At 54.9% G+C, this 53,393-nt stretch carries 45 protein-coding genes; 28 read left to right on the top strand and 17 right to left on the bottom strand.

Features of this window, described 5'->3' with window-relative positions:
* Positions 1-130 precede the first annotated feature (130 nt).
* Positions 131-1,744, top strand: a complete 1,614-nt coding sequence (locus B5F38_RS11950; protein ID WP_087409440.1) for an MFS transporter — start codon at positions 131-133, stop codon at positions 1,742-1,744.
* Between the two features lie 101 nt (positions 1,745-1,845).
* Here the strand turns inward: B5F38_RS11950 and B5F38_RS11955 are convergent, their stop codons facing one another.
* The 3 genes from B5F38_RS11955 to B5F38_RS11965 are packed head-to-tail and all read right to left on the bottom strand — an operon-like array spanning position 1,846 to position 7,495.
* On the bottom strand, positions 1,846-3,204 hold the full coding sequence (locus tag B5F38_RS11955) for a TolC family protein (protein WP_087409441.1): 1,359 nt from the start codon (positions 3,202-3,204) through the stop codon (positions 1,846-1,848).
* Between the two features lie 26 nt (positions 3,205-3,230).
* On the bottom strand, positions 3,231-6,377 hold the full coding sequence (locus B5F38_RS11960; RefSeq protein ID WP_087409442.1) for an efflux RND transporter permease subunit: 3,147 nt from the start codon (positions 6,375-6,377) through the stop codon (positions 3,231-3,233).
* Complete coding sequence (locus B5F38_RS11965) at positions 6,374-7,495, bottom strand: efflux RND transporter periplasmic adaptor subunit (protein ID WP_087409443.1); 1,122 nt, start codon at positions 7,493-7,495, stop codon at positions 6,374-6,376. The genes B5F38_RS11960 and B5F38_RS11965 overlap by 4 nt, the downstream gene beginning before the upstream one ends.
* Positions 7,496-7,712: 217 nt before the next feature.
* Between B5F38_RS11965 and B5F38_RS11970 the strand changes: the two genes are divergently transcribed.
* From B5F38_RS11970 to B5F38_RS12010, 9 genes are all read left to right on the top strand, one after another.
* Positions 7,713-8,723, top strand: a complete 1,011-nt coding sequence (locus tag B5F38_RS11970) for a histidine kinase (protein ID WP_087409444.1) — start codon at positions 7,713-7,715, stop codon at positions 8,721-8,723.
* Positions 8,720-9,442 (top strand): LytTR family DNA-binding domain-containing protein, encoded by a 723-nt coding sequence (locus B5F38_RS11975; RefSeq protein ID WP_087409445.1) that lies wholly within the window; start codon positions 8,720-8,722, stop codon positions 9,440-9,442. The genes B5F38_RS11970 and B5F38_RS11975 overlap by 4 nt, the downstream gene beginning before the upstream one ends.
* A 142-nt stretch (positions 9,443-9,584) precedes the next feature.
* Positions 9,585-11,453, top strand: a complete 1,869-nt coding sequence (locus B5F38_RS11980) for an alpha-L-fucosidase (protein WP_087409473.1) — start codon at positions 9,585-9,587, stop codon at positions 11,451-11,453.
* A gap of 333 nt (positions 11,454-11,786) precedes the next feature.
* Positions 11,787-14,075, top strand: a complete 2,289-nt coding sequence (locus B5F38_RS11985) for a 2,6-beta-D-fructofuranosidase (protein WP_087409446.1) — start codon at positions 11,787-11,789, stop codon at positions 14,073-14,075.
* A 254-nt stretch (positions 14,076-14,329) separates the two neighbouring features.
* Positions 14,330-16,216, top strand: a complete 1,887-nt coding sequence (locus B5F38_RS11990) for a DUF4980 domain-containing protein (protein ID WP_087409447.1) — start codon at positions 14,330-14,332, stop codon at positions 16,214-16,216.
* Positions 16,217-16,235: 19 nt separating this feature from the next.
* On the top strand, positions 16,236-18,431 hold the full coding sequence (locus B5F38_RS11995; RefSeq protein ID WP_087409448.1) for an alpha-galactosidase: 2,196 nt from the start codon (positions 16,236-16,238) through the stop codon (positions 18,429-18,431).
* A gap of 100 nt (positions 18,432-18,531) precedes the next feature.
* The gene (locus tag B5F38_RS12000; RefSeq protein ID WP_087409449.1) at positions 18,532-19,695 is read left to right on the top strand and encodes an MFS transporter; all 1,164 of its coding nucleotides are present in this window, start codon (positions 18,532-18,534) and stop codon (positions 19,693-19,695) included.
* A 39-nt stretch (positions 19,696-19,734) separates the two neighbouring features.
* On the top strand, positions 19,735-20,631 hold the full coding sequence (locus B5F38_RS12005) for a carbohydrate kinase (RefSeq protein WP_087409450.1): 897 nt from the start codon (positions 19,735-19,737) through the stop codon (positions 20,629-20,631).
* A gap of 262 nt (positions 20,632-20,893) precedes the next feature.
* On the top strand, positions 20,894-23,659 hold the full coding sequence (locus tag B5F38_RS12010) for a substrate-binding domain-containing protein (protein ID WP_087409451.1): 2,766 nt from the start codon (positions 20,894-20,896) through the stop codon (positions 23,657-23,659).
* A 75-nt stretch (positions 23,660-23,734) separates the two neighbouring features.
* Here B5F38_RS12010 and B5F38_RS12015 read toward each other — a convergent pair whose 3' ends face one another.
* The 3 genes from B5F38_RS12015 to B5F38_RS12025 all read right to left on the bottom strand — a co-directional run bounded on the left by B5F38_RS12015 (position 23,735) and on the right by B5F38_RS12025 (position 25,992).
* Positions 23,735-24,532, bottom strand: a complete 798-nt coding sequence (locus B5F38_RS12015; RefSeq protein ID WP_087409474.1) for a Cof-type HAD-IIB family hydrolase — start codon at positions 24,530-24,532, stop codon at positions 23,735-23,737.
* Between the two features lie 150 nt (positions 24,533-24,682).
* Positions 24,683-25,300: a response regulator transcription factor gene (locus B5F38_RS12020; RefSeq protein WP_087409452.1), complete on the bottom strand. Its 618-nt coding sequence runs from the start codon at positions 25,298-25,300 to the stop codon at positions 24,683-24,685.
* On the bottom strand, positions 25,297-25,992 hold the full coding sequence (locus tag B5F38_RS12025) for a hemerythrin domain-containing protein (protein ID WP_087409453.1): 696 nt from the start codon (positions 25,990-25,992) through the stop codon (positions 25,297-25,299). Before B5F38_RS12025 ends, B5F38_RS12020 begins: the two co-directional genes overlap by 4 nt.
* 230 nt (positions 25,993-26,222) lie before the next feature.
* Between B5F38_RS12025 and B5F38_RS12030 the strand changes: the two genes are divergently transcribed.
* Positions 26,223-26,792 (top strand): N-acetylmuramoyl-L-alanine amidase, encoded by a 570-nt coding sequence (locus B5F38_RS12030; RefSeq protein WP_087409454.1) that lies wholly within the window; start codon positions 26,223-26,225, stop codon positions 26,790-26,792.
* Positions 26,793-26,841: 49 nt separating this feature from the next.
* On the top strand, positions 26,842-27,348 hold the full coding sequence (locus B5F38_RS12035) for a copper resistance protein NlpE N-terminal domain-containing protein (protein WP_087409455.1): 507 nt from the start codon (positions 26,842-26,844) through the stop codon (positions 27,346-27,348).
* A gap of 136 nt (positions 27,349-27,484) precedes the next feature.
* Here the strand turns inward: B5F38_RS12035 and B5F38_RS12040 are convergent, their stop codons facing one another.
* From B5F38_RS12040 to dnaN, 8 genes are all read right to left on the bottom strand, one after another.
* Positions 27,485-30,106 carry a hypothetical protein gene (locus B5F38_RS12040; protein ID WP_143240978.1) on the bottom strand — a complete coding sequence of 874 codons (2,622 nt, stop codon included), beginning with the start codon at positions 30,104-30,106 and terminating at the stop codon, positions 27,485-27,487.
* A gap of 215 nt (positions 30,107-30,321) precedes the next feature.
* The gene (locus B5F38_RS12045; protein ID WP_087409457.1) at positions 30,322-30,681 is read right to left on the bottom strand and encodes a Crp/Fnr family transcriptional regulator; all 360 of its coding nucleotides are present in this window, start codon (positions 30,679-30,681) and stop codon (positions 30,322-30,324) included.
* A 285-nt stretch (positions 30,682-30,966) separates the two neighbouring features.
* Positions 30,967-31,710: a 23S rRNA (guanosine(2251)-2'-O)-methyltransferase RlmB gene (gene rlmB, locus B5F38_RS12050; RefSeq protein ID WP_087409458.1), complete on the bottom strand. Its 744-nt coding sequence runs from the start codon at positions 31,708-31,710 to the stop codon at positions 30,967-30,969.
* Positions 31,697-33,379, bottom strand: a complete 1,683-nt coding sequence (gene recN, locus B5F38_RS12055; RefSeq protein ID WP_087409459.1) for a DNA repair protein RecN — start codon at positions 33,377-33,379, stop codon at positions 31,697-31,699. Before recN ends, rlmB begins: the two co-directional genes overlap by 14 nt.
* A 16-nt stretch (positions 33,380-33,395) precedes the next feature.
* Complete coding sequence (locus B5F38_RS12060) at positions 33,396-34,292, bottom strand: DUF4835 family protein (protein ID WP_087409460.1); 897 nt, start codon at positions 34,290-34,292, stop codon at positions 33,396-33,398.
* A 52-nt stretch (positions 34,293-34,344) separates the two neighbouring features.
* The gene (gene coaBC, locus B5F38_RS12065; RefSeq protein WP_087409461.1) at positions 34,345-35,553 is read right to left on the bottom strand and encodes a bifunctional phosphopantothenoylcysteine decarboxylase/phosphopantothenate--cysteine ligase CoaBC; all 1,209 of its coding nucleotides are present in this window, start codon (positions 35,551-35,553) and stop codon (positions 34,345-34,347) included.
* Between the two features lie 33 nt (positions 35,554-35,586).
* On the bottom strand, positions 35,587-36,387 hold the full coding sequence (locus B5F38_RS12070) for a 3'-5' exonuclease (protein WP_087409462.1): 801 nt from the start codon (positions 36,385-36,387) through the stop codon (positions 35,587-35,589).
* Positions 36,388-36,414: 27 nt separating this feature from the next.
* Entirely contained in the window at positions 36,415-37,542 is a 1,128-nt protein-coding gene (gene dnaN / locus B5F38_RS12075) for a DNA polymerase III subunit beta (RefSeq protein ID WP_087409463.1), read from the bottom strand.
* 698 nt (positions 37,543-38,240) lie between these two features.
* On the opposite strand from dnaN, the gene B5F38_RS12085 reads away from it, so the two are divergent.
* The 16 genes from B5F38_RS12085 (at position 38,241) to B5F38_RS12165 (ending at position 51,491) form a co-directional block, all read left to right on the top strand.
* Positions 38,241-39,071, top strand: a complete 831-nt coding sequence (locus B5F38_RS12085; RefSeq protein WP_072544942.1) for a DUF4121 family protein — start codon at positions 38,241-38,243, stop codon at positions 39,069-39,071.
* Between the two features lie 12 nt (positions 39,072-39,083).
* On the top strand, positions 39,084-40,025 hold the full coding sequence (locus tag B5F38_RS12090; protein WP_087409464.1) for a hypothetical protein: 942 nt from the start codon (positions 39,084-39,086) through the stop codon (positions 40,023-40,025).
* Positions 40,026-40,105: 80 nt separating this feature from the next.
* Positions 40,106-43,108 (top strand): N-6 DNA methylase, encoded by a 3,003-nt coding sequence (locus B5F38_RS12095; protein ID WP_087409465.1) that lies wholly within the window; start codon positions 40,106-40,108, stop codon positions 43,106-43,108.
* A 224-nt stretch (positions 43,109-43,332) separates the two neighbouring features.
* Positions 43,333-43,824, top strand: a complete 492-nt coding sequence (locus tag B5F38_RS12105; RefSeq protein WP_087409466.1) for a hypothetical protein — start codon at positions 43,333-43,335, stop codon at positions 43,822-43,824.
* A 12-nt stretch (positions 43,825-43,836) separates the two neighbouring features.
* A complete protein-coding gene (locus B5F38_RS12110) occupies positions 43,837-44,148 on the top strand; it encodes a hypothetical protein (RefSeq protein WP_087409467.1) in 312 nt (103 codons plus the stop codon).
* Positions 44,149-44,216: 68 nt separating this feature from the next.
* Entirely contained in the window at positions 44,217-45,149 is a 933-nt protein-coding gene (locus B5F38_RS12115; RefSeq protein WP_087409468.1) for a hypothetical protein, read from the top strand.
* 31 nt (positions 45,150-45,180) lie between these two features.
* Positions 45,181-45,669 carry a DUF4313 domain-containing protein gene (locus B5F38_RS12120; protein WP_055300435.1) on the top strand — a complete coding sequence of 163 codons (489 nt, stop codon included), beginning with the start codon at positions 45,181-45,183 and terminating at the stop codon, positions 45,667-45,669.
* Positions 45,670-45,708: 39 nt separating this feature from the next.
* The gene (locus B5F38_RS12125; RefSeq protein WP_055300436.1) at positions 45,709-46,290 is read left to right on the top strand and encodes a hypothetical protein; all 582 of its coding nucleotides are present in this window, start codon (positions 45,709-45,711) and stop codon (positions 46,288-46,290) included.
* A gap of 13 nt (positions 46,291-46,303) precedes the next feature.
* A complete protein-coding gene (locus B5F38_RS12130; RefSeq protein WP_055300459.1) occupies positions 46,304-46,534 on the top strand; it encodes a hypothetical protein in 231 nt (76 codons plus the stop codon).
* Positions 46,535-46,544: 10 nt separating this feature from the next.
* A complete protein-coding gene (locus B5F38_RS12135; RefSeq protein WP_072545499.1) occupies positions 46,545-47,141 on the top strand; it encodes a hypothetical protein in 597 nt (198 codons plus the stop codon).
* Positions 47,142-47,152: 11 nt separating this feature from the next.
* Positions 47,153-47,362: a hypothetical protein gene (locus tag B5F38_RS12140; protein ID WP_087409469.1), complete on the top strand. Its 210-nt coding sequence runs from the start codon at positions 47,153-47,155 to the stop codon at positions 47,360-47,362.
* A 10-nt stretch (positions 47,363-47,372) separates the two neighbouring features.
* Positions 47,373-48,443 carry an LPD29 domain-containing protein gene (locus B5F38_RS12145; RefSeq protein ID WP_032944375.1) on the top strand — a complete coding sequence of 357 codons (1,071 nt, stop codon included), beginning with the start codon at positions 47,373-47,375 and terminating at the stop codon, positions 48,441-48,443.
* Positions 48,440-48,787, top strand: coding sequence for a hypothetical protein (locus tag B5F38_RS12150; protein WP_025279130.1), 348 nt, complete (start codon positions 48,440-48,442; stop codon positions 48,785-48,787). The genes B5F38_RS12145 and B5F38_RS12150 overlap by 4 nt, the downstream gene beginning before the upstream one ends.
* Before the next feature lie 263 nt (positions 48,788-49,050).
* On the top strand, positions 49,051-49,341 hold the full coding sequence (locus B5F38_RS12155; protein ID WP_055172636.1) for a DUF4120 family protein: 291 nt from the start codon (positions 49,051-49,053) through the stop codon (positions 49,339-49,341).
* 44 nt (positions 49,342-49,385) lie between these two features.
* Positions 49,386-50,309, top strand: coding sequence for a hypothetical protein (locus B5F38_RS12160; RefSeq protein WP_055172638.1), 924 nt, complete (start codon positions 49,386-49,388; stop codon positions 50,307-50,309).
* Positions 50,310-50,426: 117 nt separating this feature from the next.
* Positions 50,427-51,491 carry a DUF1848 domain-containing protein gene (locus B5F38_RS12165; RefSeq protein WP_087409470.1) on the top strand — a complete coding sequence of 355 codons (1,065 nt, stop codon included), beginning with the start codon at positions 50,427-50,429 and terminating at the stop codon, positions 51,489-51,491.
* Between the two features lie 57 nt (positions 51,492-51,548).
* Here the strand turns inward: B5F38_RS12165 and B5F38_RS12170 are convergent, their stop codons facing one another.
* The 3 genes from B5F38_RS12170 to B5F38_RS12180 form a co-directional block, all read right to left on the bottom strand.
* Entirely contained in the window at positions 51,549-52,061 is a 513-nt protein-coding gene (locus B5F38_RS12170; protein WP_087409471.1) for a glycoside hydrolase, read from the bottom strand.
* Between the two features lie 13 nt (positions 52,062-52,074).
* Entirely contained in the window at positions 52,075-52,578 is a 504-nt protein-coding gene (locus B5F38_RS12175) for a DUF3872 domain-containing protein (protein WP_087409472.1), read from the bottom strand.
* Positions 52,579-52,611: 33 nt separating this feature from the next.
* A partial coding sequence (locus tag B5F38_RS12180; RefSeq protein ID WP_087409476.1) for a toprim domain-containing protein occupies positions 52,612-53,393 on the bottom strand: 782 nt, incomplete at its 5' end.

The raw sequence follows: 53,393 nt of genomic DNA on the forward strand, positions 1-53,393 counted from the left end.
ATGAAAAAAGGGGCTCCGAAACGGAGCCGAAAATATAAAAAGATGAGTTCGATCGGAAAAATTACCGGGACAGTCTGCCGATTGACTCATAATGACGGAATTAAACGACAGTCCCTAAACTATTGACGCCATGCCTGCACCCATACCATCGCCCGAAGAGGTAGCCTCGGCCCGCCGCATCCAGGTGTGGAAGGAGTTCATCCCCCTGCCGCTGCGCTTTCCACTCATCCTCTTCATCATCATCGTCTACATGTTTTCGGGAGGCGTATACATGTCGGCCGTCTCGGAGATGTCGGGCAGCCTGTCGTGGATTACCGAAGACATCATGATGGCCGGCTACGCCTCGATGACGGGACTGACCATGGCCTTTCCGCTGCTGTTCCGCATTCTGTTCCGCTTCCAGCCGCGCAGCCTGCTGCTCTTCTCGGCCGGGGTCTTCATCGTGAGCGACTACCTGTGCATGGTCTGCGACTTTCTGCCGCTGGTGGTGCTGCTCTCGTTTGTCAGCGGCTTCTTCAAGATTGTAGGCACCTTTGTCTGCTGGAGCAACGTACAGCTCAAGATTACCCCCAAACGCGACTTTGCCGTCTTCTTCCCCTTCCTCTTCACCTTTGTGCTGGGGAGCGTACAACTGGCCAACATCGTCACGGGGTACAGCCTCTATGCCTTCGACTGGCGGGCCATGCACCGCATCACGATAGGCGCCTTCATCGTGGTCTTTGCCCTGGTCTACTTCGGCATGCGGCGCAACTACCGGCAGAGCCCCTATATCCCGTTCAAGGGCATCGACTATCTGGGCGGCATCCTGTGGAGCCTGTGGCTGCTCTGCATCGTCTTCATCTGCGTATACGGCGACCACTACGACTGGCTCGACGGCGAACCCATACGGGTAGCCCTGCTTTTTGCCGTGGTGCTGCTGATACTGTGCATCCAGCGGGCCGCCACCATACGTCACCCCTACATCAGTCTGGGAGCCTTTTCGCAGCACAACATGCTGTTCATCTTTATTCTGTTCGGGTGCATGACCCTGATGTCGGCCACAGCCACCTCGACCCAGAATGTCTTCACCAACTCGATACTGGGGTTCGACGCCCGCCACAATGCCGACCTGAACTGGGGTGTACTCACGGGAATAGCGGTGGGTACCGGCATCTTCTACCTGGCATTGACCCGCTGGAAATGGCGGGTAAAGAGTATCGTGCTTGCCGGCTTCTTCTCATTTCTGCTCTATCAGGTGATGCTCTATTTCCTCATCGACGCCTCGACCGAGAAGTACATGCTCTACCTGCCGCTGGTATTCAAAGGGGCCGGAGTGAGCCTGGTATACACCTCGCTCACCTATGCACTGACCGGAAGCGTGACCTTCGTGCACTACTTCGAGGCCATGTGTGTCATCGGCTTTATCCGCACCAGCTTCGGGGCTCCGCTCAACTCGGCCATTCTTGCCCGACTGCTCAAATACGCAAGTCTGGAAAACACGGCCACCCTGGGCGGCGAAATCGATGCCATGCACCCCATGGCCCACTCGTTCATGACGCTGTACAGCGAGTTTCAACGGCAGATACTCCTGGTGAGCCTGAAGGAGGTCTACGGCTATGCCGTCATCGTTGCCATCGTCATTCTACTGGCTATTCTGGCTTCGGACTATCGGTGGCTCATCCGCCCCCGACGCATGTGGCGGCTGGCCCAAATCTGGCGGGTCGTTCACCGTCAATCGAAACAGCTCGAGACCACTGGCGAATAAAACGGAAAAACCACTCTTCATCATAAGTAACCCTACACATAGAGGGCGCCCGACTGTGAAGCCGGACGCCCTCGCCTTTTTTTATTGCAGGATTCGATGTATCAATATCCGCCGCCCAGGGCATGATAGAGATTGATGACCCCCTGTATTTCGTCGAAGCGGTCGGAGACGGCCGAGAGCTCGGCCTCGAGCAGTGTCTGCCGGGCGGTGAGCACCTCGAGGTAGTTCTGCGAACTGTGCAGCATCAAGAGCTCGGAACTGTGCACGGCCGACTGGAGCGACGCTATCTGCTGCTGGTCTATCACGAGCCGTTGCCGGGCCGTCTGCCATTGCAACAGGGCATTGTTCACTTCGGTACCGGCATCGAGCAACGACTGGCGGAAAGTGAGCAACGCCTCCTGCTGCTGTGCCTTGGCCACCTTCAGGTTGGCCACATTCTGCCCCCGGTTGAAGAGCGGCTGCACCAGCGAACCCACAGCCGTGAAGAGCCATTGTCCGGGATTGGTGATGACGGCACCGGCCGCATTGGTCCAGCCGGCCGACCCGCTGAGGGTAATCGAGGGGTAGAAAGCGGCATAGGCCTGGTTGGTCACATAGAAAGCGGCAGCCAGGGCAGCCTCGCTCTGACGCACATCGGGGCGCCGCTGCAGCAGTTGCAGGGGCACACCCACCGACAGGGTGTCGGGGAACGACTGGGCATCGAGCGTAGAGCGCTCAATCTGCCGAGGCACATCGCCCAGCAGCGACGAGATGGAGTTTTCCATCTCGGTAATCTGCTGTTGCATCGTCAGCAGCGAGGCATCGACCGCCAGCTTGCTGGCCTCGATTTGGGCCACGGCCATCTCGGTCGTCTGTCCGGCCTCTTTCAAGGCACGCATCACCCGCAGGTTCTCGGCCCACAGTTCGGCCGTCGAGCGGCTTATCTCGTATTGCTTGTCGAGCATCAACAGGGAGTAATAGCTGTTGGCAATGGTAGCCACCAACTGGGTCTGCACGGCCTGCCGGTAGGCCTCGCTCTGCTCGAGCACCGCTCTGGCTTCGCGCTTGGCGTTGGTGATGCGGCCGAAGAGGTCGATCTCCCAATCGGCCGAGGCGGCCAGGTCGTAGCTTTTGGTAGTGCTACCGCCCTCGACGCTGCGGAGGGTCCCCTGCGGGGTAAGCGATACCGATGGCAGGTAGGCCAACTTCGAAGCGGTGAGCAACGCCTGCGCCTCTTCCACCTTGAGGCGGGCGATGTTCAGGTCGGTATTATTGGCGATGCCGCTGTCGATGAGATTCTGCAACAGAGGGTCGGTAAAGAGCTCCCTCCACGAGAGGTCGGCAATCGAGGCGGAATCGGCCGAGGCGGTCGAGCGCAGGTAGAGGCTGTCGGTCTCGGCAATCGCGGGACGTTCGTACGTCCGATATTGACAACCGGCCAGGCCGGTCAACAGAAACAAACCTATAAATATCTTTTTCATATCGAATGGTGATTCAGGAAGTCGTATCATTTCTTTTCTTCTATCTTGGGCAACTTACGCTCGGGCATGAGCTTCTCCTGCAGGGTTTGGAACACGATGAAGAGCACCGGCACGATAAAGAGCAGGGCTATCGTACCGATGAGCATACCGCCCACGGTACCCACGCCAATCGAGATGTTGCCGTTGGCCCCTACGCCCGAAGCGAACATCATGGGCAACATACCGAATATCATGGTGAGCGAGGTCATCAGGATAGGACGCAACCGCACCTGAGCCGCCGAGATGACTGCCTGCGAGATGGTCATGCCGTGACGGCGACGCTCCGAGGCATACTCGGTCAAGAGGATGGCCGTCTTCGACAACAAACCGATGAGCATGATCAGACCCGTCTGCAGATAGATGTTGTTTTCGAGCCCGAACATCTTGGCAAAGAGGAAACTGCCGGCCAAACCGAAGGGTACCGAAAGAATCACCGCCAGCGGGATGAAGAGGCTCTCGTAGAGGGCACACAGAATGAGGTAGATGAAGACCACGCAGATGACAAAGACCAGCGTCGTGGTATTGCCCGTGCTGGACTCCTCGCGCGACATGCCGCCGAACTCGAAGCCGTAGCCCGTAGGCAAGGTCTGGGCAGCTACCTCCTTCACCGCCTGGATGGCCTGGCCCGAGCTGTAGCCCGTGGCCGGTGCACCGTTCACCTGAATGGCCGAGAAGAGGTTGAAACGGGTCAACACCTCGGAGCCGTAGATGCGGGTGAGTTTCAGGTATTGGGCGATGGGGCTCATCTCGCCCGCATCGTTGCGTACGAAGATGTTGTTGAGCGCCTCGGTGTCGAGCCGGTATTGGGGCGGAGCCTGCACCATCACGCGGTAGAGCTTGGAGAATCGGTTCATGTTCGACGCATAGTTACCGCCGATGTAGCCCGAGAGGGTGCTGAGCACGTCGGTGGGCGACACGCCGTTGCGCTTGCACAACGCGGCATCGACCTCGACGAGGTATTGCGGGAACTTGGTATCGAACGAGGTGGTGGCCCGTCCGATTTCGGGCCGCTTGTTGAGCTCGGTAAGGAAGTTGCGGGTGTACTTCAGCAGGTCCTCAATCGTGCCGCCCTTCTGGTCCTGCACATAGACCTCGAAACCGCTGCTCACGCCATAACCCGGAATCATGGGTCGGGTGAAGGCCATGATGTCGGCACTCGAGATGAAGGCCGTGCGGCGCTGTATCTCCTCGATGATGGCATCGACGGCATCCTCTTTCTTGGGACGTTCGCTCCAGTCCTTCAACCGGATGGTGAACATACCGTTGCAGGCACCCTGCCCGCTCAGCATCGAGTTACCGGTAATGCTCGAGAGCACCTCGATTTGCGGAATCGTGCGCAGACAGCTATCGACCTGCTCGATGACCTTGCGGGTCTCGTATATGCTGTTACCCGGCGAGGTACGCACGTCGACAAAGACGGTACCCATATCTTCGTTGGGCACCAGACCGGTCTTGGTGGTCTTGAGCAGCACGAAGAATCCCACGCAGGCAATCACCAGCAGCACGCCGGCCAGCCATTTGCGCTTGATCATAAAGAATACGCCCCCTTTATACTTCATCACCAGCCGGTGGAAAGCCGTATCGAAGGCCATGTGAAAGCGCGACGAGAAGCTGAGCTTCTTGCCGTCGGCCCCGGTCTGGTGGGGTGTCATAATGAGGGCACACAGGGCCGGACTCAAGGTCAGGGCGTTGAGCAGCGAGATGGCCACGGCCGCCGCCATCGTGAGACCGAACTGCGTATAGAAGGTACCCGTGGTACCGCCGATAAAGCTCACGGGGATGAACACCGCCATGAATACAAAGGTAGTCGTAACCAGAGCCGAGGTGATGCCGTCCATGGCATCGATGGTGGCCAGGTAGGCCGACTTGTACCCCTCGTCGAACTTCGCCTGAACCGCCTCGACCACCACTATCGCATCGTCGACCACCGTACCGATAACCAGCACGAGAGCAAACAGCGTAAGCATGTTGAGGCTGAAGCCCACCAGATAGAGGAAAGCAAAGGTTCCCACCAGCGACACGATAATGGAGACGGTCGGTATAAAGGTGGATCGGAAGCTCTGCAGGAAGATATAGACCACCAGTACCACCAGCAGAATGGCCTCGATGAGGGTCTTGACCACGCTCTTGATCGAGGCGTCGAGGAAGTCCTTGGTACTCATCAGGTCGACAATCTTGATACCCTTGGGCAGGGTCTTGGAAATCTCGGCCAACGAGCGGTCTATCTCCTCGATAATCTCGTTGGCGTTCGAGCCCGAGGTTTGCGAAATCATGATGATACAGCCCGGGTGACCGTTCACCTCGCCGATGTAGTCGTAGGAACGGGTACCCAGCTCGATGGTGGCCACATCTTTCAGGCGCAATACCTCGCCACCGGGAAGCGACTTGATGACCATGTTCTCATAGTCGACCTCGTTTTCGTAACGGCCCCGGTATTTGAGCACATATTGGAAAGTGTTCTCGGCCTCGGCTCCCAACGTACCGGTAGCGGCCTCGATGTTCTGCTCGTCGAGCACGCCGGTAATGTCGGAGGGAACGAGTCCGTACTTCTTCATCTTGCTCGGGTCGAGCCAGATGCGCATGGCATACTCGTAACCGAACACATTCACCTCGCCCACGCCGGCAATACGCGACAGGCGAGGCTCGATGTTGATTTTCATATAGTTGGCCAGGAAAGCCTGGTCGAACGAATCGTCGGGACTGTAGACGGCCAGCTGCTTGATGTTACTCGTCTGGCGCTTGCGCACGTTCACACCGCTGCGGGTTACCTCGGCCGGCAGCAAACCCTGTGCCGAAGCCAGCCGGTTCTGCACGTTCACGGTAGCCATATCGGGGTCGGTACCTTGACGGAAGTAGACCGTGATACGGGCCGAGCCGTTGTTGGACGAGGTAGAGGTCATGTAGGTCATGTTCTCCACACCGTTGAGGGCCTCCTCGAGAGGCACCACCACACTCTTCTGCACCGTCTCGGCATTGGCTCCGGTATAGGAGGCCGATACGCTCACCGTAGGCGGAGCAATCTCGGGAAACTGCTCGATAGGCAATTGAGTCAAACCGATAATTCCCAGGATAAGAATCAATACCGAGATAACCCCGGCAAAGATGGGACGGTCGATAAAGGTTCTTATCTTCATAAGGCACTATCGTTTGGCTGGGTTGTAGACTGTTCTATATCGATGGCGATACCCTCGTGCAGCAGACCGGCACCCTCGGCCACGATTACGTCGCCTACCGTCAGGCCCGAGAGCACGATGTAGTTCTGCCCGTCGTCGTATTTATAGACGGTGATGGGTGCCGACTGGGTTTTGCCGTCGACTACCTTCCACACGAAGATGCGGTTCTGCAACTCGTAGGTGGCTGTCTTGGGTATCACAAGGCTGTTCTTGTAGACGGTAGGAATCTCTACCGAACCGCTGCCGCCGTTGCGCAACAGCCCGTCGGGGTTGGCAAAGGCAGCCCGCAGGCTTACGGCACCCGTACCCTCATCGACCGTACCGCTGATGGCGTCGATTTTTCCCGGCAAGGCATAGGTGCTGCCGTTGCTCATGAGCAGTTTCACCTCGGGCATCTGTTCCTTGGCCTTCTGCAGCGAACCATACTGTTGAATGAGGTCGAGTATCTGACTCTCGGTCATGGAGAAGTAGGCATAGACCTCGGCATCGTCCGAGACGGTAACCAGCGGCTCGGTAATGGAGCTGCTGACCAACGCCCCCACCCGATAGGGAATCATGCTGGCCACGCCGTCGACGGGGCTCTTCACCTCGGTATAGGAGAGGTTGTTGCGGGCATTCACCTCCTGGGCCTTGGCTTGAGCCAAAGAGGCCTTGGCTTCGGCCAACGTGTTTTGGGCTGTTTGCAAATCGAACTCCGAGACTACCCGCTCCTTGTAAAGCGCCTCCTTGCTCTCGGCCGAGAGCTGGGCCGTAGCCAGTTGGGCTTCGGCGCTGCGCACGTTGGCTACCGCTGTCTCGAGGGCTGCCTTGTAGGGCACCTGGTCGATGATAAAGAGGGTCTGCCCCTTGCGCACGACATCGCCCTCGTCGATGCGAATCTCGGTAATGATGCCGCTCACCTGCGGCCGTACCTCTACGAACTGACGGCCGCGGAGGGTTGCCGTGTAGTCCGATGTCAATGTCTGATTCTTAGGCTCTACGGTCAGTAGCTTGTACTTTGCACCCTCGCTCGATTTCTGCTCCTTGCATGCCACAAGCAAAGGCAAGACTGCCATAGCCAGAATGATAATCTTTTTCATTGTTGCTGTTTTATGTGATAAATACTAAATAATGCGTATGGAATAGAAAATACCTATCTTAAACCAATTCTCAAATTTATAAACTATCTCACAATATCGGAACATTTATTGATAAACGGCAAAAAAGTGATGCCTAACGGCACGGCAGATTCTTAAAAATAAACTACCTTTGTGATAATGCGAGGGGCCGCCTTCGCACCACGCAAATACCAGAGCCATGACCAACTACACACGCATCAGCATCTATATCGACTTGATTTTCAGCTTTATCATCTTGCCACTCCTCATCATGCTGGTACCGGTAGAGAAGTGGATTATTCACCACACCTACTTCATGCTCCTGCTCATTGTCTACGTCTATCTGCTCTATTTCACCTACCGCAAGGTGAATATACCGGGGCTCATCATGCAGCGGCAGTTCAGGCTCGTCGTGCTGCTCATGGTGGTCCTCATCTTTATCACCTGGGCCATCAGCCAGATACCTATCCCGAAAGACGACTTCATCGAGTCGCCTCGCGACTGGGGCATACGCCAGCACATCCGGAGCCTGAGCGTTTGGTTTTTCTTTTTCGTAGTCACGGGGTTCAGCCTGGCCATCGAGCTGATGTTCGAGCTCTTCAAGCAGATACTCTCGAAGCAGGAAATCGAAGCCGAGAAGAACAAGGCCGAGCTGGCGCTCTACAAGGCACAGATCAACCCGCACTTCCTCTTCAACACGCTCAATGCCCTCTACGGGCTGGTGCTCACCAAATCGGACAAGACGGAGTCGGCCTTTATCCAGTTCTCCGACATCCTCAAGTACATGTACACCCAGACTACACTCGACACCATACCCATCTGCAACGAAATCGAATACATCAGGCAGTATGTCGACCTGCAGTCGCTGCGCCTCAACCGCCATACCCACATCGACTTCCACACCGAGACCGACGACGAGCAGGCCCAGATACCGCCCATGATTCTCATCACCTTTGTCGAGAATGCCTTCAAGTACGGCACCTCGTCCGATGTCGACTGCACCATCTATATCCAGATTGCCGTGAAGGAGGGGGTGTTGCACTTCGAGACCGAAAACACCATTATGAAGGAGAAGAAGGAGCCGACCCCGGCCATCGGCATCGAGAACTGCCGCAAACGGCTGGAGCTGCTCTACCCCGGCCGCTTCTCGCTCACGACCGGCCGGGAAGGCAACCAGTTTAAAACCCGACTGACTATTCAACTACAATGAAAAAAGCCACCTGCATAGCCATCGACGACGAGCCTCTGGCTCTGCTCGTCATCACCCAGTTCTGCGAACGATTCGGCGGGCTGGAGCTGACCACCTTCAGCGAACCCCTCGTGGGGCTCGAGGAGATACGCCGCCGCAAGCCCGACCTGGTGTTTCTCGACATCGAGATGAACAGCATCAGCGGCCTCGACATAGCCCGCGACCTGCCCGAGGAGTGCTGTTTCATCTTCACCACGGCTCACGCCCAGTATGCCCTCAACGGCTTCGAGCTCGACGCCGTCGACTTCCTGCACAAGCCCTTTGCCTACGAGCGGTTCGAGAAGGCGGTCGAGAAGGCCATCCGCCGCATCGAGACCGAGCGCGACCGCACCCCCGACAGCATCGTGGTCAAGCAGGAATACAACAACGTGACCATCCCCACCAACGATATTCTCTATATCGAAGCGATGGAAAACTACACCAAGATTTTCCGCGAGAGCGGCGGCTACATCCTGTCGCGCACCAACATGAAGGCCCTTCAGGAGATTCTGCCCGAGGAGAGTTTCCTGCGCATACACCGCTCTTACATCGTACCGATAGACCGCGTGGAGATGTTTTCCAAAAAGAAAATCAAACTCGCCGGGCAAGAGACACTGCTGCCCGTGGGCCGGCAGTTTGCCAACCACATCTACGACCTACTCATTGCCCGCAACTCGGGGGGCAGCCGGACCAATCTGTGACGGTTCCCTGCCCGGGTTCACCAACGACCGCCGGTGCCTCTTCGTCCCCCCTACTCGATTTTATCCGACGAAGTCTCCCCTCGCTCTGTTTTCTTTGGACAAAAACATTATCTTTGTGACCATAAACAACGAATTACCCGCAATGAAACACACCTGCATCACCGCTGCTTTACTGGGGCTGCTGCTCATGGGCTGCCAGTCGAGCAAAACCCAGTATTACGAAAAGCATCTCGTATTTCCCGAAGGAGCCACCCTCGAACAGAAAGTCGACATGGCCTCGCGCCTGACCCCGTCGCCCCAGCAGTTGCAATGGCAGCAACTGGAGCTGACCGCCTTCCTGCACTTCGGCATCAATACCTTCACCAACAAGGAGTGGGGCGACGGCCAGGAAGACCCCCGCCTCTTCAACCCCACCCAGCTCGACGCCGAGCAATGGGCCCGCACGCTCAAGGAGGCGGGCTTCAAGATGGTCATCCTCACGGCCAAGCATCACGACGGATTCTGCCTGTGGCCCACGGCAACCACGCGCCACTCGGTAGCCTCGTCGCCCTGGAAAGAGGGTAAAGGCGATGTGGTGAAAGAGCTGAAGGAGGCTTGCGACAAATACGGTCTGAAGTTCGGTGTATACCTCTCGCCCTGGGACCGCAATGCCGAGTGCTACGGCGACTCGCCCCGCTACAACCAGCTGTTCATCCAACAGCTCACCGAGCTGCTCACCCACTACGGCGAGATTCACGAAGTGTGGTTCGACGGTGCTTGCGGCGAAGGCCCCAACGGCAAGAAACAGGTCTACGACTGGGATGCCTTCTACAAGACCATACAACGGTTGCAACCCAACGCCGTGATGGCCATCATGGGCGACGACGTGCGGTGGGTAGGCAACGAGAAGGGATTCGGCCGGGAGACCGAGTGGAGCGCCACGGCTCTCGTGCCGGGCATCTATCAGCGGGCCGACAGCGTGAACCAGGCTCTGGGACTGGCCAACAAGAGCGAAGACCTGGGCAGCCGCGAGCTGCTGGCCCGGGCCAACGAGCTATTCTGGTACCCGTCGGAGGTCGACGTCTCCATCCGTCCGGGGTGGTTCTATCACCCGGCCGAGGACAATCAGGTGAAATCGCTCGCCCGCCTCGTCGACATCTATTTCGAGTCGGTGGGCTACAACTCGGTGCTGTTGCTCAACATCCCGCCCGACACCCGGGGCCTCATTCACGAGAACGATGCCCGGCGGCTGCATGAACTGGGGCAGTACATCCAACGCACCTTCGCTACCGACTACAGCCTCGCCGGCAACCGCACGTTTACCGGCCGGGAGGGCGACTCGTTCGAAATCGAGATACAGGACAACGTCCCCGTCAATACCCTGATGCTGCAAGAGGACATCGAGCAGGGGCAACGCATCGAAGCCTTCACCGTAGAGGCCTCGATCGACGGCACTTGGCTCCCGATTGCCCAAGGTACCACCGTGGGCTACAAACGACTCGTGCGGTTCGACAACCTCGTGGCCGACAAACTGCGGGTAACCATCGACCGCTCGAGGGCCGACTTCTCGATTGCCCGCGTGGGTCTCTACTATGCACAACCCATCATCGAAACCACCGACACCGAGGGGTTGAACCTCATCACCCCCAAGAGCTGCCGGTTGGGCAACCAGCCCGCCCCCCAGGCCATCGACGGCAACAGCACTACCGCCGCCCGTGGCGAGGGCCTCGTGCCCATCGTCGTCGACCTGGGCGAACCCAAGGCGATAACAGGATTCTGCTACACCCCCGTAGCCGAAGGCAACACCGAGGGAACCCTGTTCCGCTACCACCTCTACCGCAGTAACGACGGCCAGACGTGGGAGCGCATTGTCACAAACGGCGAGTTCAGCAACATCAAGAACAACCCCATCCCCCAGGTGGTCGCGCTGGAGAATATCCCCCAAACCCGATACCTGAAACTCGAGCCCCTCGAAGAGATCGACGGCCGAGCCCAGACCTCGGTAGCCGAGCTGGGCGTCGTGGCTCCCTGACCTCCCGACCCATCCATACATCCAACGCATACCGCAGCACCCGCTCACACCCCGTGAGACCGGGTGCTGCCGCTTTAAATGGCCCGCTCCAAGACTATTAAAAATGTTACATTCACTATCAACGAGGTTTCGTGCAACATTTTTAGGAGCTTTCGCAACATTTGTTCTATGTACCGGCGTGAACCATTTTCTATTTTTGCTCTCGCTAAGCCAAAAACAAGAACTTAACACAAATTTTATTTTTATGCTACCATGAAAAAAGGTATTGTAAATCAAATTCTACTAAAAGCAGGCACAGCCCTGTTGCTCGTGACCCTGACTTGTGGAAGCGCAATGGCACAAGAACAAGAAAAAGGAGATGCCAACCAGAGCGAAAATGCTTCTACCTCTAAAGAGGAGGGCAACCGCAATGTGATGCTCAACGCAGCCAGCGCCAACGGGCCCCGCGAAATACAAATAGGTTTACCCTCGGCCGATGTCAACGTGCTCGAAAACGGCATGCTCGTGACCTACGCCACCAATCCCCACTCCGTCAACTCGCTGTGGCGTGCCGACGCCAGCCTCAGCCATGTGGGACTTCTCAAAATCTCGGAGACGGCCATCACGACCGGTAACATCGGCTATGCCGTCAACTCCTTCACGCAACTGGGCGAAAAGGGATTCCACGGCACGCTCAACTACAAGAGCAACCACTTCGGCATGCAGGAGTTCTCGCTCAACGTCAACGGCGGCATTGGCAAAGACTGGTACTACAGCGGCAGCATCTACCAGGATTTCGACCCGGGAACCTTCAAAATCAAATCGACTCCTTTCCAGGACCGTACCCAAATCTACAAGGTAGCCCTCACCAAGAAGTACAATGACAACCGGGGCGAACTGACCGCCATCTACCACTACAGCAACAGCCACCCGGTTTACAACTATGCCACGCAATCGGCCCCCTTCATCTATGTAGGCGACGGTAGCGTGCGCGAGTTCGGCGACTTTGCCCTGGGTACCACCTCCTACCTGCCTGTCGACAACGAGATGGTATATCGCGACATGCGCACCGGCGAGGTTAAGAAGACCAACCTCTACGACGCCACCCAAAACCTGGGAAGCATGGTTACGCTGATGAACAACTACACGTGGGACAACGGACTCAACTGGAAAGCCATCGTCAAGTACGACCACTCGACCGGTTCGTGCGTGTACCAGACGCCCATGTCGCTCGACCAGAACGAAGCCGGCATCAACTACCAGTACGAAGCGGCCGACGGCAGCCTGCAACCCTACACCGGCGACTATGTGCAGAGCCGTATGTCGTGCCTCAACCGCGGTTTCATCAACTCGCTGATGTTTACCAGCGAACTCTCTCGCCAAACGGCCAACAGCACGTGGAGGCTGGGTGTGAACGAGTGGTACTACCACATCGACTATACCTCGTCGACCACCATGTATGACCAGTCGGTACCCATGGACGGCAGCTATCCCGTGCGCCTCTTCAACTCCGACTTTGCCACATACGCCGACCGTGCCTATGCCGGTAACGGATACTACTACGACTTCAACAAAAACGCTTCGGAGTATTACAAGGGATTCGAAAACAAGGTAGCCCTCTACTTCACGCACGACTGGAACATCACCGACCGGTTGAACCTCTACTACGGTGCCCGTCTCGAATACCAGGCTCTGCGCGGTGAGAACGCTGCCGTAAAGGATGCCTCCGGCAATTATGTGGGACGTTTTGCCAACTACTACCTGGGTGCTACGGCCCCCGACGGTGTGACGCTGATTGCCCCCACCAACATCGACCACGACTGGTTCAACTATGCCCTCACCGCCGCTGTCACCTACAAACTGAACAAGCAGTTCGGATTCACGGGCGACTTCACCTACATCACCCAGCACCCCAAAATCGAGAACTTCGCTCCGGCCACGCTCCCCAACGTGGGTGAGATTTCGGTACCGCTGGGCCGCGCCGGTATCTACTACAACAACAGCTGGTTGAGCCTGACTTCGCTCTTCTCCTACATCTCGAAGACCAACAACAACTCGACACTGAACCTGCAGCACAAGACCCCGGCCGGACAAACCGAGATTATGGCCGCACCGCTCAACTTCGACATACAGACGCTGGGCTGGACCACCGACGTGGTAACCACACCGTTCAAGGGCTTCGACCTGCACTTCCTCTTTACCTACCAGCAACCTACCTACAAGAAGTACGAGACTTCGGTCACCTTCTCCGACGGTTACGTGGGTAAAATCAACGCCACGGGCAACATCGTAGCCGAGATTCCGCAAATCATCATCGAGATCGACCCCAGCTACATGATTACCGACTACCTGAAGATCTGGACCAGCTTCCGCTACTTCAGCAAGACCTACGCCAACATCAACGACGCCTACTACTTCAACGGCCGCTGGGAGACCTTCGGCGGAGTAAACTGGCAGGTAAACAAGAAGCTGGCTCTGGGTTGCACCGTAGTCAACTTCCTCAACCAAACGGGTGCCAAGGGTAGTATCGCCGGTGCCGAGCTCATCGAGAAAGAGGATGCCGGGCAATATGCCGGACACGTCATGGCCGGCAGCTACATACGGCCGTTCACCGTAGAGTTTACCGCCAGTCTCAAATTCTGATACAGATTCTTCTATACATGATAAAATCATAGGTGTTTATTTTCCGGGACAGAAAGATTCAATCCAAGGACAGCAGTAGAGACAAAGAGGCGTTTCGGCGAGGCCAGAGGTTACAAGCCTCGCCGAGACCCCAACCCGGAACAAGGCGAGCCCACTCTGCTCGGGCTCTGAAAAAATAGGGAGAGGTAAAAAAATTGTTTTAGGTTATTATTTACAAGTACGATTTTTCAAACATTTCATAAATAAAAACGACCATGAAAATAGATTTCAGACATTCGACAAAAGTGCTGGCAACAGCAGCCGCAGTGGCCGCTCTCGCAGCTTGCCAACCGCAAAAAGGCAGTATCAGTCTCGAACACCAGGGCGATACGCTCACCATCGTTCACATCACCAATCCCTCGAAATACCTGATTCTCCCCATCCAGGAGTCTCGTCCCGAAGGTAAAGTGAAACTCGACACCGGCAGTCCTGCCGATGTAACCATGGACATCCGTCTGGCCGTAGACAGCGTAGACTACTATGTGCCTTTCGCCTTGCCCGAGGGTACCAAAGAGGCTACCGTAACTATAGGACAGGTTGCCGCCAACGCCATGTGCTGGGACAGCCTGCGTCTGGCCGACACGTTCGACACGACCAACACCGACTACTACCGCCCCGTCTATCACCACACCCCGCTCTATGGCTGGATGAACGATGCCAACGGTCTGGTATACAAAGACGGTGAGTATCACCTCTATTTCCAATACAACCCCTACGGTTCCAAATGGGGCAACATGCACTGGGGCCACTCGGTGAGCAAAGACCTCATCCACTGGGAACACCTGGCACCGGCTATCGCCCGCGATACGCTGGGTCACATCTTCTCGGGCAGCTCGGTAGTCGACCACTTCAACAGCGCCGGCTATGGCAAAGATGCTCTGATTGCCTTCTATACCTCGGCCAGCGACAAGTACGGTCAGATTCAGTGCATGGCTTACAGCACCGACAACGGCCGCACCTACACCAAATACGAGGGTAACCCCATCCTCACGCCGTTCGACGGACTGAAAGACTTCCGCGACCCGAAAGTATTCTGGTACGAACCGGCTCAGAAATGGTACATGATTGTATCGGCCGACAAAAACATGCGCTTCTACAACTCGACCGACCTGAAACACTGGGAATACCTGAGCCAGTTTGGCGAAGGCTACGGCGTACAGCCCAACCAGTTCGAATGCCCCGACTTCATCCAACTGCCTGTCGACGGCGACAAGAACCACATGAAATGGGTGATGATTGTCAACATCAACCCGGGTTGCCCCTTCGGCGGTAGCGCTACCGAATATTTCGTAGGCGAGTTTGACGGCAAAGAGTTCAAATGCGACAACGACAAGAGCGTGACCAAATGGCTCGACTTCGGTAAAGACCACTATGCTACCGTATGTTTCTCCAACACGGGCGACCGCACCATTGCCGTGCCCTGGATGAGCAACTGGCAATATGCCAACGCTACCCCCAACCTCCAGTACCGCAGCGCCAACGCCCTGCCCCGTGAGCTCTCGCTCTACACCAAGGACGGCGAAATCTACATGGCTGCCAATGCCGTGAAAGAGACCCAAGGCTTGCGCAAAGGTACCACGACCATCGCCGACATCGACCTGAAGGACGAGTATACCGTAAACCCGATGAAGACCGGACCCGAAGGTGCCTGCGAACTGGAGATGGACATCACGCCGAATAACGCCGACACCGTAGGCTTCGCTCTCCTCAACGACAAGGGCGAAAAGGTAGACATCTACCTCGACCTGAAGGGCGGCCGCATCGTCATGGACCGTACACAAAGCGGTATCACCGACCTGAGCCGCTACGGCGAAGTGACCGTACACGCCAAGGAGACCGACGACCACCGCAAGAAACTGTCGGTAAACTACGTGAACGACTTTGCGCTGGGTACCTGGGCACCCCTCTCGCTGTGCAACGGCAAGACTTACCACCTCGATGTATTCGTAGACAAATGCTCGATCGAGATTTTCGTAGACGGTGGCCGCATTGCCATGACCAACCTCGTGTTCCCCACGGCTCCTTACAGTGCACTGCGTTTCTATTCCAAGGATGGTGAAGCCCAAATCAAAAATTTGAATATATACCAACTGAGTCTGTAATTCCTATCACTCGTATTCCATGAAACACAATCTGGTTTTAGCAGCAGTTTCGCTACTTGCCATAACGACACTGAATGCCAGTGATATGAAACAGATACGCATCTCGACCGACCGCACCGACCTCGTGCTGCAAGTAGCCGAGAACGGGCGCCTCTACCAGAGCTACTTCGGCGAAAAGCTGCTCAACGAGGCCGACCTGAAGGAGCTGGGGTGGAGCGTGCACGCAGCATCGGACGGCAGTGTATGCCGCCGCGGATGGGAAGTGTACAGCGGCTCGGGTAACGAAGATTTCTTCGAACCGGCCCTGGCCATCACCCACAACGACGGCAATCCCTCGACGTGGCTCTACTACGTCTCTTCCTCGACCCATGCGGTCGAGGGGGGCGTGCAGACCGACATCGTGCTGCGCGACGACAAGTATCCCGTAGAAGTGACCCTGCACTATGTGGCTTACCCCCGCGAGAATGTCATCAAGACCTGGAGCGACATACGTCATGAGGAGAAGAATCCCATCGTGCTCTCGACCTATGCCTCGACCATGCTCTACTTCAGCCGACCGGCCTACTACCTGACCGAGTTCAGCGGCGATTGGGCCAAAGAGGCGCAGATGAGCTGCCAGCCCCTGCAATTCGGCAAGAAGGTGCTCGACACCAAGCTGGGCAGCCGGGCCGCCATGCACACCCACCCCTTCTTTGTCGTCGGGCTTGACCAGCCTGCACAGGAGCGTCAAGGCGAGGTGCTCATGGGTACGCTGGCCTGGACGGGAAACTTCCGCTTCACCTTCGAGGTGGACAACGTGGGCAACCTGCGCGTGATTCCCGGCATCAACCCTTACGCCTCGGCCTATAAGCTCAAGCGCAACGAGACCTTCACGACGCCCGAGTTCATCTTCACCCTCAGCACCGAGGGCATGGGGCAAGGCAGCCGCGACCTGCAGGCCTGGGCCCGCAACTACCAGTTGAAAGAGGGCAAGGGGCCGCGCCTCACGCTGCTCAACAACTGGGAAAACACGGCCTTCGACTTCGACCAGGAGATGCTGGCCGAGCTGATGCGCGAGGCCAAAGAGCTGGGCGTGGACATGTTCCTGCTCGACGACGGGTGGTTCGGCAACAAATATCCCCGCGAGAACGACCGCGCCGGACTGGGCGACTGGGAGGTGACTCACGACAAACTGCCCGGCGGTATCCCCGCCCTCACAAAGGCAGCCCGCGAGGCGGGTGTGAAATTCGGCCTGTGGATCGAGCCCGAGATGGTGAACCCCAAGAGCGAACTCTTCGAGCGTCACCCCGATTGGGCCATCCACTACCCCAACCGCGAAACCTACTACTACCGCAACCAGCTGGTGCTCGACATGAGCAACCCCGCCGTGCAGGAGTATGTATATGGCATCGTCGACAACCTGCTGAAGGAGAACCCCGACATCGCCTACTTCAAGTGGGACTGCAACAGCCCCATCACCAACATCTACTCGCCCTACCTCAAGGCCGACCAGGGACAACTCTACATCGACCATGTGCGGGGCATATACCGGGTGATGCAACGGGTGCACGACAACTACCCGCAGGTGGCCATGATGCTCTGCTCGGGCGGCGGTGCCCGCTGCGACTACGAGGCGTTGAAATACTTTACCGAATTTTGGTGCAGCGACAACACCGACCCCGTGGAACGTGTTTATATACAGTGGGGCTTCTCGCACTTCTTCCCGGCCAAGGCCATGTGTGCCCACGTGACGAGCTGGAACAAAGAGGCGTCGATCAAGTTCCGCACCGATGTGGCGTCGATGTGCAAGTTGGGTTTCGACCTGGGGTTGAAGGAGTTGAGTGCCGACGAACTGCTCTACTGCCAGGAGGCTGTGGCCAACTGGAAACGATTGCAACCGGTTATTCTCGACGGCAGTCAGTATCGCCTGGTTTCGCCCTACGAGAGCAACCACATGGCCGTGAACTATGTCGGGGCCGACAGCCGCAAGGCGGTGCTCTTTGCCTATGACCTCTACCCGCGCTACCAGGAGAAACTGCTCCCCGTGAAGCTGCAGGGCCTCGACCCGCACAAGCGCTACAAGGTCGAAGAGATAAACCTCATGCCCGGTGTAGAGTCTACCCTGCCGGCCAACGGCAAAGAGCTCTCGGGCGACTATCTGATGAAGGTAGGCCTCGACGTGCTGGGTTTCACCCCCATGCGAAGCCATGTAATAGAAATTACCGCGATAGATTGATAGAAGCAAGAGGGGACGAGAGAGGTGACCGCTCTGTGTGGCGGCCCTTCTCTCTCCCTCTCTTCAGAAAACGAAACAACAATTACTCTATATAACGATTATGACAGCTAAACAACAAATAAAATACGGCCGACTTATCCCCGTCATGCTCTGCTTCTTTGCCATGGGTTTCGTCGACCTGGTAGGTATCGCCTCGAACTATGTGAAGGCCGACCTGGGCCTCACCGATTCGCAGGCCAATATCTTCCCGTCGCTCGTCTTCTTCTGGTTCCTCATCTTCTCGGTACCCACGGGCGTATTGATGAACCGCATCGGGCGGAAACGCACCGTGTTGCTGAGCCTCGTGGTGACCGCCGTCTCGCTGCTGTTGCCCCTCTTTGGCGACGGCTACGGACTCATGCTCTGCTCCTTCTCGCTGCTGGGCATCGGCAATGCCTTGATGCAGACCTCGCTCAACCCACTGCTGAGCAACATCATCTCGGGCGACCGTCTGGCCAGTTCGCTCACCTTCGGGCAGTTTGTCAAGGCCATCGCCTCGTTCCTGGCCCCCTATATCGCCATGTGGGGTGCCACGCAGGCCATGCCTACCTTCGGGTTGGGGTGGCGCGTGCTCTTCCCCATCTACATGGTCATTGCCATCATCGCCATCCTGTGGCTCTCGTCGACCCCCATCGATGAAGAGAAACCCGACAAGGCTTCGGGATTCCGCGAATGCCTGCGCCTGCTGGGCAAGCCCTTCATCCTGCTCTGTTTTCTGGGTATCATGTGCCACGTAGGCATCGACGTAGGTACCAACACCACGGCTCCCAAGCTGCTGATCGAGCGGGTGGGCATCACCCTCGAGGAGGCCGGCTTTGCCACCAGCCTCTACTTTATCTTCCGTACGGCCGGGTGTCTGCTGGGAACCTTTATCCTGCGTCACCTTTCGGGCCGTAAATTCCTGGCCATCAGTGTGGCCTGCATGCTGGTAGCCATGATCGGGCTGCTCTCTACCGAGTCGCTCCCCGTCATCTACGCCTGCATCGCCCTCATCGGCTTCGGCAACTCCAACGTCTTCTCCATCATCTTTGCCCAGGCTCTTACCGCCGTTCCCGACAAAAAGAACGAGGCTTCGGGACTGATGATCATGGGCCTCTTCGGCGGCACCATATTCCCGCTGCTGATGGGTGTGGCCAGCGACGCCGTGGGTCAGGCCGGTGCCATAGCCGTGATGACCGTAGGGGTTCTCTACCTGATTGTATACACCATCAAACTGAAAAAATAACTTATCGACTTATTAAATTCAAACACTAATTATAACGCCATGAACAATAACGACCATATCATCGTAGGAATGGGCGAAGCACTGTGGGACGTGCTGCCCGAAGGAAAGAAACTGGGTGGAGCTCCTGCAAACTTTGCCTATCACGTATCGCAATTCGGCTTGAACAGCCGGGTAGTAAGTGCCGTAGGCCAGGACAAGCTGGGCACCGAAATACTCGACAACTTCCGCGAGAAACGGCTGCAAGGGATTATCGAAACGGTACCCTACCCCACCGGCACCGTGCAGGTTACGCTCGACAACGAGGGTGTGCCCTGCTACGACATCAAAGAGGGAGTAGCCTGGGACAACATACCCTATACCGAAGAACTGGACCAACTGGCTCGCCAGACACAGGCCATCTGCTTCGGGTCGCTGGCACAGCGCAGCATCGTTTCGCGCGAGACCATAGCCCGATTCCTCGCCACCATGCCCGATACACCCGAGACGTTGAAAATCTTCGACATCAACCTGCGCCAGAGCTTCTACACCAAAGAGATTCTGTGCGACTCGTTCAGCCGCTGCAACGTGCTGAAGATAAACGACGAGGAGCTGGTAACGGTAAGCCGTCTGTTTGGCTACCCCGGCATCGACCTGCAAGACAAGTGCTGGATTCTGCTGGCCAAGTATAACCTGAAGATGCTCATCCTCACCTGCGGCGTAAACGGCAGCTATGTCTTTACCCCGGGTCATGTGTCGTTTGTAGAGACTCCCACCGTACAGGTGGCCGACACCGTAGGTGCGGGCGACTCGTTCACCGCCGCCTTTACCGCCGCCATCATCCGCGGCCGTTCGGTACGTGAGGCCCACCAGCTGGCCGTCGACACCTCGGCCTACGTGTGCACGCAGCAAGGAGCCATGCCCGTGCTGCCCGAGAGCCTCACCAGTCGGTTGGCTTAATACTACTTTTTCTTTTATTTTGACGAGGGCGATCCTCCCGATACGAACCGGGGCGGTCGTCCTCGTCGTATAACCGTTTTTTTCTCATATCCAGCATTTAACAGGCTACCCTACGCCACTCGCGCAACAGCCGAAACCCGGCCGGGGCAACCCCGAAGGCAGCTCGACAAAGGGGCTGTACCGCAATTCTTTCACTTGGCAGGCGTGCTCTTCTCATTAAATTTTTTATCTTTGCCTATCTTAATCCTCAAAATGAGAAGCTATGAGACGCCTACCTTTTCTTTTGCTCCTCGCCTCGTGCACTCTCGTGCTGTTGCTTACCGCCTGTACCCAGGAGAAAAACCGTTTTCTCATAGGGGTATCGCAATGCAGCGACGACGAGTGGCGCACCCAGATGAACAAGGAAATCCGCCGCGAAGCGCTCTTCTATCCCGGATTGGATGTGGAGATTCGGTCGGCTAACGACGATAACCAACGCCAGATTGCCGACATCGAATACTTTATCGACGAGGGGGCCGACCTCATCGTGGTGGCTCCCAACGAGGCCGAAGCCATTGCCCCCATCGTGGAGAAGGCTTACAGCCAGGGAATACCCGTCGTACTGGTCGACCGCAAAACCGACTCGGACCACTATACCGCCTATATCGGAGCCGACAACTACGACATGGGCTACCAGATAGGTACCTACATTGCCAGCCGCTTGCACGGACAGGGCAACATGGTAGAACTCACAGGATTGAAGGGCTCTACCCCGGCCCGTGACCGCCACCAGGGATTGGTCGACGCCCTCTCGCATCATCCCGGTATCCGCATCGTAGCCACGGCCGATGCCGGTTGGTTCCAACAGTCGGCCGAAGAGGCTTTCGACTCCATTCTGGCCCGGCAACCCCGCATCGATCTCGTCTTTGCCCACAACGACCGCATGGCCGCCGGAGCTCACGAGGCAGCCGTGCGCGAGGGCCGTGCCGGCCACATGCTCTTTGTGGGAGTCGATGCCCTGTCGGGTAAAGAGATGGGCGTGGGACTGGTTGCCGACAGCATACTCGATGCCACCTTTATCTACCCCACGGGGGGCGACCGGGTGGTGCAGGTAGCCATGGATATACTCGAAGGGCGCGACTTCCCGCGCGAAACGCTGCTCTCGACGGCACTGGTCAACCATCAGAATGCCCGCATCATGCAGATGCAGAATGCACACATCAGCACCCTCGACGAGAAAATCGAGCGGCTCAACAGTCAGCTCGACGCCTTCCTGATGCGCTACTCGGCCCAACGCATGTTCCTCTATGCCTGTATCGTGATTCTGGTGCTGGTGGGTATCCTGCTCGTGATTGTCGTGCGGGCCTTCTGGACCAAAAACCGGCTCAATACCGAACTGTCGGACCAGAAACGGCAACTCGAGGAACAGCGCGACCAGCTCATCACCCTCTCGCGCCAGCTCGAAGATGCCACCCATGCCAAACTGGCTTTCTTCACCAACGTGTCGCACGACTTCCGCACACCGCTCACACTCATTGCCGACCCGGTAGACCAGCTCGGCCAGAGCCAGCACCTCGACAAGCACGAGCGCTTTCTGCTCAACATCATCCACAAAAACGTAACGGTGCTGTTGCGGCTCGTCAACCAGGTGCTCGACTTCCGTAAATTCGAGGATGGCAAACTGCAATTGCGCCTGAGCCAGTTCGACCTGCGCAACTCGCTTGCCGAGTGGAGCGACGCCTTCCGCACCCTCTCCTACCGCAAGCACATCCACTTCGACATCCAGGCCGAAGAAGATACCGACTTTACCGTCACGGCCGATGCCGAGAAACTGGAGCGCATCGTCTACAACCTGCTCTCCAACGCCTTCAAGTTCACACCCGACAATGGCTCGATTCGCATCACCCTCGCCCGATACGACCACGAGGGCGAGCCCTACCTGCGGCTGCAAGTCGCCGATACCGGCGTGGGCATGCCGGCCGAGCATGTGCAGCACATCTTCGACAGCTTCTACCAGATAGACGTCCACCATGCCGGCTCGGGTATCGGGCTGGCTCTGGTCAAGGCCTTTGTCGAAATGCACCACGGCACCATACGCGTGGAGACGACCGAGGGGCAAGGTACCTGCTTCACCATAGAGATGCCGGCCCGGCAGTCGGGAGCTCTCGACCCCGACACTACCCGCAGTGCCGTGCTTACCAACCTGAAAGAGGGGGCCGTACTGGCTGCCGACCAGGAGACGTTGCAGGCCCAGCCGCGCGAGACGACGCCCGACGACAAACCGAGTGTGCTCGTTATCGACGACAATCAGGACATACGCGACTATGTGCGGACCATACTGCAAGACCAATATCAGGTTATCGAGGCGGCCAACGGCCAAGAGGGCATACGCCTGGCCATGAAGTACGTGCCCGACGCCATCATCTGCGACGTGATGATGCCCGTGATGGATGGGCTGGAGTGTTGCCGCCGGCTGAAGTCGGAGCTGCAAACCTCGCACATCCCCGTGATGATGCTCACCGCCTATGCCATGGACGAGCAGAAAATCAAGGGTTATGAGTGCGGAGCCGACTCGTACATTGCCAAGCCCTTCAGTGCCCGGCTGCTCACCGTGCGCCTGCACAACCTCATCGAGAACCGGCACCGCCTGCAAAACATCTTTACCGAGAACGGCAATACGCCTCTCTCCCCGGCAAAGACTCCGGTAAGCGACGTAGACAAGGGCTTTGCCGAAAAGCTGCGCCGCATCATCGACGAGAATCTGTCGAATGCCAACTTCAGCGTCGAGGAGCTGGGCGAACAGATTGGGCTGAGCCGCGTGCAGCTCTACCGCAAGACCAAGGCGCTGTATGGCTACTCGCCCAACGAACTGATGCGCATCGCACGCCTCAAACGGGCGGCCTCGCTGCTGGCCTCGACCGAGAAGACGGTGGCCGAGATTACCTACGAGGTGGGCTTCAGTTCGCCCTCGTACTTCACGAAATGTTACAAGGAGTATTTCGGCGAGATTCCTACCGAATTTCTCAAACGGAAAAAAGGCGAAAGCTGACTCCGCCCTCGCCTCTAATCTATCTCTATTTTTCCCGGTATCCTCACAGACATGCCAGACAGCGGCCTGCGCCGGTTACAGCACGTGCCAATGCTCGAGAGCACGCTTCACCCCGTCGTCGTCGACCGAGGTCGTCACATAGTCGGCCACAGCCTTCAGCGGTTCGTTGGCGTTGCCCATGGCCACCCCGATGCCGGCTACCTGCAGCATGCGGGTATCATTGCCCCCGTCGCCGAAAGCCATGGTGGCCTCGACGGGGAAACCGAAGTGACGGGCTACGGTCTTCACCCCCTCGCCCTTATCGACCCCGCGAGCGGTCACATCGGCAAAGGCGGGATACCACCGGCTCGACTCGCACGAGGGGAGCAGCGGCATAATCTCGGCCTCGACATCGGCCGTAATGATAGGGGTCATCTGGGTGATGCGCTGCTGCAACAGGGTGTCGAGCGATACGGGGCTCGAAATCTGTTGCAGGTCGAGCAGACGGTGGAAAAACTCCTCGACCTCGTGCGTAGCGTTGTAGAGCAAGGCATCGGTCTCGCCCACTAGAATGCAGGGGAAATGACGCTCGTCGGAGAAGCGCATCATCGTGCGCACATCGGCTTCGGGTATCGCATGGCAGGCCACCACCTGCCCGTCGATGACGATGCAGGCACCGTTGGTGGTCACATAGCCATCGACGAGATGGGCTATGTCGGCCAGGTTGTTAATGTAGACCAAGGGGCGGCCCGTGGCGATAAAAATCTTGATTCCCTTCTGCTTGGCCGCCTCGATGGCCTCGATGGTCGAGCGGGGAATACGGTGGGTATTGAAACTGACGAGCGTGCCGTCTATATCGAAAAACAGGGCTTTAATTTCTCTTTCCTTTTCCATACGGCAAAGATACATCAAAGCGCGCAGACTCGAGCCGGATATAACCTTTTTTCACGAGGCTCCCGACTCTGCCGGGCATGAAAAAATCCGCCTGAACGAGCAGACGGATTTTCCCAAAAACAACATCAAATAACTTATATAACGAAGTAATCACTCCTCACGGTTATAAATGGAATCCTTTATGTCGTTGATATCGACAAACTTGTTGACTATGGCGTAGATGGTGAGCCCGGCCGGACTGTGTATCTGCAACTTGCCGGCAATGTTGCGCCGGTGGGTGATGACCGTATGGGCCGACAGGCACAGCTGCTCGGCAATCTGCTTGTTGGTCATGCCCTTGACTACGCCGATGATAATCTCTTTCTCACGCTCGGTGAGGGGCTCCTGGCGCACCGTCTCCTCGGGAGCGGCGTGTACCAGGCGGTCGAACTTCTCGCGTATCTGCTCGGCCGTGTCGTAAATCGAGATGACCTCGTCGTACAGTTTCAGGACCGAGGCATCGACCAACGAGTTTTGCAGGGCGATACACTTCGGGGCCGGTCCGTCGGCACCCTTCTTGATCTGCGCTACCGAGACCACTCCCGCCAGCCCGGGATTGACGATGAACACATCGGGCTTGCGCCACGCCAGCGAGGCGGTGAGCTGCTGCACGTCGGCCACCTCGGTCGTCTCGATATTGATGGTGGTCAACTTCTTCAGCACCGAGAGCAACCCCTTGCGGATAATCAACGAGGGCTCGGCTACAATCACTTTTACGACAGGCTTCATCTCGTTTCGTCTATTTGGTTTTCCAGCTCCTGAATGGCCGGGACAAACAGGTAATCTTCTATATAGTTGTGCGAGGCCAGGTCCTGCTCGCAGGTAAAGATGTCGAACAAGACACTGTTCAACTCGTTGCTGCTCGTGGCCGGGTAATACTTGATGAGTATATTTTTCAGCTCGGTGAGCTTGGCCTCGACCTGGTCGTGCCGCTTGCGAAAGACGGCAATGCTGTACTCGCCGGGATGCACGCCGTTGAGCAGGGCCGTCACGTAGGGAAAGACCGTGCGCTCTTCGTAGCGCATGTGCTTCTGCACCTCGGCCACATACTCGTCGAAAAAGCGGAGTATGGCAATGGCTATATCCTTGGCCCCGCAGTCGATGGCCCCCAGCAGATTGCGCCGGATGGCCGGCAGCCTGAAGTTGAGGAAATAGTCGTGCGAGTTGTGCAGATAGCCCAGCAGGGCCCCCACCGATATGTCGCTCTTGTACTCCTCGGGGTCGCCCTCGTCGAGCAACAGATTGACCACAGCCAGGAAGGTATCGGTATGCACGCCGTTCTCGTCGCACACCTGCCCTATGCTTTTGTCGCCGAAACCCAGGGCGATGCCGAAGCGGCTCATCACCAGCAGCACGGGATAGTTGTCGCACACCAAATCGCTCATGCGATTGTCTCGATTATAGGCTCCCAGTTTATACATTCTATTCTCTTTTTTCGTTCATGAATACACAAAGATAGTCATATTCTCACAGTCACAAAATCGTTGCCGGTTTCGACACTACAAAGAAACAGCATTCGTACCACCTGCACAATCCCCTTTTTAGATGAAACCAACGCACATCCCTACCTAATTGTTGGGAGTCTGTATCGTCATGCCACAAACGGAGCTGACAACCGACCTAATTTTACGCCGTAAAAAGAACGGAAAAGATGATAACGATACTACTCGACAACGGCCACGGCTGCGACACGCCGGGCAAACGATCGCCCGTGTGGCCCGACGGGCGCCAACTGCTCGAATGGGAGTTCAACCGCGACATCGTTTCGCGCATGGCTCAACAGCTCGACCAGGCGGGCATCGCCTGCCGTCGCCTGGTTCCCGAAGATACCGACATCGCCCTGTCCGAGCGGTGCCGACGTGCCAACCAGTGGGCCCGCCAGGGCGACTGCCTGCTGGTCTCGGTCCACGCCAACGCCGGCGGCGGGAGCGGCGGCGAGGTATACAGCTACCCGGGTGCCGACAAGAGCCGGCAGTATGCCCACCTCTTCGACGAGGTGTGGCCCCTCGTCTTCCCCGACCTGCGTTTCAGAGGGTGCAAGGAGGCCAACTTCGCCATCTTGCGCGAGAGCCTCTGCCCCGCCCTGCTCACCGAAAGCCTATTCATGGACAACGAGCACGACTGCCGGATACTGCTCTCGCCCGAGGGGCGCGACCGGATAGCCCGCTGGCATGTCGAATCGATACGACGCATTCTGCAACAATTTTTTCCCAATCGGTAAACTTTTCGCCGCCACGCATGTTATAGGAGAAAACCAATTATACAACGATATGAAAAAAATTGTTTTTACAGTTCTTGCTGCGGCGGCACTCATAGCCTGCCAATCGAACAATAACAAAAATCAAATGATCGACGAAGGCGAAGCCGTAGAGATGATGGGTACCGACTCGACCGGTATGGTGGACATCTTTGCCTACGAAGGCGTGGTACCGTCGGAGTCGGGCCAAGGCGACAGCATCGACTACATGGTGATTATCACCCAGCAAATCGACACGGTAAACGGGGTGTACCAGATGACCCAAACCTATGTGACGGCCGACGGCAAAGCCGGCCAGCAGATGAAGAGCAAGGGTAAGAAGCTGTTCCAGCGAGGCACCCCGCAGAACAAAACGGCCAAGGTGTATAAACTGGTTCCCGACAGCGGTTCGAACCAGACGGTAAACCTGTGGGTCGAGACCGATACGACGGTCGTATTGCTCGACGACCAGATGAAGGCCCCGGCCAAACCCGACAAGCATCGGCTCAAAGCGGTAAAACATCACAAGCACCACCTGTAATCTTGCAATATTGTTTTAGGTTTATAGAGAGGAAGACGGGAGACCCGGTTGTCAAAAACCGAATCTCCCGTCTTTTTTTTTCAGGCTTTCATCATAACCGGCGGGAGAGGCGGTTGCCTCCCCGTCGTTGTCGCGGTTACTTCACAACCACTTTGTAACGTGTACCCTCCACATCGACTACATAGATGCCGGGGGCTGCGTCGACAATAGCCTCGTCCCCTTGTGTAGCATATACTTTCTGTCCACCGATACCATAGACATCAATCGAGCATTCGCTACCGGGTTGTGCCTTCACGACAATCTGACCCTCGGTTGTGGCATATACCCGATACTTGTCTACTCTGTTGTCGGCAATACCTACCACCGAGCGCTCCTGTACCTGGATATTGTCGATATTGATGTTGGTCGTACCGTCTACAGCCTCGCCCACGAACGAGAGGCGCAAAGCCGTCTCGCCCTGATAGGCGTCGAGCGGAATCACCTTCTTCACCCAACCTTCGGTTTCGTTGCCCGATGCGTAGAGGGGCCCGGCTACGGCCACAAATTCACCGTTGTTGCGCGAAACCTCTACGGTGAGGTTGTCGTTGCTCTTCTCGCCCGTGGTCTGATAGATATAGAATCCCAGAGCCGGCTCGGACAGGTTGCCGATGTTGATCTTGGCACTGGTCAGGCGGGTCTTGGTACCCACGTTCACGTTGGTAGCCATGAACGAAGCGAGACCGCCATCGCCATCCTGCGGCTGGGCGTCGGGCGAATAGGCCTGCTCGCCTATACCCCAACCGCTGTCGAGTCCTTCGAGTTTATCGGAGAGCCACATGGTGTTCATGGCACCGCCGGCAAACGATTCGGCATAGGGTGCCGAATAGGGAGCTCCGATAAAGTAGAGTTCGGAGTAGGTGCGGCGACCTTCGCCCGAGAGGTTGCTCGACAGAATCGTATAGAATACCGGTGTTTGTCCGTACTCACACGGTATGGTATTGTCGACTACCGAAGTCCCGGTGACGGCATTGGCCACAATGGTTTCGTTGTTGCGGATAACGGTGTAGTAGATGGGGCAGTCGTACATCTCGCCGCCATCGATACCCTCGGGTTTGTCCCAGGAGATGACACACGAGTAGTCGGCCTGCTCGACAATCGAGAGGTTACGCACCTCGGCCGGACGGGCGTAACCGGCCACTACCAGGATGGTAGCCGGGTCGCTCTTCTGCCCGTTGGCATAGGCATATATCTCGTAGGTATTCTCACCCTTCACCGCATGGGTATCGACCCAGCGGGTTACCAGCGAGGCACCCACCTCTTCGGTGGTGTAGACCGGTTCGGCCGAACCGTTACGGTAGACCTCCATCTTGTCGACACTACCCAGTACATCGCCTCCGATGGTATAGACCGGAGCGTAGAAGTCGATTTGTACCTGCAGCGACTGGTCGTTGGCGGCAATGGCACTCAAGCCGTAAGGCTCCATGGGGGTATTGGAAGGCCGGTAGTTGTAGACCGTGAGCGTGTCGATGGCCACCTGCGAGCCCACGAGGCTGTTGTTGAAGCAGATACCTATGCGGAAGGCTCCGTTTTGGGGGGCAATGATATATCCCTCGATTTCACTGCCTTCGCCCGGCTCGATGGTGTGAATGTTGCCGACAGCACCCAGCGGGGTGAGCTCCTCGTCGTTGCTGCACAGAATCATCTGTATCTGTGCCGAATCGCAGTCGTTGGCCAGGCGGGCGTTGAAGACAATCTTTACCTCGGTATCCGAAGCCATGTTCAACGGCGGCAGATAGAGAATATCGGGAGCTTCGGAGGCCGTGCTCGAGGAGCAGACCAAAGCCCCGTTTTCGATACGCCAGGTCGACCCGTCGGCATTGCCGTCGACCGCATCGGTAGCCTCGAGGGCCCCCGACTGTGCATAGTCGCGTGTATAGGGCAGGTCGTAGGTATCGGTGTCGGCCAGGTAGTGGTTCTCGTAGGTGAGCGTCGACCCCGACATCCAGTCGTCGGTCCAGTCGTCCCAACGATACGAAGTCTTGGTGGCGATATTGCCATACTCGTCGTAAGTATATTCATACTTCAGGCGTTCGCCGTCTACCCACGAATCGATGTACATGAAGGAGGACTGCTCGGTAATGTTGCCGTGGTCGTCGTAGCTGTACACCACACTGTCGGTAGGGGTATAGACATAGTCGCCCACCTCGAAACTGAAGGCCCCGTTGCTGTACCGCACATAGGTGACGAGGCGGCCTGCGTCGTCGTATTCGTAGCGACGGCGGTCGGCGGTAGAGAACTTGTCGTTGAGCCACCGTTCCCGGTCCTCGATAGCGACGTTGCCGTCGTAGGTATAGACCCCGTGCAGGTATACGTGCTCGCCCCACTTCTCGATGGAACTGTCCCATTTGTAATAGTCGACCTCGGCAATACGGTTCTGGTCGTCGAAGGTCATGTGCTTCTTGGCATCCTCTTTGGGACTGCCCAGCCACGACATCGACGAGGCGTGCCACACATAGCTCTCATAGTCGTTCATGCGGCCCTCGGCATCATAGCCATACACCTCGCGCGAGTTGTTGGTCAGCACACCGTCGTTGTTGAGCATCATGGTCTCCATAGACTGCAAAGAGCCGTCGCTGTTGTAGATGTAAATAATCTTCGAACTCACCTCGCTGCCCGCATACACAAATACATGGTCGAGCCTTTTCCCCGAATCAGCATCGGCGGCAAATGCCAGCCCTGCCATCAAGGAAAACACAGCAAACAAGTAAAACTTTCTCATAATCACAAAAATTTAGTTCAATCCTATATATTTTAATAAAATGTCGATAATTTCTTACAAAATAAAAGAAAATTGTCGACAAAACAATTAACATATGATAAAAAGATATTTATCACACCATATAAAATAACAGGAAATACTATTTGTCCCCGACAGCCATATTCCCCCTCGGTCGGGGGCAATATAGAGGCTCGAGACTCGTGTAAGTGTATTGTTTACTGGTTCTTAATCGAAGCGCGCAACCGGCTCAACGATTGCTGGGTGATGCCCAGATAAGAGGCTATATGCTTGAGAGGCACCTCCTTGACAATTTGCGGGCGCACCTTTATCAGGCTGATGTACCGGCTGAGGGCGTCGTCTTTCCCGAAGATCTTGCATTTGCGTTCCAGGCAATAAAGTTCTTCGATGCAGATGGTACGGAAGAGGTTCGAGATAGCCAGATTCTGCCGGCAGAGCTCCTCCAAATCGTCTTTACGGATAGAATAGAGCACCATTTGGGTCACCGCCTCGTATTGCAGAAAAGCCGGCTCGCCCTTGAAGTAGCAGAACATCGAGGCAAACAGGTCGCCGCTCACCCCCGAAACACTCGGTGACCTCGTTGCCTTTGGTATCCCAGAAGTAATCGCGTGTAAGACCGCTCTCGACCAGAAAAATCTCGTCGGACAACCTGTCGGCTCCGATAATGATTTCGCCCTTGGCATACTCTACCCGACGGAATTTCGAAAAGAGCAGTTCGAAATCCTTCTCCTCTACCTAATAGTTTTTCAAAAACAAGTCTCGTATCTCTTCTCGAATCGGTTGCATCTTGTATAAAATTACTGGTATCTACTATACTGTCTTTTATTCCGGGAGCATCGGTCCTAAACCTCGGACATCCGCTGCCGCACCACTTCGTACATCATCACCCCGGCTGCTACCGAGACGTTGAGCGACCCGATATTTCCCACCTGGGGAATGGCTACCATCTCGTCGCACAGGCGCAGGTTGTCGGGGTCGACACCGGTATCCTCGGCCCCCATGACCAGTGCCACGGGCAGCGTGTAGTCGGCCCGGGTGTAGTTGAGGGCGGCCTTCTCCGACGCGGCTACGACCTGTATGCCGCTATCCTTGAGGTAACGGATGGCACTGTGTATCGACCGCTCGCGGCATACGGGAATGTGCAGCAGGGCACCAGCCGAGGTCTTCACGGCATCGGCGTTGACACTGACGCTGCCCCGCTCGGGCACCACAATGGCATCGACGCCGGTGCACTCGCAGGTGCGGGCTATGGCGCCGAAGTTGCGCACGTCGGTCACCCCGTCGAGCAGCACGATGAAGGGCACCTTACCCTCCTCGAAGAGGGTGGGCACGATGTCGCCCAGCCGCTGGTAGGCAATCGACGAGATGAAGGCGACCACCCCCTGATGGTTCTTGCGGGTGATGCGGTTGAGCCGCTCGACCGGCACCCGCTGTACCAGGAAGCCACGCCCCTTAATCAGGTCGAAAAGCTCCTTGGCCAGGTCGCCCTGCAGCTCTTTGCGTATCAGAATCTTGTCTATCTCCTTACCGGCTTCGATGGCCTCGATAACGGCCCGAATGCCAAATATCATTTCATTCTTTTCCATTGTTCTGTTCGTTACGGTTCAACAATTCGCGGGCGTTGTCGAGGGCCGCAGCCGTGAGCGACGAGCCGCTCAGCATGCGGGCAATCTCCTCGACCCGCTCGCTATCGGTAAGGCGCACCAGATGGGTGGCCGTAGCGGTGGCGGTGTCGCTCTTGTAGACGCGGTAGTGCGTCTGTCCCCACGCAGCCACCTGGGGCAGGTGGGTGATGCTGATGACCTGCATGCAGCGGGACATCTCGCGCATGATGCGGGCCATCTTGTCGGCAATCTCGCCCGAGACCCCGGTATCTACCTCGTCGAACACGATGGTAGGCAGGGCCATGGCGTGTGCTACCAACGCCTTGAGCGAGAGCATCAGTCGCGAAATTTCACCGCCCGAGGCAACCTCCGACACGGGTTGCAGGGGCTGGTTCTTGTTGGCCGAGAAGAGGAACCGGATGGCGTCGCCGCCCGTCTCGTCGAACTGCGGTCGGGTCGAAACCTCTATCTCGAATTGCAGGTGAGGCATACCCAACGGTTTGACCCGCTCGGTGAGAGTGCTCGAGATGTTGGCGGCCGACTGCCGGCGCACCCGGGTGAGCTGCTCGGCCAGGTTGCGCACCTGGCTCTCGGCCTCGTCGACCTCGTGCTTGAGGGCAGCCAGCTCTTCGTCGTAGTTTTCGATGCGGGTGAGCCGCTCGGCAAACGAGTCGCGCAGGGCCAGCAGCTCGGCGGCACTGGCGAGGCGATGCTTCTGTTGCAGCGAATAGTAGGTGTCGAGCCGGTTCTCGACCCAGGCCAGCCGCTCGGGGTCCATGTTGAGGTTCTCTTGCGAACGGTCTACAGTCGAGGCAATATCCTTGAGGTCGATGTAGTCCGACTCGAGGCGCCCCGCCCACTCGTCCACCTCGGGATAGAGGCGCGAGAGGGCCCGCATGCGCGAGAGGGTGGCATTGAGCAACGACACGACGCCGGTCTCCTCGGCGTGCAGAAATTCCTGCAGCACGGCCAGCTCGTTCTTGATCTCCTCGGCATGCTGCAGCGTCTGCAACTCGACCTCGAGCTCCTCCTGCTCACCCTCCTGCAGATGGGCCTCATCGAGTTGGGCCAACTGATAGCGCAGGTAGTCCTCCTCTTCGCGTCCCGAGCGATTCTCCTCCTGCAGGCGGGTATAGGCCTGCAACCGCTCGCGCCACCGGCGGTAGTGCTCGCGGTAGTCGGCCAGCAGAGCGGCATCGCCGGCCATGGTATCGACCACCCGCAGTTGAAACCGCGAGTCGGCCAGCAGCATGTTCTGGTGCTGCGAATGTATGTCGATGAGCTGTTCGCCCAAGGTTTTCAGTTGAGCCAACGACACGGGCGTATCGTTGATGAAGGCTCGCGATTTGCCCGAGGGCAGAATCTCGCGGCGCAAGATGCACTCGCCCTCGTCGTAGTCGAGCTCGTTCTCGTCGAAGAAATCGCGCAGGTGATACGATGCGATGTCGAACACCCCCTCGATCACAGCCTTCTCGTCGCTGCGACGCAACGACTTGAGGTCGGCCCGCTGGCCGAGTATCAGCGACAGAGCCCCCAGAATAATCGACTTGCCGGCTCCCGTCTCACCCGTAATGACCGAGAAACCGGCCGAGAAGTCGATGTGGAGCTCGTCGATGAGCGTATAGTTGGAGACACTCAGTTTCTTTATCATAATTGCGTTTCTCTCTTTATTCAGTCTGTTTAATCTTGTCGAGAATGGTTCTATCGGTGGGATACATACCGGTGAGTATATCGTAGACGGTCTCCTTCTCCGAAGTGGGAGCTTTGGAATAGACATTCACCAGTTCGTCGAGTTTGGCATCGCGGAAGAGGGTAATCACCACCGACATGGGCGAAGCCTCGTAGACCTTCTGCAACTGTTGCAGCGACTCGGTAATCTTGGCCCGTCCCTTGTCTACACTCAGAGCCATCTCGTCGAGGCCGCCACGGTGATAGTCGTACCACAACTGGCGGAACCCGGCCGTGCTCTGCTCGACAAAGGCCGACAGCAGTGCGTGTCGGTTGCGGTTGTCCTCAAAGGCTTTCCAACCGGTCTCCATCGACGATTGCCCCAGGTTGACCACCTGGCGAGCCAACTCGTAGAAGGGGGTCCCGCCCATGGGCGAGAAGCTGTCGAAGTCGACCCCGAGAATCATATAGACATAGAAGTTGATGACGGCCGTGAGGTTGCTCTCGATACTGGTTTCGGAGAAGACCAGCGGCTCGTACTCCTGATAATTGAACTCGACCTGCGTATCCTTGAAGTTGATCAGCGTCGTGGTGTAGGAGCTGTTGTAGACCGGACGGCGCGACTGCACCTGCAACTCGCACACAAAGCGGTTGTCGGCATACTCCTTGACGGTAAAGAGCATCGAGCAGTCTATCCGTTCGACGGGCGAAATTTGTGCCGTAGACCATTTACGGTCATTGATGTACTCGGTAATGGCCTCCTTGAGGGTGGTAAACACCTCCTTGTTCGTGCCCTGTATCTGGTCGCTGTTCACCTCGACACGGCAGTTCAGTTCCTGGGCTACCGACAGGAAGGGACAAAGGAGGAGCAGCACATACAAGAGATTTCTTTTCATATTCTCATCGTTTGAAACAGGGTTACGCAAATGGTTTCCGACCCGCAGCCCGTCAATGGCTGTCGGTCAGATAGCGGGCCAGGATGTCCACAATATCGGCGGCCACCTCGGTCTTGAGCTTGCAGGGAATCTCGACCGGCTCGCCCTCGCGCCCGATGACGGTCACCTTGTTGGTGTCGCAACGGAATCCGGCGCCTGCGTCGCGCAGCGAATTGAGCACGATGAAGTCGAGATTTTTCTTTTCCATCTTCAGGCGGGCGTTGCTCTCCTCGTCGTTGGTCTCGAGGGCAAAACCTACCAGGCACTGCCCGGGGCGCTTGCGGCGACCCAACTCGGCAGCGATGTCGGGGTTGGGTTTGAGGCGCAACACACGCTCGTCGCCGCTCCGTTTCAGCTTCACGTCGCTCACCGTTTCGGGAGCGTAGTCGGCCACAGCGGCACACATGATGGCGGCATCGGCCCGGTCGTAGGCATCGACGGCGGCCCGGTACATCTCGGCAGCCGACTCCACATCGACCCGATGTATCGACGCATGCGAGGTCGTCAGGCTCACCGGCCCGGCCACGAGAGTCACTTCGGCTCCGGCTTCGGCACAGGCCTCGGCCAGGGCAAAACCCATCTTGCCCGACGAGTAGTTGCCGATGAATCGCACCGGGTCTATCTTTTCGTAGGTGGGCCCGGCCGTCACAAGTACCCGCTTTCCGGCCAGCGGCTGCGGGCGGTCAAAGAACCGGTCGAGCACGGCCACAATCTGCTCGGGCTCTTCCATGCGGCCCTTGCCGGTGAGGTGGCTGGCCAGCTCGCCGGTTGCCGGCTCGATGATGTGGTTGCCATAGGAGCGCAACAGCTCGAGGTTGTGCCGGGTCGACGGATGGGCATACATATCGAGGTCCATGGCCGGAGCCACAAACACCGGCGCCTTGCACGACAGGTAGGTGGTCACGAGCATGTTGTCGGCTATGCCGTGGGCCATCTTGCCGATGGTCGAGGCCGTAGCGGGGGCTACAATCATGGCATCGGCCCACAGGCCCAGGTCTACGTGGCTGTGCCACTCGCCGGTATTGGCGGTAAAAAATTCGCTCACCACAGGCTTCCCGCTCAACGACGAGAGGGTGACGGGTGTGATAAACTCTTTGCCCGCAGGGGTCATCACCACCTGCACCTCGGCGCCCTGCTTGATGAACAACCGCAGCAGATAGGCGGCTTTGTAGGCAGCGATGCTGCCCGTAATACCCAGTATGATATGTTTGCCTTTCAACATAGTTTCGAATCTTTGGAGAGAGACCCGGGCACCTCAGAAGCGACGGCGTGCGCGGGTGTATATCTCGGTAATCACATTCTTGGTATTCAGGGGGAAATCGCCCTGCATCATCCAACTGTAATAGCTGGGCTCGAGCTGGAACACCTCCTCGACCGAACGCCCCTTGTACTTGCCGAAATTGAATACCGGCACATCGTGCTCGTTGAGAATGATGCGGCCCGAGAAATCGACGTTGCGGTTTTGGGTCGAGAACGATACCCACGAGTCGATGTCGTTAGTGAGGTATTTTCCCTCATACTCGTCTTTCACCGCCTCGGTATAGCGGTCGAGCTGCGCCTTGAAGACCTCGTAGGTGGCCCGGGTATCGGCCAGAGCCGAATGGGCATCGACCAGCGGCGCGCCACAATAGAACTTGTAGGCGGCCTTGAGGGTGCGGGGTTCCATGATGTGGTAGATGGTCTGCACGTCGACGAACTTGCGTTTCGAGATGTCGAGATTGACGCCGGCCCGCAGCAGCTCTTCGATAAGGAAAGGCACATCGAAGCGGTTGGAATTGAACCCGGCAATATCGGCCCCCTCGAACACCTTGGCGATGTTGCGGGCTACCTCCTTGAAAAGAGGCTTGTCGGCCACCATCTCGTCGGTAATGTGATGCACCGCCGTCGAAGCGGGCGGAATGGGCATGCCGGGGTTGACAAATATGTCTTTCTCTTCCACCTCGCCATTAGGGAACACCTTGACATAGGCCAGTTCAATAATGCGGTCGGTGGTAATATTGGTACCCGTCGTCTCCAGGTCGAAGAAGACGAGCGGGTTCTTCAAGTTCAGTTGCATGATTTACTGTTCAATAGCTTGGGTTGATTAAAAATCGCTGAGCATCATGGGCATCAACAGCATGAGCAGGTCTTCGTTCTCCTTGTTCTCCAGCGGTACGATGATACCGGCACGGGTGGGATCGGAGAGCTCGACCAGCACCTCGGTAGAGGGGATATTGTTGAGTATCTCGATGAGGAACGACGCCTTGAAGCCGATGGTGAGGTCGTCGCCTGTGTAGTTGCAGGCCACCTTCTCCTCGGCCGAGATGGAGTAGTCTTTGTTTTCGGTCGACACGAGCAGCTCGCCGTTCTTCAGCTGCAGCTTGGCCAGACCCAAAGCGGCATCGGCAAATACCGACACACGACGCAGCACATTCACAAACAGGGAGCGGTCGATGATGAGTCGGTTGGTATTGTTGGTAGGGATTACCGAGTTGTAGTTGGGATAGTGCCCCTCGATAAGGCGGCAGTTGAGTACGAAATCGGAGAGCTTGAAGCAGGCATTCTTCGAATCGAACGAGAGCTCTACGTTGCCGTTCTCCTTGGGCAGAATCGACTTCAACAGATTGGCCGGTTTCTTGGGCAGGATAAACGAGGCACGCACCCCGGGAGCCACGGCCTGATTTTTGAAGCGTACCAGCTTGTGAGTATCGGAAGCCACGAACGAAATACTGTCTTCGAAGATGTCGAGATAGATACCGTTCATAATGGGGCGCAACTCGTCTTCGGCCGTGGCAAACAGCGTGCAGCCTATGCCGCCGAGCAGCTGTTGCGCATCGAGCGAGAGGGTTACGGCCGAGGTATCCATCGGCATCTTGGTGGGATATTCGTCGCCATTCACGCCGATAAAGTTGTAACGGCCATTCTGGAAATAGAGGAAAATTTCCAGATTATTGTCGTCGATTTCGAAAGTCAGCGGTTGGTCGGGCAACTCTTTGAGGGGTTCGAGCAAGATTTTGGCATTCACGGCAAAGACGCCTTCGCCCTCGGCCTCCATCACGTCGATAGCCGTAGTCATGGTGGTCTCCTGGTCCGATGCGGTCATCGAGAGGCGCGTGCCCTCGAGGCGGAACAGGAAGTTGTCGAGGATAGCCATCGAGTTTTTCGAGTTAATTACCCGGCTGATAGTCTGCAAATGTGATAGCAACAAGGTGCTGGATACGATAAATTTCATAGATATATCTTTTTGTTTATTTGTTTCTTAGCCTGTTTTCCCTGCAAAAGGACAGCGCCCTGCAGGCCCGAGCAGGCGAACCGCCGTCAGGCCGAACGGTTCCCCATCTCTTTAACGAACAAATGTAATGAAAATTTTTGGCTCGACCGACTAATTCGCAAGAATAAATGAATAAGTTATCAACACCGTTATACCCGCCCTGCCCGAAATGCTTTTCACCCCCTCGACCGTTCATTTTTCGAATATTATCGTTATATTTGTTGTAATCAGGTAGGTTTTATTTGACTATCAACAGATTGGATAAAACTCGCACGAGAACGGGCAATGGATAAGAAAAAGCCGGACTGTTCCGAACCGCCATATTTCTCATGCTTTCAAATAACTCTTTATCTCACTTGCAAAGATAACATTTCTTTCTGAAAAGGCCATATAAACGGCTGCAATCTTACGGAATAAAAACATATCGGGAAAAACGAGCATACCGTAGCCGAGTCCCCATAACCACAGGCAAAGGTAATTCGTGTTCTTCCCGTACAAGCAAGGCCAAGCCCTTCGGGTTCGTGGAAAAAATCATCCTCGCCCCGGAGGGCTTGCGGTATTTTTTCCCGAAGCCTTGCATGTACGGAACACGACCTTTTTAGGCCTGTAGTTATGGGAACTCCGGCCCCAGAAGCCGGACTAACAAAAAATCAAATGTTATGTTACAGGCAACAAAGAACAAGTACACGGTGGAAACACTCAAACCACTGAACATTCTGTACGATCATGAACACTGGCTGACACAGCAGGACGTGGATATGGCCAACGGCTATGTGGAACTGATAGAAAGGACACGCTCGGAAAAGACTCCACAGATAGGTGACAGACTCATCTATGTGGACAGATACGGGAAATATTACGGCAATGCCCTTATTGAAAACAATGATGAAGAGAGCGGTCGGATTTCCATCTGTGAAGAACCTTATATTCCCTTTGTATGGGAGCAGGACGCCAATATCCGGCTGAGCGTCAGCGGAGGGGCCTTCCACCATATTGACCCCAAGCAATTGAAATTCGTCAGATGGACGGAAGGTGCATTCAAGGACTGGGGAAACTGCGGAGCGTGTGCCAACGGTGCCGTCACATTCACGGCAAAAGTACCGTTATGGTCCTATTCCGAACCTGATCCGCTCTACGGTGATTTCACCACGGAAACATGGAGACAATATTATTTGACCAAGGACACGGGTCCGGACGCACGCAACCTGTACCAGGGCTACGACATAGCTTTCAGGACCGAAGAGAACTTCCGGCAGTTCCTGAAGGACTATGAAGGGACTGTGTTCAAGGGCAACTGGGAAAACCAGATCGTACTCTGGTGTTTCCGACATGAAAACCGGTTCCTGCCGCAGCACGAATGGGACAAGATAGATGCCCCGGCCATGGAACGGCGTCTCAACTTCCATCCCGAACAGGTCAAGCTGGTCAAGGACATGGACAGCCACATCACCTACTGTTACCGTATCAAACCCGAAATTGACAATCTCTAAAACAATACAGTTATGCAGACAACAGCAACAAGAACAGCAGGCAGCCACACTGACCTGCTTACAGGTATCCTGAACGTGCAAGTAAGGAACGAGGACAAGATTACAGAACAGGACCGGCAGTATTGCCAGCTACAGCAGGACCAGCTCTACAGGACACTTGACCGTATCGACCGATGGTATGACATCTTCAAGGAAGAAGCGGAACGGTATCGGGAAATCAAGAGCTTCAAGTATGAGGATAACGGTAAGGTCTCCATACGGAATTTCTATTTCAACAACAGCGGGGAGGATGACTATACCCACAACGAATTCAAACCGTTTGACCTCATCAACGAGCTTGCGGACAACAACTGCAATGCCAACGCGAATTTCGCGAGTCGCATCATTTCCTATTTCAACAGGACCTACAATGTAGATGTACCCATTCCTGTAATCGACGAGAAGGCCATGCGCATGGGATTCCGTCCGGTCTACCAGACTTACGTGGACATGGTCATCGAACACCTCGGCGGAAAAAGTTTCCGTGAGACCGCAGAGGAAGAACTGCTGGCCCGTTTCCTGAAAACGGTACAGCCTTCCCGCTGGAGCAAGGTGAAGCCCGAACTGAAAAAGGACAAGATAACTTTCCCTGACATCGTATCCTGGGACAGCATCCATCTGGAATACCACAAGGAATATGAGTTCTCGTATGACTGCGGAAGGAAAGTGGACATTTTCTGCGAAGGTATCGCATACGGGGCAGATGACGTGATAAACGGTTCAAGCGGTATGGTCATCGGCCTTGACAGACGCGATGTGGATATAACCGAATGGTACAACCTCACCCTGAGCAACGCAGAACAGATCAAGTTCTATAAGAACGGACGCATCGACGTACGCTTCAAGGACAGCCAGGCCGCAGAGTACTGCTACAGAAGGCTGCGGCTGGATGAAATCACACTCAGAGAAGAGTGATTCATGAAATACTTATTCAGACACCCCGTAAGACATCCTTGCGGGGTGTCTCCGTTTCCAACCATTAAAAAAGAAAAGACATGTATGCCATCATACCCCAACAGATTCCCCAGGACAGGCGTGCCGAGATCAACGAGAAAATCCTTTTCGCCATAGACTCGGGCAAGGACCTCGTTCCGAAGGAAAGCATCTACAACTGCTACACGGGAATCGGAGGACTGCACAACCTCAGACAGTCGGATTTCACCAGCTACCATGAATACGCCGAGGCCAAGAAGGAATTCGAGATGGGACAGTTCTTCACCCCGCACGACATATGCCGGAGCATGGTGGAGACCCTTTCTCCGACATCGGCGGAAATGGTACTTGACATGTGCTGCGGCATGGGCAACTTCTTCAACCATCTGCCCAACCTGCACAATGCCTACGGATTCGACATTGACGGCAAGGCGGTGGCCGTTGCCAGATACCTCTACCCGGAAGCTCATATCGAGAAATGCGACATACAGCTGTACAATCCCGAACAGCGTTTCGACATCATTGTCGGAAATCCGCCCTTTAACCTGAAATTTGATTACAGGCTGTCGCAGGAATTCTACATGGACAAGGCCTATGACGTGCTCAACCCTGCCGGAATCCTGATGGTCATCGTCCCTCTCTCCTTCATGCAGAACGAGTTCTGGGAAAAGACACGCGTGGCGAAAATCAACTCGAATTTCTCCTTCATCGGCCAGACCAGGCTGGAACATTCAGCCTTCTCTACGGTGGGCGTGCAGAATTTCGCAACAAAAATCATGGTATTCCTCCGCCGTTCCCTCCATATTGAAATGCAGCCCTACAACGCGGAAGAGTTTGTCAGCATGGATGAGCTGAAGAAACGCATAGCCGAAGTGCGGAAAATGAAACACCGGCTGCGCCTCCAGCTGATGCGGGAAACCAACCGGATAGACCGTGAGGAGCTGGAAGCGTTCGAGTACAGACTTGCCAAGTACATGTACGAGCTGAAGGCCCATGCCGTGCTGAACAGGCATGTCGAAAAGGCGGAGGCGCTGGTGTCCAAATTCCGCAACCAGAAACCGCCGGAAAATGCCACCCGGGAACAGATAAAGGAATGGGAACGCAAGAAACTGACCACCGGCAAGGTTCTCGGCATCATCCGCAGGTACATCACCTCGCAGAACGTGGTGCCGCGCAAGGAAGTGGCATTAGTGAAGACATCCTACGGCTTCAAGCTGAAGCAATATGCCCCGCGTCTGCTTGACAAGGTCACGCACAAGGCCGCAGGCATCAACGACCTCATACTCGGAAGGGCCGAACTCCCGATGCCGGAAAACGTCACAGAAAAGAACATGCGGCAGATCCGTGCCGCCAGTAAACTGATACGGCGCAAACAGAGGCAATACGAGACCCAGAATCTCCAGTTTGCGGATATGCGGGAAGATGCCGGCCTGAAGGAATACCTGGACCGCACCACATTCATCAACAAGGACGGTGAAGTCTGCGAATTCACGGACTTGCAGAAACACGACCTGAACCTCGTGTTGCAGAAACGCTACGCCCTGCTGAACTGGCAGCAGGGTTCAGGCAAGACTGCCGCCGTCTATCACAGGGCGAAATACCTGCTCAAGTTCAGAAAGGCAAAGAACGTCATCATACTTGCCCCAGCCATCGCCACCAACATGACCTGGATACCGTTCCTTACCATAAACAAGGAACGCTTCCGTACAATACAGACCGCCGGCGACCTCAACAACATACCGGAAGGGACATTCCTTGTCGTCTCCACCTCCATGCTCCGGAAACTGAAAAGAGGACTGATGCGTTTCGTGAAACGCACTTCCGGCAAGCTGTGCCTTGTCTTCGACGAGTCGGACGAAATCACCAATCCCACATCGCAGCGTACAAGAAACATCCTGTGCATATTCAGGAGGCTCAGGTACAAGATCCTCGACACGGGAACAACCACCCGCAACAACATCGCGGAACTGTACAGCCAGTTCGAACTACTCTACAACAACTCCGTAAACATGATATGCTGGAGCCCGCAGGTCTACCACGAAAACAGGGACCACGAGATAGAGGAAGAGAACAACCCGGATTACGGAACACCGTTCCCCGCCTTCAGGGGGCATGTCCTTTTCCGTGCCTGCCACTGTCCGGGGAAAGCCACTGTATTCGGCATCGAGAAACAGAACCAGGACGTGTACAACAAGGACGAACTCTCCGAACTTATCGGCAAGACGGTCATCACGCGTAAATTCAGGGACTTCGCAGGAGAGAAATACCGGGTACGTACGCATACCGTCCGCCCCTCGGAAGGAGAACACGAGGTGTACCGTGTCATCATCGAGGAGTTCTGCCGCATCTGCGAACTGTACTACAACAGCACGGGAGACACGAAAAAGGATGCGGGGCTGAGACTCATGAGGCAGATCAAGCTGCTTATCAAGGCCTGTTCGGTCCCGCACCTGATAGAGGGATATTACGGCGACGAATATCCCTCCAAGACCCGCTATATCGAAAGGCTCGTGAGGACAATACCGGGCAAAGTGGCCATCGGGTGCACCACGCTGGCGGCCTTCGACCTCTACGAGAGCTATATCCGGGCACATTTCCCCGACAGGCCGGTATTCGTGGTCAAGGGAGACGTGGCCTTCAGGAAACGTCAGAAAATCGTGACGGAGTTCGACTCCACCATCAACGGTATCCTGATATGCACGCAGCAGAGCCTGAGCAGCTCGGTGAACATACCTACCTGCAATGACGTGATACTGGAATCCCTGCAATGGAACATCCCACGTATGGAGCAGTTCTATTTCCGTTTCATCCGTCTGGACTCCAGAGAGATGAAGAACGTCCATTACGTCACCTATGAAGACTCGGTCGAACAGAACCTGATGGCCTTGGTGCTGACCAAGGAGCGTCTGAACGAGTTCATCAAGACGGGTGAGGTAAAGGAGCAGTCCGAGATCTTCGAGGAGTTCGACATCACGATGTCCGTCATAGACAGCCTGCTTGTCCGCACGCAGGACAGCGAAGGCAAGATACACATCAGCTGGGGAAGCCAGCGAATAACAGAATGAACATGAACCGTATGGAGATGCCCGGAAGTCCCATTCCCACCGACAAAGGTAGTCCGCGTCCAGCTCGGCTGAGCAAGGTCATGCCGCAGGCGGTTTTCGGGAAAATCATCCTTGCCGGTGGCTGCGGTATTTCCCCGAAAAACCCAGCACAGCCGGGATACGGCACCTTTGGGGAGTCGGAGGAATGGAACCCCCGGGCTCCATATACATAACAGGAAAAGAATATGGATCTGAACAATGCAGAGGTTGCCGTGACCACACAGCATCTCATGGACATAAAGGATTACAGGGACTACTGGCTGCACCTGTCCGACTACAGCGGCATGAGCGAGTTCCTGTGTGCCTGTTCCGACCTGTTCCCCGGGGAAAAGGAACCGGAATACCGGTATCCCAGATGGGAGAACATCCCGGACACGCTGATCAGCCGTGAATGGCTCTGTCCCAACTTCTTCGAGATCAGGGACGCCCTTGAAAGGCTCGAAGAGGAAGAAACGGAGTTTTTCATAAACTGGAGCAGGCATTACGGCTATGACATCACCACGGATGACCCGCACATGATGGTATCACATTACCACGACCTGTACGGGGACACCGTCACGGAAGCTGAAGAAGACGCGGACACAGGAGAAGACGCCCTGATATACACGGGGGTATCGAGCTGCTACTGCGACACGCTTCCCTTCCGGTACGAAATATTTGATGACAATTATGACTAAAAGACAAAAGATATGGAAATCAACTTCAAAGGACCTGTAATGCCCATCGACCCGTATTCGCAGCTGGCATTCGTGGAGATACTGAACATCATTTTGACGGCAGGACACATCGTGGACGTGAACCGCTCCCTCATAAGCAGGAACGTCAATCCGCAGTTCGGTTCGCTGTCAGGCTATTTCAGATGGTCGTTCGCCGGAGACCGCTTCACGCTCTGGCAACGCACGGACTACAATTCAACGCTGTGTTTCAACCACAGGATACTCGACCTGCCTTTCGGTGTCCTGGCAGCGAACGGCAACGGGAAAGAGACAAAAACAAACTGAAAGAGAGACAACAGAAAAATAAACACATGTACGGGAAACGGAATCCTGCCGTACACAGGTAACGGAATATGGGAGAACAAAAAAGACTGACCATGGAATTCGTGAAATCGCTTATGGACAAGTCCTACACGCTGGTGTGGGTGGGCTACAACGACAACTTCGACAACTGCCATGACACCATTCAGAAGTGTCTGGAAGAAAGGAGTTGTGAAAGTCTATGGGAGAAAGTGGACGAGTGGTACGATGACGCGGAATGGGAAGCAGTCCATGAAATCGTCTCAAAGCTGAAGAATGAATGCTCCGGCTCCCACGGCTTTGAAGAAGAGGAGGTGGAAGAGTTCTTCGAGGAACATGAGGAAGAAATCAGGGAGGAAATCTACAACCGAAACGATTCAGACATCTTGAAAGAACTGATTAAGAACACGGATGACATTCCCGTGCGTGTCGAGATGCTCTCCAACTACGACTGCATCAATTCCAACTGGCTGGAATCGCAGGAAGGTTACCGGTACAAGGAGTCCTATTTCGGGGACATGGTCGATGCCCTGAATCTCAATCCTGCCAAGGTGAAGAAAGTTTTGGTGGAGAATGGTTACACGGTGTACGGTCGTTTCCCCGACAAAAAATACAGGGACGGCAAGGAACAGATATCCTACGAACAATTCTACCAGGAACTCATTAACTCCTGTTGTGGTGCCAACCTGCTGACCTATATCGGCAAGGTAAGCCTGACGGAACTCTATGACGCTGGATTCTCGCTCGGGGAAGTCATTATTCCCAAAGGCAACTGCTGCGGCATATTCAGCTCCATGTACGGTGGGGGAAGTCTCCTGGAGATGGAGCTCAAAAAGGATATCAGGCTGAAGCTGGAAGTCAGGGACTATCACGGATTCCGCTTCCGTCTTGACAGCGAGAACTCAAAATATGAATGCTCCATCAAGCATGTGTACGGGGTATGCGATTCCTTCTTCGGAGAAAAGATAGGTCTTGTCGCTTCATAAATCAAGTATGGTCACTTAAAGATATCAAATCATGGAAAAGAAATATGCAATCATCCTATTCAAGGGAAAAGAATACCTGTGCGGACACGAAGACGGCTGCCATTACGATGTGTCCTGCCCGGTGAGGACATTCACTGAAGGAGAAGACGACTTCAAAATTCAGGAATCCGGAAAAGACCGTTCAGAAAAGACATTCCGATATCATGGAAAGGAATTCAGGCTTGTCACCGGCTTCTACCCGAACGGATGGCCGGTTCTGAGTCTGGAATCACCGGACAACGGGGAACTATACACGGTACTTACCGTCAATCTGGAAGACTCCCCGGCATTCGGGATTCCCGACCAGGCATTCATTGACATAAACAACAATCCGGAAGCGATGGAATTCCTCATAAGGAACAGCCTTGCCGAAGATACGGGATACAGACGCAAAAGCGGATGGGTGGAATACCCGATGGCCAAACTGAACCTGGCTGAACTGTACCGGTTGTCACCGGAATCGTTCGAGAACCAAGAATAAGAATCAACAATAGAAATCATTAACCAAATCATAGGAATTATGGCAAAGTACGAAGTAAGAGTAAGGTACGCCTTCGAGGGTACCTACAAGGTCGTTGCGGAAGACCGCGACGAGGCGGAAAGAATTGTAACAGAAGACTGCGGTCTGGTATTGGGCGGAAACATCCACACTACCCGCGATGATGACGAGGTGACAGACTGGAGATTCGGCAGTCACCCTGACATGCAGATCCTTTCTTTCAGGGAACGGGTTGGCAAAGGCAAGGTCAGATACACGTCCATGTGTTTCAGCGACAGGATTGAAGAACTGAGAAAGGACATAATCGAAGCCATCAGGCAACTGCTCGATGCGCACGGCCTGAAAAAAATCACGTTTACCGACAACGAAAAAGACCCTGTATGGATTATCTGGTTTGACGATAATGCAGAACCATACGAGTGTTATGTTACAGGAATTGAGGTTACTGACAAGCACATTACCGTGTTGGCAACAATAAAGGACAGTATGGAAGAGGTTTTCTGTCAGAGTCCTTTCGAACTCGGAGCCAGCAACATTGATTGGCTTAATCAAATGTACGAAGCAGTAAGGCTTCAACTTGAAAATACAAAAGGAAACTCTTGAAACGAAAGACAATATGGCAACAAAAATCAATATGGACAGATACGTCTGGGAAGGATGGACTGTCGGAGCGTTCATCAGGGAACTGGCCCCGCAGGTGGAAATGATCATGAGCGGGCAAAGCTGGAGGGAACCTTTCAGGAACAAACAGGAACTGGCGGACTGGTGCAGGGACAACCAACCCTATTACAAGAAAAGGATCCCTGAAGTGAACAGCCATTTTGCAAGGATGTATAACCTTAAATAAAAACAACATTATGAAATATCAAGCGGAAAATGCAGTCTCCAGCTTCTTCTACTATATGTGGAATGCCTGGTGCGAGGAAGAGTGCAGGACAGTATTCAAGGAAATGCACCCACACTTTTGGGAAAAATGGTCTCTGATGACGGACAAGGGAATATTCGGAGCCGCTGAACGGTTCTATGCGGAACTGACGGACCGTTACAGGGAAAAGCTGGTGGAACGGGCCGTCAGCCTGTATGACGGCAAAGCCAGACGCAAACACCCGGACGATTCCGAAATCAAGGTGTGCAATGATTGCGGTTCAACGGAGATTGAAATCCAGGCATGGGTGGATGTAAACACGAATGAATACCACAGTGACGTGGACGATGACATCTGGTGTTCCCGGTGTGAGGACAATGTGGAGACCTGCTCCAAACAATCCTTTCTGGAAAAGATGCAGGAATGGTGGAAATCCAACAGCACCGATAACCTTGAATACCTGACCGGATTCAAGACATCCGATTTCCCTTCAGCCAATTCCGGACAGACATTCGCCGAGGCCGCCGACGAATGGTGGAACGGCAAAAACTATGACGAGAAGAGGAACATATACCTGACAAACAATTAAAGACAACGGCTATGGCACGGAACATCATTGACCTGATCTGCAACTCATGCAGTTGCGGCAAGGAAGAGGCACAGGAATACCTGGACGACGAGATAAGAAACCTGCAGGAACTTCAGAAAGACAACGACCTGAGAAGCGAAGACTTCGAAATCGCGTGCAGCAACCTCGGACTCGACCAGGACTGGCAGATATATTTCATCAACCGTCTTGCGGGACTTTAATATCTACACTATGACTTATTTTCAGAACATACACTCACTGGCGGAGCTGAAAAAAGAATACCGCCGTCTGGCAATGCTTCACCACCCGGACAAGGGTGGTGACACTGCCCTCATGCAGCAGGTGAATACCGAATTCGGAAAGCTGTTCGAGGTCTGGAAAGACAAGCCTTGCGTTTCCACAACCCCGACAGGCTACGAACACGACTTTCAGGATGCCACCGCAAAGGAATACACCGAATACGTGTACAATGAATACCGCTGGAAAGGGCGCAACTACAACGGGCAGTCCGCGCCGGAAATCACGGAACTGGTCAGGGCATGGCTCAAGGAGACCTATCCGAGATACACCTTCTCGGTCCGCAGGGACGGATACAACTCAATCCTTATCCGGCTGATGAAAGCGGACTTCGAGGCTTTCACCAGAGAATCCGGCAAGGTACAGGGAGACATCAACCACTACAACATCCAGGCATCGGACAGTCTGACCGACCGGGCCAAGGAGGTGATGACAAACGTCAGGGATTTTGTGATGTCATACAATTTCGATGAAAGCGACCCCATGACCGACTATTTCCACACCAACTTCTACCTCACGCTCGGAATCGGCAGCTACAGACAGCCGTACCGGATGGAACTGCCGAAGATTACGGGAAAAGACACTCCTGAAGTGTTCAGGTATCCTGAAGGACCTGCACACAAGGCTATGCGACAGGCACTGGGCAAGGCGCGTTTCGGCTTCATCGAGAGCCGGAAGCATATCGGGGAAATGATACTCGGAGAAGACTTTTACGGCTCACAGGGAGAACATTATTTCTGGCCCAAGGAGTATTCAAGCGCGAAGACGGCACAGAAACGCATCGGAAAACTGGAGGCAGCCGGAATGCACTGCGAACTGACAGGCTGCAACGGCGGATACATACGCCTGCTCGGATATACTCCGGAGACGGAAAGCAGTCTGGAACGGGAAAGGCAGGAATATGCCACGGCATACCGGAAGTGGGTGTCAGAACACGGCATATCCCCAAATACGGGAACAGTACACCAGAACATTTCAAATCCAATCAGACAGATACAATTATGACAAACAGGGAAATTATCAGAGAACTGAAACGCTGCGGCTACAGCCGGGTGGACATTGATACGGACAGTAGAGCCGCAAAGACTTTCTACACCTACCGTGGCGGGCTTCATATCAACGGTACGGAAGATCTGTCATTCCATATCGTACCGCCACAGGACAGTCTCGGACTGGGACGGTTTGCAATATGCGCCACCCGTAACGGGGAAAGCTCACAGCTGGGGACAGACCAAGCCCCGTTCTTTTTCCGGTGGCTGCTTGCCTTCCTCAAAGGTGAGAGAAAAGAGAAAGAGATAATAGATGAAATAATCTACAAAGCGGATTCACATGAAAACGGCACAATTTAGCCATAAACCTAATAACACAGATATAAGTTTGATGACCCTGAATTTTTATTTTCCTCCCTGCAAAGGTAGTCCCGTGTCCAACGTACCCGGACAAGGTCAGGCCCCTATGGGGTTGGCTGAAAGAAAATCATCCTCGCCGATGGCTGCGGTATTTTCTTTCGCCAAACCTTGCGGGTACGGTCACGGGACAGTCAGGCAGGTGAAAAATAAAAAATACCGGCTCCCGGAGCCGGACGTGTTTAACAGATAAAATACAATGAGTCATGAAAATCCTGAATGAAGAACATTTCCAGAATGTAAAGCGTTACGCCGAATCCATCGGTGACACATCACTCCAGAATTGTCTGGACAGACTGAAAAAATGGGAGGAGAATCCAGACCATCCAAGCGAAATCTCGCTCTATTATGATCATGCCCCGTACTCGTTCGGCTTCACGCAACGCTATCCAGACGGAAGCATCGGCATTGTAGGCGGTCTGCTCTATCACGGAATACCCGACCAATCCTTTGCCGTGACACTTGAACCGTTCCACGGATGGCAGATACATACCTAAAAAAAATAGACAATCATAGTATTAACTTTATAAAATTCAAGATTATGGAAGCAATGGCAGTATTGGAAAAACAACAGCAGTTTGATTTTCAGAACAACGGAATCGAAGTAATGAACTTCGAGACTCTCCAGCGTACCTACAAGGAGAATGATATCTACGGCAAGCCAGTCCAGGGCATTTATCACTACCAGGTCCTGCAGCGTATGATGGACATTTGCGAGAAGTACAACCTCGATTACGAGGTGGAAGAAATCTTTGCGGCACAGAACAGGAACAAGACACAGCCGGGAGTGAGCATTCTCCCGCAGGTGGAACAGACACTTGGTGAAAAAGCAGTGGAAGCCCACATCCTCCGACGCATCTTCGCTACCATCCGGATCAAGGACTGGGAAACGGACGAGCTGACAACTACGCTGGTTGTCGCCTATCATCAGGACGGCATACAGGCTGCCATAGGCCCGTGCGTGAAAGTATGCCATAACCAGTGTATCCTCTCGCCGGAAAGGAGCATCTGCAATTACGGAAAGAACAAGGTGACAACGGAAGGGGTATTCGAGACGGTGGACGGATGGCTGGCAAACTTCGAGGTGAACATGAACGAGGACATCGCAAGGATTCAGCGACTGAAACGCAGAATCGTCTCACTGGAGGAAGTGTATATGTATATCGGGCTGCTGACAGCATTGCGTGTCTCCCATGACAGTTCGGACAGGAACCTGTCATCCTCCGTGGAAACCTACCCACTGAACCAGAGCCAGATTTCCATCTTCACGGAAGAGGTGCTGAAACTGGTCCGCGAAAAGGGACAGGTTACCGCTTGGGACTTGTATAATGTAGCGACTGAGATATATAAGCCGGGCAGAACGGATTTCCCGGCACTGATTCCGCAGAACGGAGCAATGGCGGAACTCCTACTTTCCCGTCTGCCCTCAGAGGTGGAAATACAGGATGCCGTTCTGGTAGGCTGAACAGCTACAGAATGAAATATTCATATTATTTTTGCATAGAAACAAACCAATGACATATCAACAACCCGGACAGGCGTTCATAACCGACGCCTGTCTTTACTATATAATCTTAACAATATGACTTGGAAAAAAGCAAATATCATCATAGACGGCCGAAAGATGGAAATCCCGGCCCCCGACATCATATCGGCAAGCCGCAGCACGGACATCCCGGCATTCTATGCGGACTGGTTCTTCCATCGGCTCGAAACCGGCTATTCCGTGTGGAACAACCCGTTCAACGGAAAAAAGAGCTATATCTCTTACCAGAATACAAGATTCATAGTGTTCTGGTCGAAAAATCCCAAACCTCTTCTTCCTTATCTGCCGATCCTGAAAGAAAGAGGTATCGGTTGCTATATCCAGTTCACTTTGAATGATTATGAGGAAGACGGACTGGAAACCGGTGTCCCTCCGCTGACAGAACGTATTGAAACATTCAGGACTCTTTCCGATATATTGGGCAAAGAAGCCGTAATATGGCGGTTCGATCCGCTGATACTCACAGACAACATATCCGTGGATACTCTGATTGAAAAGATCGAACGTGTAGGAACGGAGATACACAATTGTACGGAAAAGCTGGTTTTCAGTTTTGCAGACATAGACTCGTACAGAAAGGTCAAGGCCAACATGACAGACAGCGGAATCCCATATCATGAGTGGAATAAAGAAAAAATGGAGGAGCTTGCCGGAAAACTGACGGTACTGAACCGTAACAGAGGATGGAATCTGGAGCTGGCTACCTGCGGCGAAAATCTGGATCTTGGCAAATACAGGATATCCCGTAACCGCTGCATCGACGGTGACCTTATAGCACGTCTGGCATGGAAAGACAAGGAGCTGATGTCCGCATTGGGCGTCATCATACAGGAAATGCCGTCTCCAGCCTTTTTCGACATGAATGACCTTCCTTACGGTGCCGTGATTCTCCCTGGCAACAAATACTTCGTCAGCAATCACAAAAAGGATCCGGGACAACGCACCTCATGCGGATGTATGGCAGCCAAGGATATCGGGGAATACAATACCTGCCCCCATCTCTGCGAATACTGCTATGCAAATTCAAGTAAAAAATCGGCAATCATGAACTGGGAAATGCACCGGCAGAACCCTATGGCGGAAACGATAACCGGAAAGTAAAACAAAAGACGAGGAAGAAACTGACAGTCAAAAGACTGAAAGATTCTTCCTCATTTTTCATTCCTCAAAAAGCAGCATGTATTCCACCTTCCTTCTCCGTTCAATGCTCGGCACTACCTTGCCTTTGTAACACCGGAAAGAAACATACTCCTTATAGATATTCCGGTCTCCTGCCTCCAGTTTCTTCAACAATTTACTTTTGGGCATCTTGCCGTAACCTTTCAGACGGTATGCCCCGACATTATAGCTCAAAACAGCGGCAATCAGCGAATCACGTCCCAGGTAACTGAACATACGGCACAGCTTGCGTAAATCCGCTCTCAGGATTGAATCCCCCTGTTCTTTTGAAATGTCATTGGTCAGCCTTTCCCCGGGAAGGACCTTATGCCCGTACCCGACATAAGGCCAGTGTCTTTTTTCTCCATGCCAGCCCTCATAGCGCTTGATACACTCTACGGCAAGGCTGAACCTGTCCTGTTTCTCCTTTACCGGATTCTCCGCCCGCAACGGTATGCTCCCGAAGCAGGCTATGGCGAAAAACGCCGCAAACAATTTTGCTTTTATTCCCATAGGCAGGTCAGGTTCATTGTGATACGATAACGACAGGTAATTCCTTGCCGCCGGAAGTAACCACGGTATCCTCGTCCTCCGTCTCGTTGTTGAAATCGAAGGTCAGCTGGAAAAGCTGTGCCGGCTCGCTGTTATCCTCAAAATAGATGTCGATACTCTGCTGGTCTTCACACTCTGAGGTGTAATAAAGACGGAACACCTCCCTGTCCAGAGGATAACGGTCGTTGGGCAGCAGCACCATCCCGTCATCCATGCGCAGTTTACCTTCGCCGTCCGGCTGGAAATAGCGGATGGTATAGCGGGCGTCGGAGAACCGTCCTTCCCGTTTCAGTTCACAGCGTATTTCCACGGTCTCGCCTTTCACGATACGCTTGGGTACAGGCATCGTCTCCACCTTAAAGGGATAGGACTGCTGCACGTCAAGGTCATCGCTGCACGAGGTCAATATACTGAAGGTCATGCCCATCAGGGCGCATACAAGGGCAAACAGCCCTTTCTTGTTCATAATCGGTTTCATATTCATTTCTTGTTTTAACGGTTTATAAAATAATTACTGTTCAGGCGGAAAATTGCTTTCCAGATATTCGTTCAGGTCCTTGCATCCGGCATACAGGTCGGAACAGTCGTCAATCCTGTCACCGTAGCGTTTCCGAAGGACGGCCAGTGTCCTTTTTCCGGCATCGTCATTGTCCAGGTAGCACCGGATCCTCCCGTAATTGTCCAGAAAAGGGAACGAACGTTCAAGCAGGGCCACCGAATTGAGGACCAGATAATCCTCACCGCGGCTGATGCCGAGTACCTTCCATGAAAGAAAGTCGATAAAGCCCTCAAAAAGGTTGCAGGTAAGCGATCCGTTGCGGATGACGGAGATGTCCTTGGGCGGCAGGCACCATTTCATGAACCTGGTCCGCAGCTCATAGCCTCCGCCCATGTTCCTGAAGCCGACGGCGAAATACCGCTTGCCGTACAGCCGGAACCGTACTTCCTCGCACTCTGCACGGGCAATTTCCGCAGGTATGCCGCGTCCCTTCAGATAGCCGAGCAGGGCATTACAGCGCAAGGGACCGCAAACCACCTCCTCGAAGCGGGAAGGCTCTTTGCGCTTTTCTGTCCTGACACTTTCCTTTTCTCTTTTCTGTCCGGCATATTCGGGGACTGTTCCTCCATATACTCCGGCGATGAACCTCGCCTGCGCCATGAAGCCGTCGCTTCCTGAAAGTTCCCCCGCAAGGGTGAAGATGTCGCCTCCATGCCCGGTGCCGAAGTCATGCCATACGCCCTTACGGGTGTTCACATGGAACGAAGGTGTCCTTTCCTCACGGCACGGGGAGA

Source organism: Barnesiella sp. An22 (genome assembly GCF_002159975.1).
Classification (GTDB): Bacteria; Bacteroidota; Bacteroidia; order Bacteroidales; family Barnesiellaceae; genus Barnesiella; species Barnesiella merdigallinarum.

Excerpts from the sequence above, each read along its gene's own strand:
- B5F38_RS11950 (WP_087409440.1), top strand. The coding sequence starts at position 131 with ATGCCTGCACCCATACCATCGCCCGAAGAGGTAGCCTCGGCCCGCCGC.
- B5F38_RS11955 (WP_087409441.1), bottom strand. The coding sequence starts at position 3,204 with ATGAAAAAGATATTTATAGGTTTGTTTCTGTTGACCGGCCTGGCCGGT.
- B5F38_RS11960 (WP_087409442.1), bottom strand. The coding sequence starts at position 6,377 with ATGAAGATAAGAACCTTTATCGACCGTCCCATCTTTGCCGGGGTTATC.
- B5F38_RS11965 (WP_087409443.1), bottom strand. The coding sequence starts at position 7,495 with ATGAAAAAGATTATCATTCTGGCTATGGCAGTCTTGCCTTTGCTTGTG.
- B5F38_RS11970 (WP_087409444.1), top strand. The coding sequence starts at position 7,713 with ATGACCAACTACACACGCATCAGCATCTATATCGACTTGATTTTCAGC.
- B5F38_RS11975 (WP_087409445.1), top strand. The coding sequence starts at position 8,720 with ATGAAAAAAGCCACCTGCATAGCCATCGACGACGAGCCTCTGGCTCTG.
- B5F38_RS11980 (WP_087409473.1), top strand. The coding sequence starts at position 9,585 with ATGAAACACACCTGCATCACCGCTGCTTTACTGGGGCTGCTGCTCATG.
- B5F38_RS11985 (WP_087409446.1), top strand. The coding sequence starts at position 11,787 with ATGGCACAAGAACAAGAAAAAGGAGATGCCAACCAGAGCGAAAATGCT.
- B5F38_RS11990 (WP_087409447.1), top strand. The coding sequence starts at position 14,330 with ATGAAAATAGATTTCAGACATTCGACAAAAGTGCTGGCAACAGCAGCC.
- B5F38_RS11995 (WP_087409448.1), top strand. The coding sequence starts at position 16,236 with ATGAAACACAATCTGGTTTTAGCAGCAGTTTCGCTACTTGCCATAACG.
- B5F38_RS12000 (WP_087409449.1), top strand. The coding sequence starts at position 18,532 with ATGACAGCTAAACAACAAATAAAATACGGCCGACTTATCCCCGTCATG.
- B5F38_RS12005 (WP_087409450.1), top strand. The coding sequence starts at position 19,735 with ATGAACAATAACGACCATATCATCGTAGGAATGGGCGAAGCACTGTGG.
- B5F38_RS12010 (WP_087409451.1), top strand. The coding sequence starts at position 20,894 with ATGAGACGCCTACCTTTTCTTTTGCTCCTCGCCTCGTGCACTCTCGTG.
- B5F38_RS12015 (WP_087409474.1), bottom strand. The coding sequence starts at position 24,532 with ATGGAAAAGGAAAGAGAAATTAAAGCCCTGTTTTTCGATATAGACGGC.
- B5F38_RS12020 (WP_087409452.1), bottom strand. The coding sequence starts at position 25,300 with ATGAAGCCTGTCGTAAAAGTGATTGTAGCCGAGCCCTCGTTGATTATC.
- B5F38_RS12025 (WP_087409453.1), bottom strand. The coding sequence starts at position 25,992 with ATGTATAAACTGGGAGCCTATAATCGAGACAATCGCATGAGCGATTTG.
- B5F38_RS12030 (WP_087409454.1), top strand. The coding sequence starts at position 26,223 with ATGATAACGATACTACTCGACAACGGCCACGGCTGCGACACGCCGGGC.
- B5F38_RS12035 (WP_087409455.1), top strand. The coding sequence starts at position 26,842 with ATGAAAAAAATTGTTTTTACAGTTCTTGCTGCGGCGGCACTCATAGCC.
- B5F38_RS12040 (WP_143240978.1), bottom strand. The coding sequence starts at position 30,106 with ATGAGAAAGTTTTACTTGTTTGCTGTGTTTTCCTTGATGGCAGGGCTG.
- rlmB (WP_087409458.1), bottom strand. The coding sequence starts at position 31,710 with ATGGAAAAGAATGAAATGATATTTGGCATTCGGGCCGTTATCGAGGCC.
- recN (WP_087409459.1), bottom strand. The coding sequence starts at position 33,379 with ATGATAAAGAAACTGAGTGTCTCCAACTATACGCTCATCGACGAGCTC.
- B5F38_RS12060 (WP_087409460.1), bottom strand. The coding sequence starts at position 34,292 with ATGAAAAGAAATCTCTTGTATGTGCTGCTCCTCCTTTGTCCCTTCCTG.
- coaBC (WP_087409461.1), bottom strand. The coding sequence starts at position 35,553 with ATGTTGAAAGGCAAACATATCATACTGGGTATTACGGGCAGCATCGCT.
- B5F38_RS12070 (WP_087409462.1), bottom strand. The coding sequence starts at position 36,387 with ATGCAACTGAACTTGAAGAACCCGCTCGTCTTCTTCGACCTGGAGACG.
- dnaN (WP_087409463.1), bottom strand. The coding sequence starts at position 37,542 with ATGAAATTTATCGTATCCAGCACCTTGTTGCTATCACATTTGCAGACT.
- B5F38_RS12085 (WP_072544942.1), top strand. The coding sequence starts at position 38,241 with ATGTTACAGGCAACAAAGAACAAGTACACGGTGGAAACACTCAAACCA.
- B5F38_RS12090 (WP_087409464.1), top strand. The coding sequence starts at position 39,084 with ATGCAGACAACAGCAACAAGAACAGCAGGCAGCCACACTGACCTGCTT.
- B5F38_RS12095 (WP_087409465.1), top strand. The coding sequence starts at position 40,106 with ATGTATGCCATCATACCCCAACAGATTCCCCAGGACAGGCGTGCCGAG.
- B5F38_RS12105 (WP_087409466.1), top strand. The coding sequence starts at position 43,333 with ATGGATCTGAACAATGCAGAGGTTGCCGTGACCACACAGCATCTCATG.
- B5F38_RS12110 (WP_087409467.1), top strand. The coding sequence starts at position 43,837 with ATGGAAATCAACTTCAAAGGACCTGTAATGCCCATCGACCCGTATTCG.
- B5F38_RS12115 (WP_087409468.1), top strand. The coding sequence starts at position 44,217 with ATGGGAGAACAAAAAAGACTGACCATGGAATTCGTGAAATCGCTTATG.
- B5F38_RS12120 (WP_055300435.1), top strand. The coding sequence starts at position 45,181 with ATGGAAAAGAAATATGCAATCATCCTATTCAAGGGAAAAGAATACCTG.
- B5F38_RS12125 (WP_055300436.1), top strand. The coding sequence starts at position 45,709 with ATGGCAAAGTACGAAGTAAGAGTAAGGTACGCCTTCGAGGGTACCTAC.
- B5F38_RS12130 (WP_055300459.1), top strand. The coding sequence starts at position 46,304 with ATGGCAACAAAAATCAATATGGACAGATACGTCTGGGAAGGATGGACT.
- B5F38_RS12135 (WP_072545499.1), top strand. The coding sequence starts at position 46,545 with ATGAAATATCAAGCGGAAAATGCAGTCTCCAGCTTCTTCTACTATATG.
- B5F38_RS12140 (WP_087409469.1), top strand. The coding sequence starts at position 47,153 with ATGGCACGGAACATCATTGACCTGATCTGCAACTCATGCAGTTGCGGC.
- B5F38_RS12145 (WP_032944375.1), top strand. The coding sequence starts at position 47,373 with ATGACTTATTTTCAGAACATACACTCACTGGCGGAGCTGAAAAAAGAA.
- B5F38_RS12150 (WP_025279130.1), top strand. The coding sequence starts at position 48,440 with ATGACAAACAGGGAAATTATCAGAGAACTGAAACGCTGCGGCTACAGC.
- B5F38_RS12155 (WP_055172636.1), top strand. The coding sequence starts at position 49,051 with ATGAAAATCCTGAATGAAGAACATTTCCAGAATGTAAAGCGTTACGCC.
- B5F38_RS12160 (WP_055172638.1), top strand. The coding sequence starts at position 49,386 with ATGGAAGCAATGGCAGTATTGGAAAAACAACAGCAGTTTGATTTTCAG.
- B5F38_RS12165 (WP_087409470.1), top strand. The coding sequence starts at position 50,427 with ATGACTTGGAAAAAAGCAAATATCATCATAGACGGCCGAAAGATGGAA.
- B5F38_RS12170 (WP_087409471.1), bottom strand. The coding sequence starts at position 52,061 with ATGGGAATAAAAGCAAAATTGTTTGCGGCGTTTTTCGCCATAGCCTGC.
- B5F38_RS12175 (WP_087409472.1), bottom strand. The coding sequence starts at position 52,578 with ATGAAACCGATTATGAACAAGAAAGGGCTGTTTGCCCTTGTATGCGCC.